This is a genomic window from Lysobacter sp. Soil_C_15, assembly GCF_057657315.1.
Window position 1 is genome coordinate 109986 of sequence record NZ_JBDGIR010000004.1, and the last position, 56276, is coordinate 166261.

The window sequence follows — 56276 nt, forward strand, 5'->3', positions numbered from 1 at the left end:
TAAGCAATCGACATCCACTGCACACTAGTCGGCGCGTGGCGCACACGAAGGACGCGCGCCCGCGAATGAAGGCCAAAGCAATCGAGTTCAACACTTTCATTGGGTCGGATTTCCAAGCCCACTGCATCGAGAAAATCCTAGCCGCGGCAATCCGGGATTCGCCGCGGCGTGCCGATCTTTCGGTGTTGGCCCGGCGCCGGCGCCGGAACCCGGAGCCGCCCCTACTCGACCGACCGAAACTCCGCGACCACCTCGATCGCTCCGACGATATGGTCGTTGAGCTGCTCCAGTTCCTCCGCCGGCACCCACCACTCGGTATGGTGCGCACCGCCGACCTTCTGCAGCAGGTAACGGGCCATGAAGGCGGCGTCGACCTCGAACCGGGTGACCGCGCCGTAGCCGCTGTCCTTGACGTTCCAGCGTTCGGCGATCTCGGCCGCGTAGCGCTCGTTGGTGACGGGATAGAAGACCGGCTGTTCCGGCAGGCGCGGCGGCCAGCGTTTGAAGCCGCTGTCGCGCAACAGGGCCAGTTCTTCCGGGCCGACCGGGCGATACAGGGTGACGGTGGGGGCGGTACTCATCCTGAGACCTCGTCGGCGCCGGACAGCTGCGCTTCCTTGGCGCAACACCGGTCGCGCCCGGATACAGCGTAGCGGCTGGGCACAAGCCGCCGCCATCGCGACGTCAGCCGGCGAAGGCCGCACGCGAAACCCGCACGACGGCCCAGCTCGCTCAACCCTCGGGTTCTTCCTGCCCGGCCGCGCTCGGAGTCGCTGGCGCATCCGGCGTCGCCGGCACGGCAGCGGCGCCGCCCGATGGCGGCGCGCCGGCTTGCGCCGCGCCCGGCGCCGTCGGCGCGGCCCCGCGCAAGCGCGAGCCGAAACCGAACGAGCCCTCGCCGTGCGCGGACACGATCATCCGCACCATGCTGCCGGGCACCATCAGCTCCAGCGACACCACGCGGCCGTCGGGGTCGCGGCCTTCCAGGGTCATTTCGGTGAACGCACCGCCGGTGTCGATCTCGCGGCACAGCAGGTGCGGCCCGACCGGCCCCTCGAGCAGATACGGCCGGATCGCATCGCCCAGCACTTCCAGCGCCTGCGGGAAGAAGAACACCACATAGCCTCGAGTCTCGTTCATTGTCGCTCCGGTGAGGGTGGAAAGGGAGGCGGCCGCGCGCTCAGCGCAGCTCGACCCGCAGCTGCGCCGCGGCTTCGCGCGCCTTGGCCCGCGCCGTGTCGATGTCCTCGCCCAGGGCCAGGGTCACCGCGACCCGGCGTTGGCCTTCCACCCTCGGCTTGCCGAACAGGCGCAACTGGGTGTCGACCTGGCCCAGCGCGGCGTCGACGCCGGAGAACACCGGCACGCCGTGGCCCTGCGCCAGCACCGCGCACGACGCCGACGGGCCGTGCTCGCGGATGGTCGGGATCGGCAGGCCGAGGATCGCCCGCGCGTGCAGGGCGAACTCGCTGAGGTCCTGCGAGATCAGGGTCACCAGGCCGGTGTCGTGCGGGCGCGGCGAGACCTCGCTGAACCAGACCTCGTCGCCCTTGACGAACAGTTCGACGCCGAACACGCCGCAACCGCCGAGATCGTCGGTGATGGCGCGGGCGATTTCCTGCGCGCGCGCCAGCGCGACCGGATTCATCGGCTGCGGCTGCCAGCTTTCGCGATAGTCGCCGTCGCGCTGCAGGTGGCCGATCGGCGCGCAGAAAGTGACGCCGCCGGCGTGGCGCACGGTCAGCAGGGTGATTTCGTAATCGAAGTCGATGAAGCCCTCGACGATGACCCGGCCGGCGCCGGCGCGGCCGCCGGTCTGGGCGTAATCCCAGGCCGCGTCGATGTCGGCCTCGCTGCGCACCAGGCTCTGGCCCTTGCCGGAGGACGACATCACCGGCTTGACCACGCACGGCAGGCCGAGCGCGGCGACCGCGGCGCGGTAGTCCTCGGCGGTGTCGACGAAACGGTAGGGCGAGGTCGCCAGGCCCAGGGTCTCGGCGGCCAGGCGGCGGATGCCTTCGCGGTCCATGGTCAGGCGCGCGGCGCGGGCGGTCGGGATCACCCGGGTGTCGCTGCCGCGCTCGGCGAACTCGCGCTCCAGCTCGACCAGGGTCTGGGTGTGGATGGCCTCGATCTCGGGCACGATCAGGTTCGGCCGTTCGGCCGCGATCAGGGCGCGGATGGCCTGGCCGTCGAGCATGTCGAGCACGTGGCTGCGGTGCGCGACCTGCATCGCCGGGGCGTCGGCGTAGCGGTCGGCGGCGATCACTTCGACCCCGAAGCGCTGCAGTTCGATCGCCACTTCCTTGCCCAGTTCGCCCGAACCGAGCAGGAGCACGCGGAAAGCGTACGGGGACAGCGGCGTGCCGAGCGTGGTCATGCGGATTCCTTCGTGTAGCGGGCGGGACGATGGGACGGCTAGTCTAGCGCCCGTGCCCTAATCGCGGGCCGCAGGCCGCGGACTTCGGCCCGACGGGCTATGGCGCCGCGCGCCGCGCATGCGATCCTGTGGCCATGCGATTCCCCCGCCCTCGGCCCGCCGCGCGCGCCGTCGCCTCCGCTCCGCCGGCCGCCCGCGCCCGCCGCGCGCTGTCGCTGTGCGCGGCGCTGCTGCTGGCCGCGTGCGCGGCCGAATCGCCGCCGCCGGCGCACGGCAGCAGCCAATTGGCCGGGATGATGCTGGACCCGCAACTGTCCGAAATCAGCGGCCTGGCCGCCTCGCGCCGCCATCCCGACGTGCTGTGGATGCACGACGACGGCGGCAATCCCGAGCGCCTGTTCGCGGTCTCGGCCAACGGCGACCGGCTGGCGACGCTGCGCATCGACGGCGTCACCAAGACCGACTGGGAAGACATCGCCGGGTTCGAACTCGACGGCCGCGCCTACCTGCTGATCGCCGACACCGGCGACAACGGCGGCCTGCGCCGCAGCCTGCAGCTGCACGTGATCGAGGAGCCGGCCAAGCTCGAAAACGCCCGTCTCAAGCCGGCCTGGTCGATCGCCTTCCGCTGGCCCGACGGGGCGCGCGACTGCGAGGCGGTCGCGGTCGACATCCAGCGCAAGCAGGTGCTGCTGATTTCGAAGAAGCGCCGGCCGCCGGAGCTGTTCGCGGTGCCGCTGATGCCGGCCGGCAACGCGCTGCAGACCGCGACCCGGCTCGGCGCCCTGGCCGGCATCCCCGAACCGGACGAGCAGACCCGGCGCAACAGCCCGGCGCGGGCCAAGCTGCAGGGCCAGGTCACCGCCGCCGACGTCTCGCCCGACGGCCGCACCCTGGCGGTCATGACCTACCGCTACCTGCTGCAGTACCCGCGCGCGCCGCGCCAGACCTGGGCCGAGGCGGTCGCGGCCAAGCCGCGGGTCAGCGACCTGCCCTGGCTGCCGCAGGCCGAGGCCCTGGGCTGGTCGGCCGACGGCCGCAGCCTGTACGCCACCGGCGAGTTCATTCCGGCGCCGCTGTACCGGATCGTGCCCTGAGCGCTCCGCGCCGCGTTGCGGCCGGACGGCGCGGCATTGCCCGCTTCCAGGCCGAACCGGCTGCGGGCGTCCGCGTGCCGGGGCGGGGCCGCGCTTTCCGATGAGCGGCCCTGGGCAACCTGATATCAATTTGATATCAATAATCCAGACCAACGGACGAGACGCCGCCATGAAGGAAAACCCCACCCAATCCCTGCCCGGCATCCCGACCCTGCTGGGCCTGCTCGTCGTACTGCTGGTGGCCGCCTACGGCTTCCTGGCCGGCGCCCACAACGGCCAGCCCGTGCTGCTGGTCGTCGCGGCCCTGATCGGCCTGGCGGCGGTGTTCGGCCTGACCGGCCTGTACATGGTCGAACCCAACCAGGCCGCGGTGCTGAGCCTGTTCGGCAAGTACGTCGGCACGGTCAAGGACAACGGCCTGCGCTGGAACAACCCGCTGTACTCCAAGCGCAAGGTCAGCCAGCGCGTGCGCAACTTCGAGAGCGGCAAACTCAAGGTCAACGAACTCGACGGCAGCCCGATCGAGATCGCCTCGGTGATCGTCTGGCAAGTGGTCGATTCGGCCGAAGCGGTCTACAACGTCGACGACTACGAAACCTTCGTCCACATCCAGTCCGAGTCGGCGCTGCGGGCGATGGCCACCAGCTATCCCTACGACCAGCACGAGGACGGCCAGTTGTCGCTGCGCAGCCACGCCGCCGAGATTTCCCAGCACCTCAAGCAGGAACTGCAGGAACGCCTGGCCGACGCCGGCGTCAACGTGATCGACGCGCGCATCAGCCACCTCGCCTACGCGCCGGAAATCGCCCACGCCATGCTGCAGCGCCAGCAGGCCAACGCGGTGATCGCGGCGCGCACCCGAATCGTCGCCGGCGCGGTCGGCATGGTCGAGATGGCCCTGGCCGAACTGCAGAAGAACGGCGTGGTGCACCTGGACGAAGAGCGCAAGGCGCAGATGGTCAGCAACCTGCTGGTGGTGCTGTGCGGCGACCGCAGCACCCAGCCGATCGTCAACGCAGGCACCTTGTACTGAGGGCCCGGCGATGGATCTGGACGACTTCATCCTGCCCGCGGCGATGGTGATCACCTCGATGCCGATCCTGGTCTGCGCCGTGCTGGTCGCGCGCGGCAATCTGCATCTGGTCAACGGCCTGGATGCGCAGCGGCTGCGCGACCCCGACGCGGTCGCGGCGCGGATCGCGCGCCTGCTGGCGCTGACCGCGATGGCGATGCTGTTCGCGGCGCTGGGCTACTACTGGGCGAACGGCGACCAAGGCCGCGTCACCGGCGTCACCCTCGCCCTGCTGGTCGCGGTCAACGGCCTGGCCGTGCTGCTGATCCGCGCGGTCGCGGCGGCGCGGCGCAGCTACCGCGCCCCCGACGACGGCCAACGGAAGCGGCCGCGGTGAGCGACAAGAAGGCCTATCCGCTGCGGATCAGCGCCGACGTGCTCGCCGCGGCGCAGCGCTGGGCCGACGACGAGTTGCGTTCGCTCAACGCTCAGATCGAATATGTCCTGCGCGACGCCCTGCGTCGCAACGGACGGCTGCCGCGGCAGCCGGAGCCCCCGCCCGCCGAGAACGAGCCATGACCGCCCCGAAGTGGACCCACCACGTCACCGAGATCACCTACCAGTTGTTCGAAGCGCCGACCCGCCAACGCATCCAGGACGAGCTCGACGCTCGCGGCGCGCAAGGCTGGGAACTGGTCGCGGTCGAGCACGACCCCGCCATTCTCGGCACCCGCCTGTACTTCAAGCGTCCGGCCTGAGCGATGCGCCGCGTCGCGCATCTCCGCCGCATCTACCGCGATGGCGCCGCCGCGGCGCGCGGGCTAACCTGAGCCGATGCGCGGCCACGCCCACCTGCTGATCAATACGCCGGAGATCGAACTCTGGCCGGGCGGTCTGCTGCGCGCGCGCAGCAACCACGACGCCCGCGCCCTGGCGCGCGCGCGGCACCTGCTGCGGCGCAAGCGCGACGGCCGCTTCCTCGCCGCCGACCTCGCCGAAGGCCTGCTGCCGCTGGTACCGCGGCTGAACCGCGAGCCCGGCCTGGACGCCGCCCTGGATGCGCTGGAACGCGCCACCGAATACCGCCGCGAAGGCCTGCTGCGGGTCCGCGACCTGCCGCTGGACCGGATCGAACACCGGCTCGAGGCGCTGGGCCTGGACTGCGACGGCTACCAGGCCCGCACCGGCCTGGACCTGGTCGCCGAGCCCGACCGCCTCGGTTACGCCGGCCGCGACCGCTTCGGCCGCCCGCTGTGGCTGCACCCGGCCGCCGCGCGCGCCTGGACCCACCTGCGCGCCGCCGCCCTGGGCGACGGCATCGTGCTCGACGCGATCTCCGGCTACCGCAGCCACGACTACCAACTCGGCATCTTCGAACGCAAACTCGCCCGCGGCCAGAGCGTCGAGCAGATCCTCAGCGTCAACGCCGCCCCCGGCTACAGCGAGCACCACAGCGGCCTGGCCCTGGACATCGGCACCCCCGGCGAAGCGCCGGCCGAAGAATCCTTCGAAACCACCCCTGCCTTCGCCTGGCTGCGCGAACACGCCGGCGGCTACGGCTACCTCATGAGCTACCCGCGCGACAACCCGCACGGGATCGTGTACGAGCCTTGGCATTGGCGCTGCGCGCCGGGTTGAGGATACGCGTCCGAGCCACCGCTACGCGCCGTCGAGCCAGTATTAGCGGGCGGGCTTTGTAATGTTTTTCGCCGGTTTAGCTGCATGGACGTATTGTCGCGATCGACGACCAATGATCGCCTCCGTATCTGTTAAAGGACGAGCATGGACGCAAGCAGCCCTTCGCCTTCCCGGCGCCACGACACCTGCGCCGACCCTGGACGCCGCCGCATGCTTCGGACGGCAGCGGCGATTGCGGCCGCCAGCATCGCAGGCTGCCGGCGCGACGGCGGAATCGACGCCGACCCGCGCTGGCTGCGCGACATCTCCGGAATCGACCACGTCCGCGCCGGACAAGTATCGCGCCCCGTCAGCGTCGCCCAGGTCGCGGCCGCCCTGAGGTCGAGTCGCGGTGCAGTCTCCGTCGGCGGCGCGCGTTGCAGCATGGGCGGACAAATCGCCTGCGACGGTTCGCTGCATTTGGACATGCGCGGCATGAATCGGCCGGTCGCTATCGACGTCGAACGCCGCACCGCACGCGTGCAGGCCGGCATGCTCTGGCGCGACCTGCAAGACTTGATCGACCCGCTCGGCCTATCGGTATCGATCATGCAAAGCTACGCCAGCTTCAGCATCGGCGGCTCGCTTTCGGTCAATTGCCATGGCCGCTACGTCGGCAAGGGTGCGCTGATCCATAGCCTGAGGGCGTTACAACTGGTCGACGCCGAAGGCCGCGTGCGCGAACTCGACCGTCATCGCGAGCCGGAACTGCTGCGCGCGGCGATTGGCGGTTATGGCGGGCTGGGAGTGATAACAGAAGCGGAGTTCGACCTGACCGACAACGTACGCCTGGAACGTCGGGTCGAACGGGTACCGCTGGAAGAGTATCCCCAATGGTTCGCACAGCGAGTGCTGGCCGATCCGGCAAGCGTGCTGCACAACGCGGACTTGCTGCCGCCGCGCTTCGATGCGCCGGTGGCGGTAACCTGGAATCGCACCGACGAGGCACCGACGCTCGCCGAACGACTCACGCCTCGCGCCGCGGACTACCGCCGCGAACGCAAGTTGATCTGGAGCGTGTCCGAAATGCCGTTCGGGCCGTGGTTGCGCGATCGCTACTCGGTCGAAGCCATGCTGCACCAGCGCGAGGTGCTATGGCGCAATCGCGAGGCAAGCCTGGACATCGCCGAGCTCGAGCCGGCCACTCGACGACTTTCGACCTACCTGCTGCAAGAGTACTTCGTGCCGGCGCCGGCTTTCGTCGATTTCTCCCGGGCCATGGCCAAGATTCTGCGCGACAACGAAGTGCATGCGCTCAACGTTTCTATCCGGCATGCTCCAGCCGATCGCGAATCGCTTCTGAGCTGGTCGCCGCAACCGGTGTTCTCTTTCGTTCTGTATCACAAGCAACGCAGCGGCGGACGCGCCGACGCGGTCGCCGGGCAATGGACTCGACGCCTTATCGACCTGGCTCTCGATCACGGCGGCCGCCACTACCTTCCCTATCGGCTGCACGCCACTCGACAGCAGTTCAGGCGCGGATATCCCGGCGCGGAGCGATTCGCCGAGCTGAAGCAAGGAATCGATCCGCAACGGCGATTCCGCAACCGGCTGTGGGACAAGTATCTGCCCGAGTAGTTCCGGACTGGCCGCACAGACAGCCTCTCGACGAACCGCAGGGCCTGCGCAGGATGGATACCTCAGGGGATGCGGCTGCTCCAAGAACGGGCGATGGCGCTTCGTCTTCGATCAATGTCGGCGACCTTTCCTTCTGTGCGCGTTCGCTTGCGGATTTTGGCCGGAACGCACATGCCCCAGCCACTCCACAACGATCGAGCCGTGACCCCATTGCCGATGTAGGAGCGACGTCCCACAGGGATTTCCTACGGTCACAAGTCGCGACATCGAGCCTGCCCGCAGCCGCGCAACGACCTGCAGTCCCGCGGTCGCGGGTTTATGACCTGAAGAAATCCCCGTCGGACGCCGCTCCTACAGGGAAACGGCGGGCTGGAACGGACCGCTCAATCCTGCGAACGGTTGGTCGCCGGCCGGGCCGCGCCGTCGGCGAAGTCGGCGATGCGCCACAGGTACAGGCTGGCGTAGCTGCGGTACGGGCCCCAGCGTTCGCCGAGTTCGGCCAGGGCCTTGGGCGCCGGCATGGCGTCCAGGCCGTGCACGCGCTGGGCGCCCTTGCGCACGCCCAGGTCGTCGACCGGCAGCACGTCGGCGCGGCCCAGGCGGAAGATCAGCATCATCTCCACGGTCCAGCGGCCGATGCCGCGGATCGGCACCAAGGCCTCGACCAGGGCGTCGTCGCTCATCGCCGCCATGCGCCGCAAATCGGGAATCTCGCCGCGCGCCTCGCGTGCGGCCAGGTCGCGCAGCGCCAGCAGTTTGTTCGCCGACACGCCGCAGGCGCGCAGCGCCGCGTCGTCGCAGCGGCCGAGGGTGTCGTAGTGCAGGCGGTCGCTGCCGATCGCGGTTTCGACCCGGCCGACGATCGTCGAGGCGGCCTTGCCGCTGAGCTGCTGGAACAAGATCGCGCGCGCCAGCGCGTCGACCGGGTCGAAACGCTGGCGCCAGCGCGGGTCGGCCGGCATCGGCCCTGGACGCTGGCGGTCGAGCTTACGCATCCAGGCGCCGAGCTTGCGGTCGCGCTTGCTCAGCCAGGCGTGCGCCGCTTCGGTGTCGTAACCGCGGGTCTGGCGCGGCATCAGCGCCGCACCGCTTCGGCGGCGTAGGCCAGCCACGCCAGGATCATCAGGCTGCCGCCGTAAGGCAGCAGGCGGGTCGAGGTGCCGGCGAAGTACGCCATCGCCAGGCCGCCGGCGAACATCAGCACGCCGAGCAGCAGGCCGGCCAGCGCGCATTGTCCGAGCCGGCGTCGCGCGCGCGGCGCCAGCGCGGCCAGGGCGACGCCGTGGCCGAAGGCGAACACCGCCGCCATCTGCAGGCGCGACTGCGCGGCCGGATCGGCGACATGCGCGGCATAGGCGGACAAGGCCACCGCCAGCGCGGCGAGCACGGCGCCGGCGGCGGCCAGCGTACGCGCGCGCAGCGGCAGGGCGAGCGATTCGGGCGGAACGGCGGAAGCGTTCATGCGTTCGGGCTGCGCGGGTCGTCGGACGGTCACGATAACAGCCGCTGCTGTGCGCATGTTGTGGTTCGTGTAGCGACGTCCATCGCTCGTGCGGGAGCGGCGTCCTGCAAACTCCAGCCATAAGCCGCGACAGCCGAAGCGGCTCGCATGCGGCACCCGAAGCACTCGGGCTCCCTGGCGTCGATGCGTCTGGTTGGCCGGTTGAACCGGCTTCGGTGGCTGCGCTTGCGTCCACCGCCTCGGTGGTCGCGGCTCATGACCGACGGAAATCCCTGTGGGACGCCGCTCCTGCAGGCGGGCATCGGGCGCGCTCAGGCAAAAGAAAACGCGCCGCTCGCGCGGCGCGTTCTCGGGTGTCGCGCGCGGCCCGCGCGCCAGGCGCGGGCCGGGTCGGCTTACTTCACCGGCCAGTAAACGTCGAACTGGCCCAGGGCCGGGTCGAAGCTGGCGTCGATGCCGGCCTTCCAGGCTTCGTACGGACGCTCGGTGGTGGTGTAGCCGCGGGTCAGCGCCCAGGCGCGGACGGCGTCGCGCACCGGCGGCAGGCCGGCGATGTTGTGGCCGCCGCTGGTGGCGACGACGACCTTGGTCGCCGGCCAGTACTCGGCCTTCACCGGGTTGCCGGCGCCGTCGACCTTGACGTCGAGCTTGGCCGCTTCCGGGCTGGTGTCGCCGATCTTGCGCACGACCTGGGCCACGTCGAAGGAGTAGGTCTCGGTGCCGAACTCGTTGGTCACGATGCGGACCGGGCCGACCGCTTCCAGGCCGTTGGCGGCGATGACCTTCTTGATCCACTCCATGTTGCCCTGGATCTGGGCCTTGATCTTGTCGTTGTTGCGCTCGACCGCAGCGGTCACGGTCAGCACGTTCTCGGCCGGGCGGTCGACGACCTTCGGCGCGTTGTTCGGGTCGGTTTCCGACAGCTTGGCGTAGTCGTAGTTGGGCACGGTCGCGAGCAGGTTGCTCAGGCGGGCCAGGCCCATCTTCATGTCTTCGCCGACGTTGCTGCTGACGTACAGGCCGGAGTAGCGGCCGAGCAGGTTCCAGCCGTAGTCGACGTCGTAGGTCTGGGTGATCTCGACGTTGCGGTTGTTCTTGCCGGTCGGACGCAGGCTGAACTGCGTGCGCTTGTTCTCGCCCGGTTCCGGATTGCTGATCTTGAACCCGACCAGCTTGCCTGCCTCGCTCTTGACGATTTCCCAGCTGCCCTTGCCCAGGCCGCGCTCCTTGGACGAGTACTCCAGGCGGGCGCCCACGCCCTCATCCTTGCCGACCAGCTTCACTTCCATGTTGGGATCGCGCAGCACCAGCGGGTTCCAATCCTTGAAACGGCGCATGCTGTTCAAGGTGTCGAAGACGATGGTGAGCTTGCGGTTGGTCTCAACCGAGTGCGACAGGTGACGGCTCGACGGCAGAACCACGCCGACTACCAGGAACAGCACGGCGACGATCGCCAGCGAAATCAGAATCTCGATAAGACGGGTCATTCAGGTTCTCCAGGGCCGGGCCCGGGTCGGGCCGGGGCGCAGACCCACAATCGTAGCAAGATAAATCCCGGCAGGGGCAGCCGTCACAAGCAAGAATCTCCGCCCCTGCCCGAGCGAGCGCCCCGCATACCGCGGCGACGAAGAAAAACCCTTGAAAACCCGAGGTTTTTGCGGCTACTGAGGCACATTCGCCGAGGTATGCCGCAAGGCCGGCGGCACCGATGCACAAATCCGGACAAGTCCGCAAGGCGGCGATGGTCGGTACCCGATCCGGGCGCCGCAGTCGCAGCGGCCGGCGAAACGCGCCGATGTCCGGCGCGGGGCCTGCAGCCGCCCGTTCCGGCCCCGCCGGCGCCGAGGCCGCCGGCCCCGCCGGCGCGCCACGGGCGCGGAACCCGGCGACAGACGCCGCCCACCGCGCGGCGGCGCGAGTCCGGCGCGCTGCGCCGGATCGCGCCGGGCCGGGCCGGGTTCAGACCAACTGCAGCTCGAAGGCCTTGAGCACCGCCCGGGTGCGGTCGCGCACGCCGAGCTTGGACAGGATGTTGGACACGTGGTTCTTGATCGTGCCCTCGGCCACACCCAGCGAATTGGCGATTTCCTTGTTGGAAAAGCCGCCGGCCATCAGGCGCAGGATCTCGGTCTCGCGCTCGGTCAGCGGGTCCGGCCGGTCCAGGCTGACGAAATCGTTGCGCATGTGCTCCAGGCCCGACAGCAGGCGCTGGGTCACCGCCGGCTGGACCAGCGAACCGCCCTCGGCCACGGTCTGGATCGCCCCGACCAGTTGCTCCAGCGAGACGTCCTTGAGCAGATAGCCCTTGGCCCCGGCCTTGAGCCCGGCCAGCACCAGCTGGTCGTCGTCGAAGGTGGTCAGGATGATGGTCGGCGGCAGGTAGCCCGAGCGCGCCAGCGCCTGCAGCGCCTCCAGGCCGGACATCACCGGCATGCGCATGTCCATCAGGACCACGTCCGGACGCAGCGTGGGGATCATCTCGACCGCCTGGCGGCCGTCGCCGGCCTCGGCCACGACCTCGATGCCGTCGGCCAGGGCGAGCAGCGAGCGCACGCCCTGCCGGACCAGGGTCTGGTCGTCGACGAGCAACACGCGGATGGGGTTGGGGATCATGTCAAAGCTCCTTCGCGGGCCATGGCGGCCGCGGTGGCGGGCAGCGTCAGTTGCAGGCAGAAGCCGGCTTCGGCGCGGGTTTCGATGCTGAGCCGGCCGCCGTATTGCTGCAGACGCTCGCGCATCCCGCGCAAGCCGTTGCCGGCGACCAGATGATCGGCGCCGCGACCGTCGTCGCGCGCGCTCATGACGATATGGCCGTCGTTGCGGCGCACGTCGATCCACAGATGCTCGGCGCCGGCGTGGCGCACGGCGTTGGTGATGATCTCCTGGGTGCAGCGCAGCAGCACGTGGGCGCGCTCGGGGTCGTCCAGGGTCAGCGGCTCGTCGATGTCCATGCGGATGTCGAGCGCGGGCACGTTCTCGGCCAGCGGCCGCAGCGCCAGGGCCAGGTCGATGGCGCCGTTCTCGCGCAACTGGCTGACCGCCTCGCGCACGTCGGTCAGCAGCAACCGGGCCAGGGTGTGGGCCTGCTGCACATGCTCCTTGGCCCGGCCTTCGGACAAGTGTCCGGCGACTTCCAGGTTCAGGCTCAGTGCGGTCAGGTGGTGGCCGAGCAGATCGTGCAGCTCGCGCGAGATCCGGGTGCGCTCGTTGATGCGCGCGCTTTCGGCCAGCAGGGCCCGGGTCGCGCGCAGTTCGGCGTTGAGCCGGCGCTGGTCCTCGCGCGCCTGGGTCTGCTGCTTGGCGACCAGCGCGGTCAGGAACACGAAACCGGAAAAGCCGGTATACAGCAGCGATTGCAGCACCGCGACCAAGGGCGGCATCTGCAGCGCCTCGATGAACACCGGGATGATCACCAGGTTGAGCACCATCAGCCCGGCCACGCCGATCCGCAGCGGCACCATCCACGGCAGCAGCCCGGCCAGGACCATCAGCAGGACGCTGCCCAGGCCGCTGTTGGAGTAATAGCTGATCCCGATCGCGCAGCCGCCCAGCACCAGCAACTGCAGGTAGTCCAGCAGGCCGATGCGGCGCTCGCCCAAGGAGCGGGTGATCCACCAGTAGACCGCGCCGAAGGTCATGTAAACCGCGACCCAGCGCAGGATCCGCAAATACAGCCCGGACGCCGGCTCGCCGTGGCTGGGCTGGAAGAAATCCGGGTCCAGCCAGATCGACAGCAGCCAGGAGCCGACCAGGCCCCAGGTAAACAGGCCGGCGTAGCGCAGCAATCGGGTATGGGTCAGGCGAGCCAGCATGAACGCATGCTAACGGTACGCGGGGCCTAACACAGCCATCCGAAAGTCATGCATTTGGCGTTCGCCGCGGGGCCGGGGCCATGCGATAATCGGGCGCGCCGGCACGGAACGCGTTGCCGGTTTTCGAATACCTGGAGCCTGGAATGTCGATCGTCGTCCGCGACGTGCGCGAGCACGAGCTGGATTCCGTCCTTGCCCTCAACAATGCCGCCGGACCCGCGATCCTGCCGCTGGATGCGGCCCGTCTGCGTCACTTTTTCGATACCGCCGAATATTTCCGCGTCGCCGAGCGCGACGGCAGCCTGGCCGGCTTCCTGATCGGCATGGGCGCCGACAGCGCCCACGACAGCAGCAATTTCCGCTGGTTCCACCAGCGCTACCCGGATTTCTTCTATATCGACCGCATCGTGGTCGCCAGCCGCCGCCGCGGCGGCGGCGTCGGCCGCGCGTTCTACGCCGATGCGCAGAGCTATGCCGAAATGCGTTATCCGCAATTGGCCTGCGAAGTGTTCCTGGAGGGCGGCAACGACCCGGCCCTGCTGTTCCACGGCAGCTTCGGCTTCCGCGAGGTCGGCCAGCACGTGATGGAGGAGGCCGGCGTGCGCGCGGCGATGCTGATGAAGCCGCTGTGCAGCTATCCCTGGGTGCGCGAAACCTACGGCGACGCCCTGCCCCAGGTCGACTGGCTGACCCGGCCGCGGGTGCCGGCGGCGCGCGCCGTCCAGGCCGAGGCGGCCCTCGCCCCGCGCCCCACCGGTACCTGCCCGTGAGCGTGGCCGTGGATTACGAACAGGCCGGCGAACTCAAAATCGGCCAGGTCGGCATCGCCAACCTGCGCATCCGCACCCTCGACGTCGACCGCCTGGTCGCGGAAATGCGTTCCCGGGTCCAGCGCGCGCCGAACATGTTCGGCCGCGCCGCGGTGGTGATCGACTTCGGCGGCCTCAGCCAGACCCCGGATGCGGCCACCGCCCAGGCCCTGATCGACGGCCTGCGCGAGGCCGGCGTGCTGCCGGTCGCCCTGGCCTACGGCACCAGCGAGACCGATCGCCTGTCGCAGGCCCTGGGCCTGCCCCTGCTGGCCAAGTTCCGCGCTTCGTACGAACGGGCGGACGGCGCGGCCGAGGCGGCGCCGGCGCGGGCGGCGGAACCCGCGCGGCCAGCCGAGCCGGAGCGGGCTCGGCCGGTGGCCGCGGAACCGGTGCGGGGCGGCGCTGGCGGGCCGGACGGCGCGTCGCGCAACCACAACGCAGGGCCGGACAGCGCGTCGCGCTCGGGTAGCGGAGCGGCGGTTGGGGTTCAGTCCTCTTCGGTTGGCCTGATCCAGTCCGCCCCGGTACGCTCGGGGCAACAGATTTACGCCGACGGCCGCGACCTGACCGTGCTGACCACGGTCGGCGCCGGCGCCGAGGTCATCGCCGACGGCTCGGTCCACATCTACGGCCCCCTGCGCGGACGCGCGCTGGCGGGCGCCCAGGGCAACAACAAGGCGCGCATCTTCTGCCGCGAGTTCTACGCCGAACTCGTCGCGATCGCGGGCCATTACAAGGTGCTTGAAGACATCCCGAAGGAGTTGCGCGGCAAGGCCGTGCAGGTCTGGCTGGAAGACGAGCAAATCAGAATTGCGGCGCTCGATTGACGCCGCACCATTGGAGGAACGTGTTTTGACCGAGATCATCGTAGTCACTTCGGGCAAGGGCGGCGTCGGCAAGACCACGACCAGCGCCAGCCTTTCCTGCGGGCTCGCCCGTCGCGGCCACAAGGTCGCCGTGATCGACTTCGACGTCGGTTTGCGCAACCTCGACCTGATCATGGGCTGCGAACGCCGGGTCGTGTACGACTTCGTCAACGTCGTCAACGGCGAAGCCAGCCTCAAGCAGGCCCTGATCAAGGACAAGCGCTTCGAGAACCTGTTCATCCTGGCCGCCTCGCAGACCCGCGACAAAGACGCGCTGACCAAGGAAGGCGTGCAGAAAGTGCTCGACGACCTGGTCGCCGACGGCTTCGACTACATCGTCTGCGATTCGCCCGCCGGCATCGAAAAGGGCGCGTTCCTGGCCATGTACTTCGCCGACCAGGCGGTGGTGGTGGTCAATCCGGAAGTCTCCTCGGTGCGCGACTCCGACCGCATCCTCGGCCTGCTCTCGTCCAAGACCCGCCGCGCCGAGAACGGCGAACGGGTCAAGGAGCACCTGCTGCTGACCCGCTACAGCCCGAAACGGGTGGAAACCGGCGAGATGCTCAGCATCGGCGACGTCGAGGAAATCCTCGGCCTGAAGACGGTCGGCGTGATCCCCGAGTCCGGCGACGTGCTCAACGCCTCCAACAAGGGCGAGCCGGTGATCCTGGAAACCGAATCCGACGCCGCCCAGGCCTACGACGACGCGGTCGCCCGCCTGCTCGGCGACACCCGCCCGATGCGCTTCACCCAGGTGGAAAAGAAGGGCTTCTTCAGCAAGATCTTCGGAGGTTGAGCTCATGGGTCTGTTCGACTTCCTGCTGGCCAAGAAGCAGACCGCCGCGGTCGCCAAGGACCGCCTGCGGATCATCGTCGCCCACGAACGCGCCGGCCGCGGCGACCCGGGCGGCCCCGACTATCTGCCGATGCTGCAGCGCGAACTGCTCGAAGTGATCCGCAAGTACGTCAACGTCGATACCGAGTCGGTCAAGGTCGACCTGATCGGCGAAGGCGACAACAAGGTCCTCGACATCTCGGTGGCCCTTCCGGAAAACCCGGGCACGCCGGCTCAGGCCTGAGCCCGCGCCGCCAAGGGACGCAGGGGGTTAAGCGCGCTTAGCCCCCTCCTCCCTGTCCGTCCCTACTCCGCTATCGCGGCGCCGTCGCGCCGCCGCTCGCCGCTCATGCTCACTCTCGCTGATATCGCCTTCGACGACGTCGCCGCCTTGCTGGCGCGCTACGACCTGCGCCTGGAGCGCGTCGCCGACGGCGAGGCCATCCCCGGCAGCTTCTGGGGCGACAGCGAGGCCGGCCTGATCGGCAGCACCGTTTACGCGCGCGACGACACCCCGGTGCACTCTCTGCTGCACGAGGCCGGCCATCTGATCGTGTTGCCGCCGGAGCGGCGCGCCGCGGTGCATACCGACGCCACCGACTCGATCGCCGAAGAAGACGCGGTATGCGTGCTGCAGACCCTGCTCGGCGACGCCATTCCCGGCGCCGGACGCGAGCGCATCCTCGCCGACATGGACGCCTGGGGTTACAGCTTCCGGCTCGGTTCGGCGCGCGCTTATGTGGAACAGGACGCGGAAAGCGCCTGGCAATGGCTGGCCGAGCACGGCCTGGTGCGGATGCCGGAGCGCACCCTGGTCTTGTGAGCGGTGCCGGCGCGGCCGGCCGCTTTCATCCGGGGGCTGTGCGCGACAGCGCGCGATCGCGTCCGCCGTGCGGGTCGGGGGCGAAGGCAGGCGCCGCCGCGCGATCCGCGCCAGCGGTCACCGACGCCCTCCGTGGCGTCGACGCCATTCGAACTTTGCGTGCCCGGCTATCCCCATAACCGGCGTCGCTTCTTGCCGCTTCCCTTCCCCTGACGGCGCCCCTCCGGGCGCTACCCCCACCGAGTTCCATATCGCGTCCGCGCCGCCGCGGCGGCGCTCAGCGCGCGCCGCGAACCGCAGCGGCCGCCGGTTCGGCATCGACCACCGGCGCCGGCAGCGCGGACGAGCTGCGCCGCACCGGGCCGGCATCGGCCGGGCCGTTCATCATCACGATGCCCACCACCGCCAGGGCCAGCAGCGCAGTGAACAGCGCCCGCCCCAGATCGGCGGTGCGGCGCGAGGACACGGCCACCGGTTCGTCGCCGTGCCATTGCAGGTCCTGACGGAACAGGCTCTCGCCGCCATCGCGATCGCGCCCCCATGCGGTCGGGCCTCGCTCGTGCGTTGCCCCGGTCGTTTGATTCATATCGTTCCCACTTGAGCCTGGATCGGCCGCCGGCCTTTCCCCGCCGACGGCACAGCTGCCTCGCAGCTGTCGCTGGACGTCACTTTTTCCAATTTCGCGTCACGGGTCAAATGGATTTGTGTGACAGCGTTCGATTCGGGAGCGCGACCGGCGTTTCGAAAGCTGAACAACACTGCGACTTCGGGCACATCGTTGCGCCCACGGTGGGCATATTTCCAAAAAATTAACGAATAGAAGCGCCCAAATAACAAAAAAATAACCATTCCGCCGTCGCAGCACTTTCGACGACTCGCCCGACTCGGCCAACAGCCGCCGTCCGCAGCGACGCCGGTAACCGTTTCCAGGCGCCGCTGCTTGCCGACTTTGCGCGAAACCGCCCCCCGCGATCGCCACCCCAGCCGCGGACCCGAAGCGTCTCGCACATCTGCGCGACACGGCTTGCGTCCGGCCGACCCGGCCTCTAGCCTTCTGCCCACGCGCGAACAGCGCGGCACATCCCTGGAGAGAGCACCCATGAAACATGTTCGCGCCTTGCTGGCGCTCGGCATCGCTGCGGCCGTGATCGGCCTGAGCGCCTGCAAGAAGGAACCCGTCCCCTCCTCCAGCGACGCCAAGCCGGCCGCCCCCGAAGGCGAGACCGCGGACCAGTTCATCGCCCGGGTCAACGACGAGTACAAGAAGATGTACCCGGAGATGACCGCGGCGCAGTGGTTGTCCTCGACCTACATCAACGACGACAGCCAGTTGCTCTCGGCCAAGGCCAACGAGCGCTACCTGAGCCAGCTCAACAGCTGGATCGAGCAATCCAAGAAGTTCGAAGGCCAGCCGATGTCGCCGGCCACCGCGCGCGCGATCCAGTTGCTGAAGATCGGCACCGCGATGCCGGCGCCGAAGGATCCGGCCCGGCTCGCCGAACTGACCCAGATCGCGACCCGAATGGAAGGCATGTACGGCTCGGGCACTTATTGCACCGGCCCGAACGACAGCGAATGCCGCCAGCTCGGCGAACTCGAGGACGTGCTGCGCAGCACCACCCGCGACTACGACGCCCAGCTCGACGCCTGGAAGGGCTGGCACAGCATCTCCAAGCCGATGCGCAAGGACTACACCCGCTTCGTCGAACTGGTCAACGAAGGCGCGCAGAACCTGGGCTACGCCGACACCGGCGAGCTGTGGCGCTCGGGCTACGACATGAGCCCGGCCGAGCTGGCCGCCGAAACCGACCGTTTGTGGGGCCAGGTCAAGCCGCTGTACGAGCAGTTGCACTGCTATACCCGCACGCGCCTGGAAACCAAGTACGGCGCCGACAAGGGCCAGGTCTCCGGCGGCATGCTGCCGGCGCATCTGCTCGGCAACATGTGGCAGCAGGACTGGGGCAATCTGTGGGACATCCTCGCCCCTTACAGCGAACAGCAGGCCGGCAGCCTCGACATCAACGGCGCCCTGGCGGCCCAGTATCAAAAGCACCTCGACGCCCAGCGCGCCAAAGCCGGCGATGAACTGAGCCCGGGCGCCGAGGCGCAGGTCGACGTCGACGCCGCGCAGGCCAACGCCAAGCAGATGACCGAGCGCGCGCAGGACTTCTACGTCTCGCTCGGCATGCCCAAGCTGCCCGACAGCTATTGGAACAAGACCCAGTTCATCAAGCCGCGCGATCGCGACGTGGTCTGCCACGCCAGCGCCTGGGACATGAACATGTCCGGCGACGTGCGCACCAAGATGTGCATCAAGCCGAACGAGGAAGACTTCACCACCATCTACCACGAACTCGGCCACGTCTATTACTACCTGGCCTACAACAACCAGCCGCCGCTGTTCCAGACCGGCGCCCACGACGGCTTCCACGAAGCCATCGGCGACACCATCGTGCTGGCGATGACGCCGAAGTACCTGCAGTCGATCGGCCTGGTCGGCGCTCAGCAGCAGAGCAACGAATCCCTGATCAACGCGCAGATGCGCATGGCCCTGGCCAAGGTCTCGTTCCTGCCGTTCGGCCTGATGATCGACCGCTGGCGCTGGGGCGTGTTCGACGGTTCGATCAAGCCGGGCGAGTACAACAAGGCCTGGTGGGAGCTGAAGGCCAAGTACCAGGGCGTGGCCCCGGTCGAGGCGCGCGGCGAGGAGTTCTTCGACGCCGGCGCCAAGTACCACGTGCCGGGCAATACGCCGTACACGCGCTACTTCCTCTCGCACGTGCTGCAGTTCCAGTTCTACAAGTCGCTGTGCGACGCGGCCGGCTACAAGGGTCCGCTGTACGAATGCAGCTTCTACGGCAACAAGGCCGCCGGCGCGAAGTTCCAGGCGATGTTGAGCAAGGGCGCCAGCCAGCCTTGGCAGCAGACCATGAAGGAACTGACCGGCGGCGAGAAGATGGACGCCTCGGCGGTGCTGGAGTACTTCGCCCCGCTGCAGACCTGGCTGAAGCAGCAGAACGAAGGCAAGAGCTGCGGCTGGCAGGCCTCGGCGGCCGGCGCCGCCGCGCCGGCCAAGCCAGCGGCGGCAGCCAAGCCGGCCAAGGGCTGAAGCAAGGCGGCTGCGGCCGCGCGAGGCAAACGGAAAAACCGGCTTCGGCCGGTTTTTCTTTTGGGGCGGGGATTAGGGATTAGAAGGCCATCGCCCCCACACCGGTAGGAGCGACGCAAGTCGCGACATCGAACCCGTCCATGGCCGCGACGACCTGCAACCCACGGTCGCGGCTTGCGCCGCCCCTACCCGCAAGCCAGCGCCGGCTTCTGTAGCAGCGGCGTCAGCCGCGACCGGAACGGGCAGAAACCACAACCGCCGCGCCGACGATCGAAACCGACTTCCCGATCATCGCGGCGGACGTCAGGCGTCGACCGCGTCCTCGGCCAGCTCCTGTTCGCCCGCAGGCGCTTCGCTCGCGCTCGCTCGCCGCTGCGCGCGCAAGGCCCGGTATTGCGCGAGCAGGTCTTGCAGCCGCTGGTTCAGGTGCGCATCGAGCATCGCCGAATACGGCTGATCCGGCGCGCACATGGCTTTGAGCGACGCCAGGTTTTCGTCGAACCGCAGCAGGCTCTGCTGCAGGCCGGCGCCGGACAGCACGCTGGCTGCGGTCAGCGCGAACTCGGCATTGGCCAGCAAGACCCGCGCAATGCCCAGATAGCGGCCGCGTTCCTCGACCAGGTCCTGGCGGTTCAAGCCTAGGATATCGATCGTGGCGCGGCCGTAGGGGTCGGGCTCGCGGCCGTCGAAACGCGGCGCCACCAACGACAGCTTGTCCTGCGGCCACTCCAGATGGCGGGCGGGGTCGCACCGGGTCGGATCGATCAGCAGCGGATCCTCGGCCTCGCAGTCGCCGCGCGGCCCGCTCGCGCGCCGGCCGCGGATCGGAAACAGATTGCCCTTGCCGACCGTCACCGGCGCCAACGCCGATATCTCCGCGCGTCCCATCCCCGGCTGGGCGATGCGCAGGCCGTTGCGGCGATTGCACAACACGCAACTCGGCAGCAGGTTCGACCAGTCGGCCGCCAGCCACCAGTAGCCCCGATGCGCGGCGTCGCCCTCGACGCCCGCCTTGGGCCGGTAGTGCTCGACGTCGGTCGGCGAACTGGCGCTGTGGAAGGACTCGCAATAGGCGCACTTGCCGGCGAACAGGCTGCGCATGGCCTCGGCCACGTCGGCGCCCTTGTACGCGGCGAAGGCGAAGCTGCCGGCGCTCTTGTCGCGATAGTGGCCGCGGGCGCGCTTGAGCTCCCTGGCGCCGGCGCCGTCGCTGCGGGTCAGCGACGCCGGCGGCGCGACGCCGCGGCGGTCGACGTACCTCATCCGTCCGCCTCCACGCCCAGATGCCGCTCCAGCCGGCGCACGATCTCGTCCAGCGCGTCCTCGCGCATCGCCCCGCGCTCGATCACCGAGCCGCGCCGGCGGCCTTCGATGTAGCGTTCGGTGGCTTCGCCGATCAGCTGTTCGGCCGGGGTGTCGCCGCGCGGCAGCGCCTGCAGCGCGGCGCCCAGGCGCCGGCGCTCCAGCGCTTCCTCCGCGCGCGGCTCGGGCAGGCCGAGCAGATAGGCGTAGCGGTTCAGCGCCGCCTCGGTTTCCGGCCGCGCGGTGCTGGCCAGGCCGAAGATGTCCGAGGTCAGCAACTGGTCGGTGCGCAGCAGTTCGATATTGGGCAGGTCCTCGCGCGCCCGGATGCGGTCGTCCTCGTCGCGGTACAGCACGTGCACCTCGCCGTCGCGCATGCCGCGCAGGCACAGGGCGTCGTGCGCGCTGACCACGAACTGCACCCGCGGCATGGCCCGGCGCAGCGCCGACATGACTTCGATCTTCCAGCGCGGGTGCAGATGCACGTCGATTTCGTCGATCAGCACCGTGCCCTGCGCGTACTCGAGGTTGCCCCAGGCCTCGACCATCCGCCGCATGATGTCGACCGCCATCGCGAACAGGGCGCGGTAGCCGTCGCTCATGCGCTCGATCGGAGTGACCCGGCCGTGGGCCCGCACCAGCACGTGGCCGCTGTGGTTGCGGAAGATGTCGTCGTCGCCGTGCAGGGCGAAGATCTCGCGCATCGCCCGGGCGACCGCGTCGAAGGCCGCGCGCGGCGCCTCGGTCAGCCAGGTCGAGGGGTCCTCCAGGACCGCGAAGGGATCGAACAGGCTGCGGTGGATGCCGTGCGCCGGGACCCGGCCGTGAGCGCGGAAAAACCGCCGCGCGCCGTAGGCCAGCACCATCGACGGCGGACCGCCGGCGTGGGTCTGGAAGCGCCCCAGCGAATCGATCTCGACCCGCCGGCTCTCGCCCGAGGACAGCAAGACCTCGACATAAGGCCGTTGGATCGACACGTCCCAGGAGTCGCGCTGGCGCGGCAGGAACTCCAGCCCCTGGGCGCGGCTGCCGTTGCGCTGGCGCTCGTCCATCAGGGCCAGGGCCAGCGCCTGCAGCACGGTACTCTTGCCGGCGGCGTTCTCGCCCAGCAGCATCGCCCCCGGCGCGCCGGGCTCGCCGCCCGTGCCGGCGCCGAGGTTCAACTCGACCTGTTCGATGCCCTTGAAATGGAAGATCCGCACTCGCTCGACATGGGACGGGTCCCAGCGCGGTTCCGGCGCGCGGGCCGCGCGCGGCGGCGGATCGAAGTCGAACTCCTCCGGCGCCTCGTCCGGACGATCCTCCAGGTAAGCGTGGGCGGCCGATTCCCACTCCTGCTCATGGCCGAGCAGACGCGGCAGATCGCGGGCGAAGCGGAAGTCGCGCTCCGCCCGCAGCCCCAGCCGGCGCGCGAACGCCCCATAGACCGTGAGCAGCGCATGGTCGACCGCCGCGGTGTGGGCGAAGCGGCGCAGCGTGTCCAGCTCGGACACGGCGAAACCCTCGTCCAGGCGATACGGCTGGGCGACGATCGCCGCCAGCATGCGCTCCATCGCCGCGCGCCGCGCCGCGATCAGCCCCGGCCGGTTCAAGCTCAGCGTCTGGATGGTCGCGGCGCCGCGCTCGCTCGCCGCGACCAGCTCGCCGTGCGGGCTGAACCCCAGGTGCCGCTTCGGGTCGTCGCGACAGGGGTCGAGCAGCAACGCGCCTTCGCTGGCCACCGCCGAGCGCCACGGCGTCATCGGCAGGGCGCGCGGCGTGTCGACCGGAAAGCGGTTGCGCTTGGCGGCCGCGCATTCGCGGCAGGCCAGCATCTGGTTGCGCCACTCGAACGCAAGCCAGCCGTAATGATCCGGGCTCTCCGCGCCGCCGTCGGCATCGGCGGCGGCGAACACCGGCCGGAATTGCTCGATCGCGCCGTCGCTCAGCAGGCGCGCTTCGCAATAGGCGCATTTGTGCTCGAACTGGGCCTCAAGCGCGCTGCGCACGTCGCCGGCCAGGAACAGCCGCGCGTACTGCTCGAACGGCACGCGCTGGCGCTGGCGTTCGTCGGCCGGACGGCTGTAGAACTCGGTCAGCGCCTGCGCCCAGTCCAGCAGTTCGGGCCGGCGCAGCGACGGCGGCGTGGCGATCCGTTTGACTTTCCTCATCCCGCCCCTCCGCTGGGCGTTGGCGACCGTTGGCCGCGGCGTGAACGGCATTATGAAGTGGCCGGGTCTGGCGGAATAAGACAGGGTTGGCGTTCGCGGCGACTCGCGGCCGCGGGGCTGGGGCAGAATGGATCCGCCCGCCGCGCGCATCGCATCCGCTTTCGGCCGTCGCGGCGGCGGCCGCCGTTCCGGAGTTCCCGCATGTTCCGACCGACCCGCCTTTCCGCCGCCGTCCTGCTGGCCTGCGCCTTCGCCGCCGATGCGGCCGCGGCCGAACCCGTCGACCTGCTGATCCGCCACGCCGCGGTGGTCGACGTGATCGCCGGCAAGCTGCGCCGCGACCAGGCCATCGCCGTGCGCGGCGACCGCATCGCCGCCATCGTCGACGACGCCCGCGCCGGCGACTACGCCGCCGAGCGCAGCCTGGACGCCACGGGCCGCTACGCGATCCCGGCGCTGTGGGACATGCACGTGCATTTCGGCGGCGGCGAGGCGCTGATCGAAGAAAACAAGAACCTGCTGCCGCTGTACCTGGCCCACGGCATCGCCGCGGTGCGCGACGCCGCCGGCGACCTCAGCCCCAGCGTGTTCGAATGGCGCGACGCGGTCGCCGCGGGCCGGCTGGAAGGCCCGACCATCTTCACCTCCGGGCCCAAGCTGGAAGGCTACAAGTCGATCTGGCCCGGCGACATCGAAGTCGGCAGCCACCAGGAGATCGCCGCCGCGCTCGACCGCCTGCAGGATTGGAAGGTCGACTTCGTCAAGATCACCGACAACACGCTCAGCCCGGAACTGTTCGTGGATGCGCTGAAACAGGCCCATGCGCGCGGCCTGAAAGTGTCGGCGCACCTGCCGTTCGTACTGACCGTCGACGAGGTCAGCGCCGCCGGCCTGAGCTCGATCGAGCACATCGAGTACGCCTACAAGGCCGGCTCGTCGAAGGAAGCCGAGATCAGCGCGATGGTCCGCCGCGGCGAAATCGACAGCAAGGAAGGCTGGAACCGGATCCAGGCCAGCTTCGACCGCCGCACCGCCCTGGCCGCCTACCGGCGCCTGGCCCAGCGCGGCACCGCGATCACCCCGACCCTCAACGGCAGCTACGTCACCACCTACCTCGACCGCGACGATCACCGCGGCGACGCCTACCTGCAGTACATCGGCCCGGGGCTGGAAGCGACCTACGCCTGGCGGGTGGAGCGCGCCGCCAAGGACGACGCCGCCGCGGTGGAACGCCGCCATCAGCGCTACCAGCGCAACGCGGCGATCCTGCCGCTGCTGCAGCGCTCCGGAGTGCGGATCCTGGCCGGCACCGACGCGGGCTTCCTCAACTCCTACAACTATCCCGGCGTCGGCCTGCACGACGAGATGCAGCGCTTCGTCGAAAGCGGCCTGAGCCCTTGGCAGACCCTGCAGGCGGCGACCATCAACGGCGCGCGCTTCCTCGGCCGCGACGACCGCTACGGCTCGCTGGAGGCCGGCAAGGCCGCCGACATCGTCCTGCTCAAGGCCGATCCGCTGCGCGACATCGCCGCGACCCGGCGCATCGACGTCTTCGTCCTGCGCGGCAAGGTCTACGATCGCGCGGCGCTGGACGGCCTGCTCGACGGGGTCAGGCGCAAGGTCGCCGAGCAACGCGCGGCGGAGAAGGCGGCCCAGGACGCGGCGAAGACCGACGAACGCTGAAGCCGGCCTCCTACCGCCCCGCCCCCTGGCGGAACTTCTGCGGCGTGGCGCCGCTGAGCTCGGCGAACATGGCGATGAACGCCGACGCGCTGGCATAGCCCATGTCGGCGGCGACCTGCTGCACGCTGCGGCCCTGCTCCAGCAGCGGAATCGACTGCTGGAAACGCAGCCGCTGACGCCACTGGCTGAACGACATGCCCAACTCGTCGCGGCAGCGCCGGCTCAGGGTGCGCTCGGTGGTGTGCACGCGCTGCGCCCATTGCGCCAGGGTGGTGTTGTCGCCGGGGCGGTGCTGCAGCGCGTCCAGGATCGGCGCCAGCAGGCGGTCCTCGCTCTGCGGCACGAAGCGCGACAGCATCGGCGTGGCCAGCAGCTTGTCGATCAGCACCCGCGCCAGGCGCCGGTCGGCCGGCGTGTCGGGAATTTCCACCCCGCGCGCGAACAGGTCCTCGACCCCGGCGACGAACAAGGGATGCAGGCGGACGATGCCCGGCGCCACCGGCAGCAGCGTCGTGTAGCGCTCGGCGATGTTGATCAGCCGGCAATGCACTTCGCGCCGGTTGTGCGAGCTGTGGTCCATGCGCGGCGGAATCCACACCGCATAGCCCGGCGGAGCGAAGAACGGCTGGCCCTCGACCAGGAAGGCCATGCTGCCGGATTCGACGAACGCCAGTTGCCCCCAGGGGTGCCGGTGCAGGGCGCTTTCGGTGTCCACCGCCAACGCTTCGTAGCGCAGCAGCAACGGGCCCGGCAGGCTCCGGTAGGGGTAATGGAAACGGTGTTTGCGCGGCATTGTCGGAAGCTCGCTATGCGCTGTCTGGTTATCGATATCTGCCGGTTACCCGACATTCTAGAATGAGCGGCCCCACGTTGTCGTACGGATGTTCCCGATGCATGTGTTACTGCCGATCCTGGCCACGCTGATCTGGGCCGGAAACACGATCGTCAGCAAGCTGTCCGCCGGCGCGATCGAGCCGGCGGCGATTTCCTTCTACCGCTGGCTGGTCGCGCTGTTGGCGCTGACCCCGTTCATGCTGCCGAAAGTCTGGAAGCTGCGCGCGCAGGTGCGCCCCTACTGGCGCAAGCTGGTGGTGCTGGCGGCGCTGGGCATGGTCATGTACCAGTCGCTGGCCTACTTCGCCGCGCACAGCGTCAGCGCCATGTCGATGGGCCTGATCATCGCCGCGATTCCGCCGATGACGATGCTGATCGGCATGGTCGTGCTGCGCACCCGCCCCTCGCCCGGCATGCTGATCGGCGCGCTGATCTCCTTCGTCGGCCTGAGCTGGCTGCTCAGCGCCGGCCATCCCGTGCGCCTGCTGCAGCAGGGCCTGGGCCGCGGCGAGCTGATGATGCTGCTGGCCTCGACCTCATACGCCGCCTACGGCGTGCTGGTGAAGCGTTGGGCGCTGCCGATCGGCAACGGCGAATCGCTGTACCTGCAGGTCCTGTGCGGTACCGTGCTGCTGTTGCCCGGTTTCCTGTTGTCGCCGTCGGTAGCGCTGACCGCGCACAACCTGCCGCTGGTGCTGTACGCCGGCCTGCTCGCCTCGACCCTGGCGCCGTGGTTCTGGATGCGCGGCCTGCTGCGCCTGGGCCCGGACAAGACCGCAGTGCTGATGAACCTGACTCCGGTGTTCACCGCCGCCTTCGCGGTGCTGCTCCTCGGCGAGCCGCTGCAGGTCCATCACTGGGTCGGCGGCGTGCTGACCCTGCTCGGGGTCGCGGTCGCGCAACTGCTGAAACAGCGTCCGGCGCCGGCCTTGCAGGCCCAGGAGTGCGCCGGCTGAGCCGCGGCCGCGGCGACCGCGCGCACTCCTCGCCATTGTGAGGCGCGTCAAGTTCGCCGCCGGAACGCGCTGCTAGGGTCGGCGGCATGTCGTCGCCACCCGACATTCCCAAACCGGTTTCGCCGACCGGCCAGCGCTGGCTGTGGGCCGCGCTGGTCCTGGCCAGCGTCCTCGTCGTCGCCCTCGGCTGGCAGGTCGGGCGCATGCGCGAGGACCAGCGCTGGCTCGCCGACCGCGTCACCGCGCCCTATGTCGGCATGTACGTGCCGCGGGTGGCGCTGAGCGGCCTCGACGGCGAGGCGATCGAACTCGGCCAGCCGCGCGGCGACAGCCAGGTGCTGTTCTTCTTCACCACCACCTGCCCCTACTGCCGCGCCTCGCTGCCGCAACTCAAGCGGATCGCGCAGCAGTTGCCGCAGGCCTCCGCCGGCGGCGCCGAGCTGATCGGCGTCGCCCTGGCCCCGCCCGAGCGGGCGCGCGCCTATGCGCGCGAACACGGGCTCGACTTCCCGCTGGTCGCCCACGACGATCGCCGCACCGCGGCGCTGTTCCGCGCGCGCAAGGTGCCGGCGCTGCTGGTGGTCGGCCGCGACGGCCGGGTGCGCTACAGCCACATCGGCGCCTTGAACGACAAGCGCACCCTGCGCGAACTGCTGCGCGCGCTGCGGCCCACGCCGCCGCGCGCCGCAGCGGCCCCGGCCATCGCCGCCGCGGCGGCGCGGCCGTGATCTGCGCCGTCGGCGGTTGCGACGGCTGCGCGGACGCATCGGCGTCCGCGGACGGTGCGGCCGCGGCCGCACCGGTTCGGCCGGACCGGCATCGTGCCGGGCTCCGGCGTCCCTTGCCGCCGGCCCGACCGGGACCGCGGCGTACATCGACAGGAGCTCAGCAATGAAGAAGCGTAACCGTGGCGTCCGCATCGTCTTGGCGGCCCTGCTGTTCTCGGCCGCGATGGGATTCGGCGCCTTCCAGGTCGTCGCCGGCAACGGCGCCGAGCCGGCGCAGTCCGAATCCTGCAGCTCGTTCGCCTGCCGCAGCGAGTGTCCGGAATTCGGCGGCGAGCTCGGCCCCGGCGGCCCCGGCCGCCCCCTGGTCTGCTATTGCTGCGGCTGATCCCCCTCGGCCGATAGCCTGTGCCGGCCTCGGGGCGCCGCCCCGGGCCGGCTTTTTTATCGGCGCAGCCGCCCCTCGCAGGCGCGAGCGCCGCGCACCGCACCGCACCGCACCGCACCGCAGCCGCGCAGCCAACGCAAACCGGCGCGCACAGCGGCCATCGCCCCGCGATGCCGGCACGCCCGGCAAAGTTCGCCTGCGAACACACACGAGCAGCGAGGGTTTTGCTAGTTTTAGCGCGCAATCGATCCGCCGGCGTCGCGATGGGGCGCAACGCCGCGGCCTCCCGCCTGCCGCACCGAGGTCCGGTGGCGCAGACGACGGGGCGGGCATGCACCGGCATGCGCCCTCCCCGCGTCGACGACCAACCACGAGCGTGCGCTGCGATGCCACAACGCATCGACCGGATCAAGAACCTGGCTTCGGTGTCGCAGTTCCGCGTCGGCGCGCTGCTGGTCCAACCCGATCGCCTGGCGATCGTGCGCGACGGCGTGGTCACCGCGCTGGAGCCGCGCATGATGGAGGTGCTGGTCGCGCTGGCCGAGCGCGCCGGCGAGGTGGTCAGCGCCGAACAACTGCTGATCGAGATCTGGCGCGGCACCTTCTACGGCGACAACCCGGTCCACAAGACCATCGCCCAACTGCGCCGCCGGCTCGGCGACAACAGCCGCGAACCGGAGTACATCGAGACCATCCGCAAGCGCGGCTACCGGCTGGTGGCAACGGTCGCCTTTCCCGACGACTACCGCAGCGGCCTGCCGCGCGCCGCCGCCTGGACCGAAGGCAGCCCCTACGTCGGCCTGCGTTCGTTCGACGAAGCCCACGCCGGCGTGTTCTTCGGCCGCGCCCGAGCCACCGCCGAGCTGCTGTCGACCCTGCGCGAACAGGTGCAGAGCCAACGCCGCTTCGTCCTGGTCTCCGGCGCCAGCGGCTGCGGCAAGACCTCGCTGCTGCGCGCCGGGGTGATGCCGCTGCTGCAGCAGGCCGGCGGTTTCGACGGCCTGCACGCACTGTCGACGGTGTACTTCGACCTGGGCATCTGCCGCGGCGGCGACGTGCTCGCGCGCCTGGCCCAGGCCCTGTGCGGCTGGAGCCTGGCCGGCCGGCCGGTGTTCCTGGCCCTGGAAGCCGACGCGCTGGCGCTGCAATTGCGCGACGCGCCGGAGGCGCTGCAGGCGCGCATCGCCGACGCCTTCGTCCGCCTCGGCGGCCAACGCGCCGCCGAGGCGCACCTGTTGCTGGCGATCGACCACGCCGAAGCGGCGGTGGCCGAACCGGCGATGCTGGAGCGCGACCGCGAAGAGCTCGGCGCCGCCCTGCGCAGCCTGTGCGCTTGCGCCGGCGTCGCCGCGATCGCGATCACCCGCAGCGACTTCTACCCGCGCCTGATCGAAGAGGTGCCGGGCATCGCCGAACTCAAGGCCGGCGACGGCCATATCGACCTGTTGACCCCGCGGGTGGGCGAGATCGGCCAGATCATCCGCGCTCCGGCCGCGCTGGCCGGGCTGAGTTTCCAGGAGGACCCCGACAGTTCGGTGCGCCTGGACGACCTGCTGCGCGACGCCGCCGCGCAGCATCCCGATTCGCTGCCGCTGCTGCAGCACACCCTGCAGGCCCTGTACGAACGCCAGGCCCCGGGCGGCGTGCTGAGCCTCGCCGCGTACCGCGCGATCGGCGGCCTGGAAGGCGCCCTCGCCCACCGCGCCGAGCAGGTCTACAGCGAACTGCCCAGCGATGCGCAGGCCAGCCTGGAGCAGGTGCTGGCGGCCTTGATCGTGATCCGCCCCGACAGCGACGCGGTCACCGCGCGCCGGGTGTCGTGGTCGTCGCTGCCGGCGCCGGCGGCGCGCGAGCTGGCCGAGGCCTTCATCCGCGCGCGCTTGTTCGTCGGCGAACTCAGCGGCGGCGAGCCGGGTTTCGGCGTCGCCCACGAAGCGCTGCTGCGGCAATGGCCGCGCGCGAGAGAGTGGGCGCACGACAACCGCCAACTGCTGCAGGCGCGCGAGCGCCTGCAGCGCGCGACCCGGCGCTGGATCGACGGCGGCCGCCGCGCCGACCACCTGCTCAATCCGGGACGGCCGCTGGCCGAGGCGCAGGAAGCCGCGCGCCGCCTGCCGGCCGAACTCGGCCCGGGCGAGCGCGAATTCCTGCACGCCTGCGAGCGCCAGCAGCTACGCAAGCGCTGGCTGCGCACTGCCGCCCTGGGTTCGCTCGGCGTCCTGGCCCTGACCGCGACCGGCCTGGGCCTGCAAGCCTGGCAGGCGCGGCGCGAGGCCGAACGGCACCGCGACCAGGCGCAGCAACTGGTCGGCTTCATGCTCGGCGATCTGGCCGAACAGTTGCGGCCGCTCGGCAACCTCAAGCTGCTCGACAGCGTCGGCAGCCAGGCTCTGCGCTATCTGGAGCGCATGCCGGACGCGCGGATGCAGCCAGGCGAATTGCTCAGCCACGTGCGCGCCTTGCGCACGGTCGGCGAAGTGCTGATGAACCAGGGCCGTTTCGACGAAGCCCACCAGGCGTTCGAGCGCGCCGCCGCGGCCTTGCGCCTGGCCCGCCAGGCCGCGCCCGATTCGCTGGACGCGCTGGCCGAGTCGGGCACGGTCGCCTATTGGCAGGGCTACTACGACTACCAGCAAAAGCGCTTCGACCCGGCGCATGCGCATTGGCGCGAATATCTGCGCGCCAGCGAAACCCTGGTCGCGCGCGCGCCGGCCGACCCGCGCTGGCAGTTGGAGCTGTCCTACGCCTTGAGCAACCTCGGCACGCTCGCCCACAGCCGCCAGCGCAGCGCCGAGGCCGCCGATCTGTTCGCGCGCTCGGTGGCGATCAAACAGCGGCTGCTGGCGGACAAGCCCGACGACAAGCCGCTGCGCTTCGACCTGGTCGATAGCCTGTCATGGCTTAGCAGCTCGCAGGAAGCGCGCGGCCAGCTCGACGCCGCCGCGCAAGGCTACGTATTGCAGAACCGGATGCTGCGCGAGCTGGTGGCCAGCGAGCCCGACGCCGACGCCTGGCGGCGCAAACTGGCGACCTCGCTGTTGCGCAGCTCGATCCTGGCCATCGATCGCGGCCGTACCGAACAGGCCGCGACCGAAGTCGACGAAACCCTGACCCTGCTGCGCGCGCTGGTGCGTCAGCAACCCGACAACAGCACCTGGCGCCGCGACCTCGCCCACGCCTATGCGCATGCGGGTCGGATCGAGACCCTGCGCGGCGCGCGCGAGCGCGCGGCCGCGCTGCTGCGCGAGGGCCGCGACAGCCTGGCGCCGCTGCTGACCGGACAGGAGCCGCTGCCGGAATGGCGCCGGGTCGGCGCGCTGTTGGACCTGCGCCTGGCCGAGGTCGATCCGCAAACCGCGAGCCAGCCGCAGTTGATCGATCGCGCCGTGGCCGAGCTGGCCGCGCTGCAGGCGCAAGCGCCGGGCGACGCCAAAAGCCTGGCCGCGCTGGCCTGGGCCCTGGCCTGGCGCGGCGAGCGATCGGCCGCGCGCGGACAGACCGAACTCGCCCGCGCCGACTGGACGCGCGTGCGCGATCTGGTCGCCGCCCGCGCCACCGATTCCAGCGACCGAGCCCTGCTCGACGCCTGGAGCCGCGCCCAGGTCCACCTGGGCGCGCGCGATGCCGCGGCGCGCCAGCTCGACTGGTTGCGCAGCAGCGGCTATCGCCACCCCGACTTCATCGCCTTCTACGATCCATCCACCCGCTAGGAAGCTCCACCATGCCCAAAGCCAAGGCCCCCAAGCCCATCGTCATCGAATTCACCGTCGCCTACGTCGTATTCGGCGGCAACGCCGGCGGCGGCCAGTACTTCTACAGCTTCTCGCCCGACGTGGTCATGGCCTACAAGGACCAGAAGCCGGTGCAGATGATCTACAAGCTCGACGAAGGCGTGTCCAAGCACTTCGTCATCGAGAGCCTGCTCAGCTCCGACGCCAAGGACCAGATCTACGACATCAAGATCGCCGCCGACGGCCGCAGCGTCAGCCTGATGAACCGCAACGACCAGCCGACCCTGATCTTCTTCTCGGTCCTGGTCCGCGACATGAAGCGCAAGGCCCTGGTTCCCTGCGATCCGCAGGTCGGCAACGATCCTGAGATCACCCCGCAGGCGGACAAGACCAGGAAGACCAGCAAGAAGGCCAAGTAACCGCCGAGCGCGGCGCTCCGGGCGCGGCCGGCGCCCGGAACGTCTCGCCGAACGGTCAGCCTCCGTCCTTGCGGATCAGGCTTTGGCAGTAGACGACCATCGAATCGGCCGCGTTGCGTTCCTTCGCGCCCGTCCGCAGCGCGATCTCGATCTTGCCGGTCAAGACCTCCAGCGCAGCGCGTTCGTCCGCTGTCCAGTCCTTGTATTTCGCCGACGCCTCGTAGCGGCCGATCGCGGTCAGGCTCTTGCCGTAGTCGTCGACGATCGCGCCGCGCCGGCTCGCGCAGTGCTTCCACGCTTGCAGCAATATCGGATTCAGCTTCGGCGTGTCGCCCGAGCAGGATCTGGCGCCGCAAGCCTGAGTCCCGTTCAGGCCCTCGCTTGCCGTGACGCAGTTGTCGCGCCGCATCGCGTAAGGAAGCAGCTGGCAGCCTTGCAGCTTGGATCGCCGCTCCACGTCTTTCTTGTCCAGATCGTCGCTATCGTCCGGCTGCGACGTGGTCTCGCCCGCCTCGATGCGCGGCGACGTCGCGACGAGCGTCGTCGCCAACGCCATCAGACACGACAGCGTCAGAAATCGCAGTGTTTTCATGGTCGGCTCTCTCATCTGGAAGAAGTTCGCGGCGGCCGATGCCGTCGCGTCGTCCCGCAGCGCGGCAACGCGGCGCCACTGTGGCGGCGCAACGCGCGCGGCACCTTACCGGCGGCTTACGATCGCGCCCGCAACGCACGCTGCGCGCACTCACCTTCGATCACTGCTGTTCGCCCGCGCTTCCGGACACCGCCGTAAACGCCTGAAACCACGGGCCGATGCGAACAGTAAGGTTGCCGTAAGGCGCGCCGTTGGCGACGCGCCCACAGTCGGTGGCCTCGGACGGCGCCGTGCCGCATCCGGGATCGCGGCGCCGTCCGGCGCGCGGTATCCGCACGGACCCGCCACGCGGCGGGCTCAGGGAGTCAGGGCCATGCTCAAGAATCAACCGCAGGATGCCAACAACGCCCAACCGGGCGACAACGACAACGACGACGTCGTCTCCGTGTTCCGCGACCAGGCTTACGAGCGTCGTGCGCAGCAGCACGCTCTTGTCGCCGACGATGCGGCCGCCGCGGGCGACTACGACCAGAAGCCATGGGGCTTGCTGTACAGCGCGCTGATCAACTCGCTGGGCGTGACGCCGGACACGTTCCAGCTGGTGTATCCGTACACCAAGTGGAACTGGGCGACCGCGCAGGCCGGCTACATCGGCTCGGCGCAGTACGACTTCTGCTCGACCGTGCCGCAGTGGAGCGCGGTCGGCAGCTACGTCTCCAGCGGCGACCGTTTCAACGACGCCTACCAGCAGTTCCTCAACGTGATCCTCGCCGCTACCGACGATCCCAAGCTGCGCCAGCAGATCCGCGATGCCGACCAGCAGGTCACCAAGGCGAGCAACGACTACGACACCATCTATCGCCAAGCCGAAACCAGCTACGGCGACAAGGTCAAGGACAACGACCCCTCGTTCAGCGACTGGCTCGGCTCGGCGGCCGGCAAGGGCTGGGCGACCAAGCTCGCCACCGCCGAAACCAAGTTGTTGCAGACCCAGAAGACTTACAACGCGCTGGTCGCGAAAGCCAATACGCCGGGCCTGGCGGACGCGCAGAAGCAGTTCGCCAACGAAGACTTCTACGCCCGGCTGGAATCGGCCGCGCTGCAGAACTTCCCCAAGGTGCCGTACTGGGCGGTGGCGCAGGACTCGGCCGAATGGGTCGACGCGGTGCTCGCCGGCGAGGGGCCGGCCGGCGCGACCATGGGCTTCACCGCGCGCGACTCGTCCTACGACTACAAGAAGACTTGGGCCGGCGGTTCGGCGTCGGTGCGGCAGTGGTTCTGGGAGGTGCAGGTCGCCGGCAAGTGGGAGCGCGTGACCCAGTTCGAGAGCGACAGCCAGCTCGAAGTCTCGCTGGAGTTCGAAGCGATCGACCAGATCCAGATCCAGCCTTCGGGCTGGTACAACGGCCCGGTGGTGCGCAGCCTGTCCAAGGGCCCGTACACCACCGGCTACAGCGAGTTCGGCGGGGGCGGCACCAAGGCCGTGTTCGGCGAGAAGGGCTTCTTCACCCTGCTCAAGACCGGCATGATCGTCGGCTTCAAGCCGAGCTTCTCGATCCGCACCAGCAAGTCGACCTTCGACTCGTTCAAGCAGAAGTTCAGCGCCGCGACCGGGCTGCGGATCGGGCCGTTCGTGTTCGAAGCCGCCGGCGGCAGCGAGCAGGCCGGCTGGAACGCCAGCGCCTCCGGCAACAGCTTCACCGGCACCACCACCTCGAACCAGGCGCTGATCATCGGCGTGAGCATCTCCAAGCTGCCCTGAGCGCGAGCCGGGGGCGACCGCGCGATGGCCGCCTCGGGCCGGTAGAAAGACCCAGGCGACGCCGGCCGGGGCCTCCCGGCCGGCGTCGCCGTTTTCGGGGCGCTCCGAGTCGCAAACGAGCCCGAAGGTCCGGACTTCGGCGACGGCGCTGACGTACCTCGCTTCGGATGTCGCGGCTCACGCCGCTCCTACAGGCGGATGCGCGGCGTCGATCCCTCCTCCCTGCCGCAAATGCCGAAGCCCGGCCGCCCGGGCTTCGGTGGTGGCGCTGAGGTAGGCCGCTTCGAGAGGTAGCGGCCAGCGCCGCTGCCCCGGACCTTCGGCCGCAGCGATCACTGGATCTGGCAGAAGGTCTGGTAATGGTCGGGCGTGTAGTAGCGCATCTCGACCACGTTCTTGCGCTCGCCCATGGTCACCAGATAGACCAGGCGCCGCTGCCCGGCGGCGCCGTCGTCCTTGCGGATCTTGCCTTCCCAGTACTGCTGGCCGCGCCCCGCGCGCGGCAGCTTGGCCGGGTCGTTGTTGTAGACCCGCACGTCCATGCCGGCGCGCTCGCAATCCGGGATCGGATTGGGGTTGGTGATGCAGTACGACATGGTGCGCATGGCTTCCTTGATGTCCGGCGGCAAGCTGCGGCAGACCGGCGGCTTGGCCGCGTCGGCCTGGGCCAGCGTGGGCGCGGCGGCCAGCAGGGCGAGCAGCACGGAGGTGGCGATCTTGGCGTTCATGGTCGTTCTCCTGGAGGTCGCCGAGGCCGTCGAGGGCCGGCGACGAAGCGCGGCAAGGAAGACGGCGCTGTCCTTGCGGAATGCGAGCGGACCGGCCGCGCGGTCCGCGACGCCGGGGATCGGCGTCCGCACAGCGACCATGACGCCGCCTCGAAGGCTTCGCCTTACCGCGAACTTACGATCGCGCGCGGTCTGCGTCGCAGTCGCGCGCGATTCGCTAAACCATTGATCCATCTCAAAATCGGCAACCGTAAGGTTGCCGTAAGGTGGCGTGTGGCCGGTTCAAGCAACGCTGAGACACCGGGTCGCCGCGTGCCGCTGCCCGGGATCGCCCCGCCGTCCGGCGGACGAGACCGGGCACGGCCGCCGACCGCGCGGCAGCAGCAAGGAGCCGCTCATGTCCCAGTCCGATTACCTGGCCCCCGACGCCGAAGAGACCCTCGACGTGCAGGACGACCTTGGTCCGCTTTCGCAATTCCGCCACGGCGCCCAGGACCGGCGCCTGCTCGAACTCGCCCGCCTGGATGCCGGCCTGGCCGCCAATCTCGACTTCGACGACAAACCCTGGGGCCTGCTCTATCGCGCCCTGATCGACTCGCTGTACGCCTCGCCGGACGATTTCCAGATGATCTATCCGGCCCAGCCCTGGGACTGGCCGCGCACCCAGGCCGGTTTCATCCCCGGCGCCCAGTTCGACTTCTGCGCCACCGCGCCGCAATGGAGCGCGATCGCCGCCTTCGTCTCCAGCGGCGACACGGTGCACCAGGCCTATCAGCAATGCCTCAACGTCGCCCAGGCCGAGACCGAGTACCCGAGCCTGCGCCGGCACCTGATCGACGCCGAGGACGAACTGGTCGCGGCGACCAACCAATACACCCTGGCCGCGACCTCGGCCGCCTCGGTGCACGCCAACCGCGGCGGCGAGGACGCCCCCAGCTTCAGCCAATGGCTGGGCAGCCGCGACGGCCGCCCCTACCAGAACCGCATGATCGCCGCCGAAGTGCCGATGAACCAGGCCCAGGCGCACTACGCCGCGCTGGTCGCGCAATGCGACAACGCCGAGCTCGGCGCCGCCCAGCGCCGTTGCGGCGACGAAGCCCATCGCGTGCGCCTGGCCGACCTGGACCTGCTGCGCATGCCGAAAGTGCCCGACTGGCGCATCGCCGAGCACGCCGAGGCCTGGACCGAACGCGCGCGCCGCGACGACGGCCCCGCCGGCGTGACCCTGGGTTTCAGCAATCGCGAAGCGCCCTACGATTTCGGCCAGACCTGGGCCGGCCGGCAAAGCAAGGTGCGCCGGCTGTTCTGGCAGCTGCGCATCGACGACCGCTGGGAACGCATCGACGAGTTCGAATACGACCACCAGCTCGAGCTGTCGCTGGACTTCCGCGCCGTCGACCGCATCGCCATCGCTCCCGGCGACTGGTACGACGGCGACTTCGCCCGCAGCCTGATCGACGGCCCGTTCGCGCACGGCTACAGCGCCTTCGGCGACGAACGCAGCCAGGCGGTGTTCGGCGAAAAGGGCTTCTTCGGCCTGGTCAAGCGCTCGATGTACGTCGGCTACAAGCCCAGCTTCGCGATCCGCACCACCACCTCGACCTTCCGCCGCTTCGGCTATCCGTTCCAGGCCGCGACCGGCTTGCGCATCGGCCCCTTCACCTTCGAGGCGCAAGGCGGCAGCCGCGCCGCCGGCTGGCGCGCCGACGCGGCTACCCGCACCTTCACCGGCACGACGACTTCGGACGTGCCGATGATCATCGGGGTGGGGATCGGGGAACTGCCGAACGCTTGAGCCGGGAACGCAGCGGCCGGCGACGAGCAGCCGGAACAGCGAAGGCCAGCGCTCGTTCCCCGCCGTCTGCGAGGCGGCGCAGCCGCCGCCTCGTCGCTCGCCGTCAGCCGCGACCGAACACCCGCGGGCAATTGCTGCCCTCGCACTCGCCGGTGGCCTCGTGCAGCAGCACCGACTGGCCGAGGTCGCCGCGCGGCGGGTCGACGCCGACCGGCACGAACAGGATCGCCGCGGTGCTGCGGCCGAGTCCGGCCGGCAGTTCGAAGCTGCGCACCACGCGGAACCGCGGCACGCCGGCGAAACGGCGGTCGAAACGCTTGGCGGCCTCGCCGGAGCCGCGCCAGCCGCGCAAGTCCGGGTCGCTGGCCACGATCAAGGCGCCGCGCTGCCAGGGCTCGGCGAAACGCTCGACCGCGTTCGCCCCGCCCTCGTCCGCCGCGCGCAGGAATTCGCCGAGCGCGCGGCCGAAGGCGTTGCTGTTCGTGCCCTCGGCGGGGTCTTCGGCGGCGATCGCTCGGGCCAGTTCCGGCACGGCCGGCAGCGGCCGCCGCGACCGCTCCAGCAGCGCCGGCGGCAGCGACGAGCGACGTTGCTTCAACCCAGCGATCTCCGCCTGCGCGCGCACGATCTCGAAAAACGGCTGCGCCGCCGCGCCGCCGGCCGCATCGATGCGCGCGCGCACCTGGCGCGAGCCGCCGGCGTCGTCGCGCAGCTCGGCCTCGATCAACAAGGCGCCTCGCGCCAGTTCCGGCTGGCGATACAGCCAGGTCCAGGCCCAGCCGCGCCAGGCGCCGTCGTAGCGCGGGTCGGCGCGCAAGGCGCGCTCGAACATCGCCTGCGCGGCGTCGCGCTGGCGTCGCAAGCGCTCGCGCTTCAGCGAGCCGATTTCGCCCTCCGGCATCGGCGTCGACAACTCGCTCATGAAGGCGCGCAGGCGGCGGATGCCGAGTTCGCGCGCGGCCAGGCTGCTGTGCGGATCGGCATCGAGCGCGATGGTCAGTTCTCGCTCGATCGCGGCATCGGACTGCGGGCCTTCGCGCGGCCGTCCTTCGTCCTCGCCGATCAGACGCTGATACGCCGCCATCGCCGCTGCGTACTCGACCGCGTCCGTCGGCTGCGGCCGCTCGCGCGCCAACTGCGCCAGCATGGCCAATTGCTGGCGATAGAACGCGTCGCCGCGCGAGGCGTTGCGCGCCGCCGCTCGGATCAGGCGCGCGCTCTCGGCTTCGTAATCGGCCTGGCTCAGCCCGGGCGGCGGGTCGATCTCGATCGCCGGCGTCACTCCCGCCAGTTGCATCCGCGCCGTAGCCTCGCGCGATTGCGCCGCCTCCTGGCCGGCCTTGCGCTCGCGCTGCACGACCATGTAGCCGTGTCCGAGCAACAGTACGCCCAACACAGCGGTCGCGATCGCGGCGCGCGTGGCCAGTTCGCGGTCGCGGTCCTCGTAGGCGCGCCAGGCCACCGCCAACAGGCTCGGCACGCCCGCCAGCACCAGGCCGGCGCGGAACCAGCGGTCGCCGGCATTCGCCTGCGGCGGCGACAGCCACTGCCCGAACACCGTCATCGCCCACATCGGCAGCGACATCAGCCAGCCGGTGTAAGGGGCCAGCACCAGCACCACGAAAAACACCAGCACGCCGATCTTCAGCCAGGACAGCCACGAGGGACGCCAGCGCATGGGCAGGACGATGCGCATCATCGGGTCTTCAACAGCCGCGGCAGGGTCACCGCGAACACCCAGCACAGGACCAGGAACGCCGCGCCCAGCCCGGTCATCAGCATCGCATCGAGCCAGGCCTCCAAGGGCCTGTTGGCCGGATCGGGCTGCAAGGCCGCATATGCCCGGTGCAGGCCCTGAGCGATGAAGGCGAACAGGACCGGAAAAGCGACCGCGAGCATGCCGCGCGATTTCGTCGCCAGGCGCAGATTCGACCACCACGCCGGACGCGGCAACCGCGCCGGCGCCGCCGCAGGAGTCAACCGCGGCGGCGGCCGGCCCAGACGCGGCGCGCGCAGCCGCGCCGCGGCCGGTTGCGCCGCCGGCATGCGCGGCGGTTCCACCACCGGCCGCGGCTTGGCCTTGCGCGCGGTCTTGGCCAGCAGGTCCTGGCGCGCGCACGAGGCGCAGGCCTGGCCGGCGTAGTGTTGGTGTTCGCGCTCGCGCTTGCACACCACCAGCCGGCCGCTGGACGGACGCGCGTAATCGCGCAGCGCCGCGCTCCAGTCCGCCGCGCTGGGCCGCTCGCCGCCGTCGCCGAAGGCGCGATCGAACAGTTCGCGCAACTCGCGCGGCACGCTGGCGTGGGCGCTGACCGGGCTCGGCGCCATCAGCCGGTGCGCGCGCAGGCCGTAGGCGTAGTAGCGCTCGCGAATGCGGCTGGGAATATCGGTCGGCACTCGGTCCGCGCCGGGCTTGCCGGTGTAGGGATGCAGGCCGAAGTTGAGCAGTTGGAAGATCACCACCGCCAGGGCGAAACGGTCCTGCGCTTCCTCGCCGAGCGGATCCGGCCCGCGTTGCTGGAACTCGGGCGCCAGGTAATCGGGAGTGAATTGCGGCGCGGAGTAGCGCCGGCCGCGGCCCTGGATGCTGAAGCCGTCGCAATCGAGCAAGGCGATGTACAACGAGGCGCGATAGAAGCGCAGATTGACCGGCTTGAGGTCGACCACGTAATGGTGCTGCGCGTGCAGGGCCGCGAGCACCGCGGCGAGGTTGGCGGCCAGGGTGATCTTCGGCCCCAGGCCGACCGGCAACCCGGCCGCGCGCGCCTGGCGCTCCTGCAGCACCTGCTCCAGTTCGGAGGTCGATTGCACGTCCAGTGCCGGCATGGAAAAGCCGACGAAACCGCCGCGCTCGTCGCGCACCGCCGCGTCCGGCCAGGCGATCTGCACGTAGCGCTTGCCGCCTTCGAACTGGTCCGGCAACTGCGGGCGCAGCTCGAGCATGGCCTCGACCCGGTCGGTATAGCTCGGCGGATCGACCCGCTCGTGGTAGATCTTGGCCACGCGTTCGGGAAACTCGGGCAGCAGGTAGACGCTGCCCGCGCCGCCGCTCTTGATCAGCGCGCCCAGGCGGGTACGCCGGTCGCCGATGCGGACGCTGCTGCCGCTGGCCGGACTCTTGCTCACCGGCTCAAGCCCGCAGCGCGATCAACAGGGTCTTGTCGTCGGAGGTGATGCCGTGCGTCCGCGGATCGTCGAGCGTGCCGTGCAGGGCGCGGCTGCCGGCGGCTTCGTCGACCGTGCGCAGATAACGCTCGACCGGCTCCATGAACGGACGATACAGACCGGCATTGCCCTTCTGCATCGCGAACGGCATCGCCCCGTCGGACATCAGCGCCACCCGTTGCACCGGCTCGTCGACCGCGAGCACGCGCAGGCAGGCGCGCCAGGCTTCGCCGGTGACGAAGTAGGTTTCGTTGGCGTATTCGCCGTTGTGCGGCAGCGAGATCCGCGCCGGCGCGTCGGCCTGCGCCGGTTCGGCCACGCCGAGGCCGTCGCCGATGTGCACGAACCAACCGCGCTGCGCATCGCCGACGAAGGCGACCAGGGTCGCGGCGTAGCTCGACAAGGCCGCGCCGTCGCGCCCGGCGCGCGCGACCAGCGCCTCGCGCGCCAACCCGACCGCTTCGCCGGCGAAACCGGCGAAGGCCGCCTCGTCGGCCTGCAGCCAGTGCGGCTGCGCCGCCAGGCGTTCGCCCAGCGTCGCCACCACCGCATCGGCGATCAGCCGCGATCCGATGTCGCTGCGAGCGGCCGAACCGGCGCCGTCGCATACCGCCGCGACCAGACGTTCGCCGTCGACCCGGTACGCGAACGCGTCCTGGCACGGGATGTCCTTGTCGAGGTGGGATTTGCCGGTCGCCGACGCCGCATGTACCTGCCAGCCCATGACCCGGCGCCGCTCAGGTCGGCACCGCGGACCAGGTGTCGGTCGAAGGCAACTGGGCCTGTCCGCCCGGCCGCGACTGCGACACCACCTGCATGCTCGCGCTGAGCCACAGGAACAGTTCGCGGAACTGCAGCCCGTGCAGGCGCTTGACCCCGGCCAGGCCCTTGCTGCTGAACTGGCCCATGGCCTGTTCCTGCGAACCCTCGCCGACCGCGATCGGGAAGATCGCGACCTTGTTGGCCTGTTCGGCTTCGCGCGCGCGCTTGGCCGCCGCTTCCCAGGCGTCGGTCGGCGAACCGTCCGACATCAGGAACAGCCACGGCCGGGTGTAGGCGACGCCGGCCTGCTTGAAGCGCTGCTTCTCGTTCTCGATTTCGCTCAGCGCCAGTTCGACCGCGCGGCCGGTCGGCGTGGTGCCGTCGGCTTCCAGGGTCGGCGCGCTGAAATCCATCGCGTCGCACCAGTCGCCGACGACTTCGGCATGGTCGAAGCCGCCGTAGCGGATCACCAGCACGCGCACGCGCTTGGCCGCGATCACGTCGTCCTTGAGTTCGCGCTCGAGCAGCTTGAGTCCTTCGTTCAACTGCCCCACCGGCGCGCCGTTCATGCTGCCGGAACAGTCGAGCACCAGCACCAGCGGCGTGCGCTGTTCGGTGTTGTCGACCAGGGATACGTCGGGGATCGCCGTCTGCGTCATGGCATTCCTTTGCGATGGAGGAAAGCCCGAGTATAGCCGCGCCGCGCCCGGCCCGGTCCAGCGCCCGGCCTTGGCGCCCGCCGCGGCAAGGGCGGCGCAGCGAACGGCCGCCCCGGCCGGCCCCGGCCTAGAGCGAATCCTGCGGCTCGATCACCGGCGCGTCCTCCGGCACCCGCGCACAGCGGCCGCTGCGCGAGACCCAGGCTTCCCAGCACCAAAAGCCCCAGGCCGCGACGGTCAGCACCGAGGACACGATCGCCAGGACCACGGCGCTGCCGCTGACCAGCGGCGAAACCACCCCCGCCAACAGCGCGTTCACCACCAGGCCGCCGAAGGCCTGCAGCGACGAAGCCGAGCCGCGCTGATGCGGGTACATGTCGAGGATCGACAAGGTCACGATCGGGAACACCAGGGCGATGCCGAACGCCAGGATGCACATCGGCAGCACCGCCCACGGCACCTGCGGCGCCGGCGCCAGCAGGTTGTAGCCCAGGTTCACGGCGATGGCGAGCGCGCAGAAGCCGAAGCCGATGCCGACCAGGCGATCGCCGCTGATCTTGCCGGCGGCGCGGCCGGAGGCGAACGAGCCCAGCACCATGCCGCCGATGGTCGGCACGAAGAACCAGGCGAACTCGCGTTCGCTGAGCTTGAGGATGTCGAGCACGAACGCCGGCGCCGAGCCGATGTACAGGAACAGCGCGCCGAAATTGAACGCGCCGACCGCGGTCAGGCGCTGGAAACGCGGGTTGAGCCAGATCGCCACGTAGTCGCGCAGCAGCCGCTTGGGCTTGAGCGACAGCCGCGCCTGCGGCGGATGGGTCTCGGGCAGGCCGAGGGCGACCGCGATCCACAGCAGCACCGAGAACCCGACCAGGAACCAGAAGATCGCCGGCCAGTGCGCCCAGCCGAGGATCCAGCCGCCGATCACCGGCGCGATCGCCGGGGCGATGCCGAAGATCATCATCACCTGGCTCATCAGCCGCTGGGCGTCGTCGCCGTGCAGCAGGTCGCGGATCACCGCGCGGCCGACGATCAGCCCCACCCCCGCCGAAAGGCCTTGGATCGCGCGGAAGAACAACAACGTCGACAGTTGCTCCGACAAAGCGCACGCCACCGACGCCAGGGTGAACACCCCCAGCCCGCCGAGGATCACCTTGCGCCGGCCGATCGCGTCCGACAGCGGCCCATGCACCACGCTCATCAGCGCGTAGGCGATCAGGTACACGCTGATGGTCTGCTGCATCGCCAGCTTGTCGGCGCCCAGCTCGGCGCCCATCACCGGGAACGCGGGGAAGATGGTGTCGATCGAGAACGGGCCGAACATCGCCAGCCCGCCCAGCAACAGAGCCAGGCGGCGGATCGACAACGGCAGCGCCCGTGCGGGCGCCGAAGACTGGGAAGGTGCGCTCATCAGCTCGCGGCGTTGGATGCGTCGGTGTCGATCGGGACCTCGTCGGGCGGGCCCTTGAGCTCGACCAGATTGCCTTCGGGGTCGTACAGGTACTGCGAGGGGCCCTCGCCTTCGGCGCCGTAACGCGAACCGAAATCGCCGATGCGCGCGCCGTGGGCTTGCAGATGGGCGACGATGGCGGCGCGGTCGAACGGCTCGGCGCGCAGGCACAGGTGGTCCATGTTGCGGCCCTCGGCGCCGGCCGGCGCCCCGCCCATGCGGCCGAGCTTGCCGTTCACGTCGACCAGATCGATCAGCGACAGGCCGGCGCGCAGCTGGACCAGGCCGATCTCGTCCTGGCGCCGCTCCAGGCGGCAGCCGAGCACGTCGCAGTAGAAAGCCGCCATCGCCGCGGTGTCGCGCACCCGCAGGACCACGTGATCGAGGTGCAACAGACTGAACGGTCGCTCGGACATCGTCGGGCCTTATCGCATGAACGGGGCGTCAGCATACTCCCGCCCGGCCGGCGGCACGGGCGGCGGAGTTGTTTCGATTTGTCCGTAAGGCCGGCGCGGGCCGCCGCGGCGCAGCCCCGGCCCGCACGCCACTGACCGAGGCCGCTGACCGAGGCCGCGGCCGGCGCCACCCGGGGCTGCGGCCGCCGCCCCGGCCCCGTCCCCGCCGCGCTCGCCAGCGGCTATAATCGGCGGCTTGACACCCGCGGTGGGAGAAGCGGCCGGCCCCTGGCCCGTCGCTGCCGAAGGCGCAACGCCCGTAATCGCTCAGGCCCCATACCGCCGTCGGGTACAAAACTCTGGAGAGACCGACCGGCCCGCAGCGACACGCGGGACGGAACCGGCGCCGAAGGTGCACGAAGCGAGCGCGGACAGGAGCGGCCTTAGCGCCCCCCTCCCCCAAGCGGCCTGAGCCGCAGCGCGCTTCCAAACTCTCAGGCAAAAGGACAGAGGGGCGCCTCGCGTGCGGCACCGCACGCTGCCAACGGACGCCCCTGCCCATGAGCCACAACGCCACTTCCCTGCGCGATCTCGAGCACCACGACGCCTTCATCGAGCGCCATATCGGCCCCAACGACGCCGAGATCGGCCACATGCTCAAGCAGGTCGGCTACGACTCGCTCGAAGCGCTGACCGACGCCATCGTTCCCGGCTCGATCAAGTCGACCCAGCCGCTGGCCCTGCCGGCCGCGATCAGCGAAGTGGAGGCGCTGGCCAAGGTCCGCGCCATCGCCACCCGCAACCAGGTGTTCCGCAGCTTCATCGGCCAGGGCTATTACGGCACCCTGACCCCGAACGTGATCCTGCGCAACATCCTCGAGAACCCGGCCTGGTACACCGCCTACACGCCCTACCAGGCGGAAATCTCGCAGGGCCGGATGGAGGCGCTGATCAACTTCCAGACCATGGTCGCCGACCTGACCGGGATGGAGATCGCCAACGCCTCGCTGCTCGACGAAGGCACCGCCGCGGCCGAGGCCATGACCCTGGCCAAGCGTTCGGCCAAGTCCAAGTCGAACCTGTTCTTCGTCTCCAAGGACGTGCACCCGCAAACGCTGGAAGTGCTGAACACCCGCGCCGAAGCGATGGGCATCGAGCTGCAGGTCGGCGACGACAACGAAGCGCTCAACAGCGACAGCTTCGGCGTGCTGCTGCAATACCCCAACACCTACGGCCAGATCGGCGATCACAAGGCGCTGGCCGACGCCGTGCACGCGCGCGGCGGCCTGGTCGCGGTCGCGACCGACCTGCTCGCCCTGACCCTGATCGCCGCGCCCGGCGAATGGGGCGCCGACATCGTGGTCGGCAACAGCCAGCGCTTCGGCGTGCCGTTCGGCTTCGGCGGCCCGCACGCCGCCTTCATGGCCTGCCGCGACGCCTACAAGCGCTCGATGCCGGGCCGCCTGATCGGCGTCTCGGTCGACACCGAGGGCAAGCCGGCCTACCGCCTGACCCTGCAGACCCGCGAGCAGCACATCCGCCGCGAGAAGGCCACCTCCAACATCTGCACCGCGCAGGTGCTGCTGGCGGTGATGGCCTCGATGTACGCGGTCTACCACGGCCCCGAGGGCCTGACCCGGATCGCCCGCTGCGTCCACCGCCTGGCCGCGATCCTGGCCGCCGCGCTGCGCCAGGCCGGCCTGACCGTCGGCCCGGATTTCTTCGACACCCTGGACGTGGTCGGGGTCGACGCCGACGCCCTGCGCGCCAAGGCCACCGCGGCGCGGATCAACCTCAACTACTCCGGCGACCCGAACCGGGTCGGCATCAGCCTGGACGAGACCACCACCCGTGCCGAGGTCGTCCAACTGGCCGCGCTGTTCGGCGCCCGCATCGACGACATCGACGCGCTCGACGCCGCCACCGCCGACGCCCTGCCGGCCGGCCTGCGCCGCCGCAGCGCGTTCCTGCAGCACCCGGTGTTCAACACCCACCACAGCGAACACGAACTGCTGCGCTACATGCGCTCGCTGGCCGACAAGGACCTGGCGATGGATCGCACCATGATCCCGCTGGGCAGCTGCACGATGAAGCTCAACGCCACCGCCGAGATGATCCCGGTGACCTGGCCGGAGTTCGGCAACCTGCATCCGCTGGCGCCGGCCGACCAGGCGGTGGGCTACAAGCAGCTGATCGACGAGCTCGAGGCGATGCTGGTCGAATGCACCGGCTACGACGCGGTCAGCCTGCAGCCGAACTCCGGCGCGCAGGGCGAGTACGCCGGCCTGCTGGCGATCCGCGCCTACCACCGCTCGCGCGGCGAAGGCCATCGCGACATCTGCCTGATCCCGGATTCGGCCCACGGCACCAATCCGGCCTCGGCGCAGATGTGCGGCATGACCGTGGTGGTCACCAAGACCGACGCCAACGGCAACGTCGATGTCGACGACATCCGCCGCAACGCCGAGAAGTACAGCGACCGCCTGGCCGCGATCATGATGACCTACCCGTCCACGCACGGCGTGTTCGAGGAGGAAGTGGTCGAGATCTGCGAGATCATCCACAAGCACGGCGGCCAGGTGTACACCGACGGCGCCAACATGAACGCCCTGGTCGGCGTGGCCAAGCCGGGCAAGTGGGGTTCGGACGTCTCGCACCTGAACCTGCACAAGACCTTCTGCATCCCGCACGGCGGCGGCGGCCCGGGCGTCGGCCCCTGCGCGGTCAAGTCGCACCTGGCCCCGTTCCTGCCGCGCACCCTCGGCGGCGACGGCGCGGTCGGCATGGTCAGCGCGGCCAGCTACGGCTCGGCCTCGATCCTGCCGATCTCGTGGATGTACATCACCATGATGGGCGCTGCCGGCCTGCGCAAGGCGACCCAGGTCGCCCTGCTCAACGCCAACTACATCGCCAAGCGCCTGGCCCCGCACTACGAGACCCTGTACACCGGCCGCAACGACCTGGTCGCGCACGAGTGCATCCTCGACCTGCGCCCGATCAAGGACGCCACCGGCATCGGCGCCGAGGACGTGGCCAAGCGCCTGATCGACTTCGGCTTCCACGCCCCGACCCTGAGCTTCCCGGTCGCCGGCACGCTGATGGTCGAGCCGACCGAGAGCGAATCGCTGCACGAGCTGGACCGCTTCATCGACGCGATGATCCAGATCCGCGACGAAATCCGCGCGGTCGAGGAAGGCCGCCTGGACCGCGAGGACAACCCGCTCAAGCACGCCCCGCACACCGCCACCCAGGTCACCGCCAGCGAGTGGACCCGCGCCTACCCGCGCGAGCTGGCCGCGTTCCCGCTGCCCTCGCTGAAGCTGCAGAAGTACTGGCCGCCGGTGTCGCGCGTGGACAACGTCTACGGCGACAAGAACGTGATGTGCGCCTGCATCCCGGTGGATGCGTACAAGGAAGAGGAAACCGAGGCGTAAGCATCGGCAGCCATCTCGCTCGAACCGAAGGCCCCGCTCGCGCGGGGCCTCTTCGTACATGCGCCGCGCACGAACGGCTTCAGCGGCTCGTCAACGCGCCGGATCGACCCGCCGAACGCTTTCGATGACCGACCTCACATACTTCGCGCGGATGGCGGGATCGGACTGGATGCGCCAGGAAAGCGCCGCGGCCTCGTCGCCGAACCGCCGCCCCGCGCTGGCCGAAAAAACGAAGAAGGCCGGCTCGGAGTAACCGGGGAACTTTTTCAACCAGTCGATGCATTCCTCGACTTCGAACGGCTCGCCGAAGTCGGCCCAACGGATGTAACGCGACCAGAACCGGTAAGGCGCCGTTTCCGACACCCAGCCGGGCGGCTGTCGCAACATCGCCGACCGGCGTTCGCCGGCCCCGGCGACAAGCCGCCGATCCAGCCCGTTGGCCGCCGAGAATCCGTATTCGGACATCTGCCAGTAGAGCACCAGCAAGTTGATGTAGCCGTCGATATCGCGACCGCCGGCCGCGAGCGTTTCCTCGTAAGCCGAACATGCCGCCGCGAAATCGCCGCCCGCCTCCAATCGCAAAGCTCTGGCAAAACTCATCGCTGCGCTCCGTTCGGCCGCAAATCCCGCCCCGGTCGGGCGCATGCTTGCGCGCCCGACGGCATCTATCGATCCGTCCCCGGCCCCGCCTCGGCCCGGGAGCCGATCACCACGGAAAAATGACCTGCCCGGGCGCCGACCTCGCGCAGCACATCCTCGGCGACCGCATCCGAGGATCGGTACAGCACCTGCCCGCCCTCCACCACCGCATAGAAGGGCGCGAACGCCGTCAACAGCACTTCGCCGCGGAACGAGTTCGCAATGCCGTCCAGGCCGACCAGACGGTCGAACACGTACGCGGGCGCGTCCTCGTGGCGGCACAGCCACGACGACGACGCGCCTATCGCCCGCAGATCGCCGTGTTTGTGCACCGTCAACGACTCCACGCCCTGATGCATCGCGGTCGTAAGCAACTCGAGCGCGATCGCGATATCCAACTTCAGCGCGGTATCGAGAAACATCTCAGGGCGCTTGCGGATGGAATCCAGCGCCGATAGAACCTGAATCATCTAGTCTGGCTCCTGCCATCTGGCGGCGCGACAGCGCCGGTTTCGTGCGATGGGCCGAACGATGGAAGCATCGTCGGCAAGCCTGGCGCTCCTTGGCCTGGCTTACGCGATCGTCCGTCCGGGACTCGGCCGTTCCGCCTCGACCAGGCCCGCCGCCGCAGATCGCGTCTGCCGGCCCAAGCCTTGCCTGCGTTCCAGCATCGCTGGTCGCGGGGTGCCATTTGAAGGCGTACGAGACGTATGCCGGGCTATCGCCCGATTAGGCAAGACCCATTCGACAAGACCCGTTCGACTCGGCGCTGTCCATGCCGATCGCAGCGGATGCCCGGCGCCGGCAGAGGCCGGGTCCGGCGACGGCTGCGCTGAGCATTCGCAAGCCCGGCTCGGCAATCTCATCGTCATTGCCGCTCGCTCGCCCCTTCCATTCGGCGCCAGGGGACCGCCGTCCGTCGCCCCGGATAATGTGCTTTCTTCGCGCTGGCGCAGCTTGAGCCTGCCACGGCGGCCGCAAACCCCGGCCTGGAAGGCTGCGCGTCGGATGCGGTTCAGCGTCCGCGCCTTCGCGGTCAAGCCCGCGGTCTATACTGGGCCGTCGTCCGGGCAGCGTAACGAACATGCAGGACCCGATCGTGCAAGCCCCTATCGCGCAAGATCCCTCCGAGCGCCTGCTCAAGGTCATCCAAACCCAAACCGACATCGCCCGGCTCGGCCTGGACCTCGGCGGCGTGATGCAATTGGTGACCGTGCGCGCCCAGGCCCTGACCGGAGCGATCGGCGCGGTGGTCGAACTGGCCGAGGGCGAAGACATGGTCTACCGCGCCGCCGCGGGCATCGCCGAAGCCAGCCTGGGCATGCGCCTGCGCCGCAACGCCAGCCTGTCCGGCCATTGCGTCGCCGAGGGCCGGCCGCTGCGCTGCGACGATTCGGAAACCGATCCGCGGGTGGACCGCGAGGCCTGCCGCGCGGTCGGCCTGCGCTCGATGATCGTGGTGCCGTTGAAGCACCACGAATCCACGGTCGGCGTGCTCAAAGTGATGTCGGCGCGCACCGCCGGCTTCGACGACGCCGACCTGCAGGTGCTCGACCTGATGTCCGGCCTGATCGCCGCGGCGATGTACCACGCCGCCAAGTACGAGACCAACGAGCTGTTCCACCAGGCCACCCACGACGCCCTGACCGGCCTGCCCAACCGCGCCCTGTTCTACGACCGCCTGCGCCACAGCCTGGCCCTGGCCCAGCGCGACGCCTGCCGCATCGCCGTGCTCAACCTGGACATGGACGGGCTCAAGCCGGTCAACGACCGCCACGGCCACCGCGCCGGCGACGCCGCGATCCGCGAGTTCGCCCAACGCATGAAAAGCAGCTCGCGCGCCGGCGACACCGTGGCCCGGGTCGGCGGCGACGAATTCGCGGTGATCCTGCCGCGACTGGAACGCGGCGACAGCGCCGAAACCCGCGCCCGCCGCTTCGCCGAATCGCTGCAGCCGCCGTTCGAGTTCGAACAGCGCCCGATCCCGCTTGACGCCAGCATCGGCTACGCGGTCTACCCGGACGACGGCCTGGAACTGGGCGAGCTGCTGGAGAAAGCCGACCAGGCGATGTACCAGGTCAAGCGCAGCAAGAAGGGCGTGCGCGAATCGGCTTGAGCGCGGCGCCCCGCATGCTTCGCCGAGAAACCGAAACGCCCCGCGATTGCGGGGCGTTTGCGTTCGGACTGGCCGGTGCGCGGCTTACTGGGCCAGCTTGAGTTTGTCGGCGATGGCCTCGAAGGCTTCCTGAGTGGACGGCGACAGGTTCGGCCGGCCGGCCAGGATGCCCATGGTGATGGTGCCCTGCACGTAGTAGGTCTCGCCCGCCTCGACTTCCAGGTTGAGAATGTCCTTGGCTTCGGAATGCACGGTGTACTCGTGCGCACCCGGCTCGACCGCCACCACGAAATACTTGCCGCTGCGCAGCTTGCCCAGTTCGGTGGCACCTTCGCGGACCTTGTAACCGACCGCGCCGCCCACGAACTTCGACGGACGGAAAAACACGATCTGTCCCTTGCCTGCCGGCGGCGGCGCGATGCGCCCGGTCGCTGCGGCCGTGACCGCGGCGGGCTTGGCGTCCTGCGGAGCAGCTTGATCGGCCTTAGCGGCGGGCTCGACCGCCGCCTCGGCCTGGGCCGCCGGCTTGACCGAGTCTTGCGCGCCGGCGCCGCCGGTGGCGGCCGAGGCGACCTGCACCTGCTTGGCAGGGTCCGCAGACTTGTACTTCCAGGCCGACTCCGCCAGAGCCGCGGACGACGGCAACAGCAGCGCGATCAATGCAACAGACGACAACGACTTCATCGGACTTCCTCATTACTGGCGGATGGTGCGGAAATGGAGTTATCGGCCGCGGTAGCGGATGCCGTTTCGGGCCGGGAAGAGTGCATCGCCGGATCTGCGATATCGACGGCCTGCGCCGTCTTCGCTGCGGCTTGAGTGAAAGCCGGGATTTCGATTTCGCCGCCGCGGACGAACATGGCGAACCCGCCGATGAGCACCGCCAAGCCGGCCACTTTGCCCGACTTATCCACGCCGGCAGCGCCGATCCGGAACCCGCGCAGCGGCAGGCGCAGGCCTGCGTGTTCGATATATCGAGCGGCTAGCAACAGCTCGCCCGGCTTGCCGCCGCTGCGCGAACGCTCGGCGTGCACGACCTCGCCCACGGCAACCGCTCCAGCCGGCACCATCGTGGCGCCGTCGACGGTCAGCGCCTGCGCCAAGCGCAAGCCGAACTTGTCGCCCCGCTTCAAGGTCGCCGAGGTCAATGGCTCGGTCGTCTCCAAGGTCACGACGGTATCGGCCGGAATACGGACGACAGGCGCGGTCTGGGCGGCAATCGCGTCCGCCGCCGGCACGGCCGAACCGATGCTGGGCGCCGCGGCCGCCGGTACGGCAACCGTCGCAGTGGACGACCGGGATACCGGCGTCGCCGCCTCGTTGGCGGGCATCGCCGCGCCCGCCTCGGCCAAGGCCAGGACGGCGATCAATACGCTGGATAGTTCAGACACTGCAGGCGCCCCCCCCGATCGCCTTGGCGGCGCCACGCTATCCGAACGCGGCGGTTTTGCCAATATGGTCACAGTGGCGCGTTGCCCAGGGCGCGCCGTCGGCCGAACGTGCCAGGTCAGGGCTCAGCGCGGAGGACGAGCGCTTCCAGCACGGAGTATGGCTCGATCGAGCGCCCACCTTCGTCGTAGCGGATGAATTCGCCGCGCGCCGGTAGCGCCGTGCGAACCAGGCCAGCGCGCAGTCGACATCCTCCGGCCGGCAATGCGATCCGGCCAAACCAGCCAGCCGCTCCCGCACCTCGACACCCAGGCCGTCGCGCCGCCGCCAGTCCTTCAGATGGAGATAAGTGCCTGCGCGCCGGAGATAGCCGGCGAAAAGCGTTCGAGATCGGCCCGGCTCGCCTTCGCATCGACCTCGATCCGTTCGCAGGTATTGTCCGGACAGTACTCGGCCAACGCCAATCGCCGCTGCGGCCGAAACGGATCGAATCGCCGGGCGGCACCGACCGCAACAGCGTCGCCACATCGGCCGCGAAGGCCGGACGCGGCGAAACCCATAGCCACCCTGCCAGCATCGTAAGCAGCAGTAGATTCCGACTCATCGCCGCTCCGTCTTACCGCTGCCCCGGGAAGCGCAGGTCGAACACGAACGCAGTGCCGTCCTGGTCGGGATCCTGGTTGGGCGTGTCGTTGCCGAAGGCTTCGCCCTTGGCGTTCCAACTCCAGATGGCGACGTTGCGGGTGGCGTCGATCACCGTGCGCGGGGTGCCCAGGGCGTCGGGTTGGACGTAGTGCAGTTTCTGCGCGGTGCCGGCGCCGGCGAGGACGCCGACCGGGGACTCGCCTAGCCACACGGCTTGCTGCTGGGTCGCGCCGTTGGCGTCGTAGTCGCCGAGCCAGTGGCCGGCTTCGTCGTACAGGGTGTAGATCGCGACCGGGCCGCTGGCGCCGTTGCTTGCGGCGACGCGTTCGCCCTTGGCGTTGTAGCGGTAGCTGCGGTTGACCACCCCGGCCAGCTTGACCTGGCTCATGCGGTCGTTGCCGTTGTAGACGAACTCCTTGGCGGTGCCGCCGATGCTGGTGGTGTTGCCGACCGCGTTGTAGCCGCGGGCGACGCCGCCGACTTGGGTCAGGCGGTGGCTGGCGGTCGGGTACGTGTACGTCGTGGTGGTGCCGGCGTGCAGCAGGCTGGTGCGGTTGCCGGTCTTGTCGTAGCCGCAGGTTTCGAGCGGCGTGTTGCTGGGGCCGTCGCGGGTGATCCGGACGAACCGAGTCAGAGCGGCTTTCCAACAGATCTGGATGGAAAGGTGCTCTGACCCGATTTTTCGACCGCCTCTATCGAGGCCCGGGTGTCGGGCAATTACTCAACATGTACAGACCGACCACCGACAAGATCCATGAGAACCAGCATTCCGTTTGAGACAACCTCAGCGGCATTTGCCAAATCAGCCTCGGTCAGCTCGTGAAATCCAATTCCAACCATATCCCCAACAGATGTCATCGAAAGAAAATGATCGTAACTATTCAACAGGGCGCTTTCGTTCAGATCGAACGAAACACAAACATTGTTTTTTAGAGCCCCTCGTATATCGATCAACATATTCCAGCAATTGATAACCTCGTTGCCGTCAACAGCTTTCCCAGCCAACAACTTGGCAAGCAAAGCATCAAGATCAAATACGGTTTCATCTTCAACGCGCAGCTGACCCGCAGCGCTACACCTGTCAATAAGAACTTCCTTTGTATTCGCCCACAGTACCTCGCCGTCATATCTAAACAGGGCGTTCCCAGGCTCGTCGGTAGATCTCCAGCCGACCCATATATTTTCCCCCTTCACGATGAGGTGCACCGGGAACATTGCTGCATCCTCAGTGTCGGCATCACGATCTTCAGCATTCACTAGGCATGCTTCTCTTCATAGTAGTAAACCTCGTCCCACCCAAACAGCCTCGAAAAAAACCCAGGAGCCTCGCCATCTGGCTTGAAATGAGTTTCAGCGTATTTCTTCAGCATATTAAATGGATTTCCAGGCCCTTCCTTTGTACTTTGGCCAAATTCTTCACAAACCCGCCTGGCGAACTGAATAGGTTTTTCTCCATTCCGGGGAACGCTTCCCCGAGCCCACGAAGGAATATCTGTTTTTGGCTTCCCGGCCCTCGGCTGGATACGGATTTGCGGTCGAAGATGCCAAGGTACACGACTACCCATAGTCGCAGGACCGATCGGCAGGGTTCTGGGCGAGAGAAGTGGCCGCGGCACAAGGCCGTTCAACCCTTCAGGATCTACGGCAGAGAGTGGCTTAGCCTCCACATAACCATAGAGATTCGATCCTCCTTCCAACCCAATCGGATCACTCTGCACATACCTGCCAATCCCGGAATCGTAATCCCGGAAGTAGTTGTAATTCAGCCCCGTCGCCGCGTCATACCGCTGCCCCGGGAACCGCAGGTCGAACACGAACGCAGTGCCGTCCTGGTCCGGGTCCTGGTTGGGGGTGTCGCTGCCGAAGGCTTCGCCCTTGGCGTTCCAGCTCCAGATAGCGACGTTGCGGGTGGCATCGATCACCGTGCGCGGGGTGCCCAGGTGATCGGGTTGGACGTAGTGCAGTTTCTGCGCGGTACCGGCGCCGGCGAGGACGCCGACCGGGGACTCGCCCAGCCAGACGGCTTGCTGCTTGGTCGCGCCGTTGGCGTCGTAGTCGCCGAGCCAGTGGCCGGCTTCGTCATAGAGCGTGTAGATCGCGACCGGTCCGCTGGCGCCATTGGTTGCCGCGACGCGTTCGCCCTTGGCGTTGTAGCGGTAGCTGCGGTTGACCACCCCGGCCAGCTTGACCTGGCTCATGCGGTCGTTGCCGTTGTAGACGAACTCCTTGGCCGTGCCGCCGATGCTGGTGGTGTTGCCGACCGCGTTGTAGCCGCGGGCGACGCCGCCGACGTTGGCCAGGCGGTGGCTGGTGGTCGGATAGGTGTAGGTCGTGGTGGTGCCGGCGTGCAGCACGCTGGTGCGGTTGCCGGTGGCGTCGTAGCCGTAGGTTTCGATCGGGGTGTTGCTGGGGCCGTCGCGAGTGATCTTGAGCCGGCCGAGATTGTCGTAGTCGTACTTGGCCAGCACGGCGCTTTGCAGGCCGTCCTTGAGCTCGGTCAGCTCGCCGACTTCGTTGTAGCCGTAGCCCAGCGACAGGCCGCCGACGGCGTTGTCATGGATCGTCTTGGCGCGGTAGTCCAGGTCGTAGCTGCGGGCCAGGCTGCGGCCGTTGCCGTAGGTCCAGCCGGTGGCCGGGCCGAAGGGTTCGTAGGCGACGCCGTTGAGCAGCACCGTGCGCACGCCGCCGGCCGGCTTGACCCCGACTTCGGTGACCTGGTCCAGGGTGTTGCGGACGTAGTCGACGACGGCGTTGTCCGGGTAGGTGATCGTGCGCACCTGGCCCGAGGTCGTGTAGGCATAGCGCAGCGTGAACGACTTGCTGTCCACCACCTGGACCTTGCGCACCAGCTGGCCGTAGCGGTCGTAGCAGTACTTCAGCTCGGTGCCTTCGGTGCGCATCGCGGTGAGGCGGCCCAGGGCAAAGGTTTCGCCGGCAGCGCAGACCGAATTGACCGTGTCGTAGTCGTATTCGACGTCGTTCGTGCCGCTGCCGTAAGAGATGGTCTTCGGCCGGCCCAGGGCGTCGTAGGTGTAGCTGTGGGCGACGGCGTCGTTGGCGTCCTTCTTGGTCGCCAGCAGGCCGGCGGGGTTGTAGGTGTAGTCGGTGACGCCGGTGTCTGGGCTGGTCAGCCGGGTGCGGTCGCCGAAGCCGTTGTAGGCGTAGACGGTGTTCAGGCCCTTGGGGTCGGTGACCTGGGTGACCTGGTCGAAGGCGTTGTAGGCCAGCTTCGTCTCGACCGCTAAGCCGTTGACGTCCTGCAGCAGGCGGTTGAGCCGGTTGAGCGGGTCGTGGTCCTGGTCGCTGATCCGGCCCAGCGCGTCGGTGGTCAGGTCGGGGTTGCCGTCGGCGTCGTAGCTGAAGGTGGTGGCGTGGGCGGCGGCGTCCTTGGCCTGGTGCAGCTGGCCCAGGCTGTCGAACACCCGCGACAGGGTCTGGCGGACGGTGCCGGCCGGGGTCTGGGTGTCCTCCTGCTTGCGATTGCCGGCCTTGTCCAGGGTGTACTGCAGCTTGTTGCCGGCCTTGTCGGTCACCGAGGTCAGGCGTTGGGCGGCGTCGTAGTTGTAGGTGACGTAGGCGCCGCCCGGCGGGGTGACCCGGCGCAGCAGGCCGGTCGGCCAGTACTCCAGGCGGGTGATGCGGTCGTCGGTCTCGACGCTGTTGTCGGCGCCGCGCAGCTTGGTCGCGGCCAGCCAACCGCGCGGGTGGTACTCGTAGTCGGTCACCACGTTGTTGGCATCGAGGATCGACAGCGGCCGGCCCTGCGGGTCGTAGCCGAGGATCTCGGTGGCGCGGCCGAGCGCATCGATAGTCTTGCGCAGGTCGCCCTTGCGGTAGGTGCACAGCGCCGGCTGGGTGGCGCAGGTGCTGTCGTCGCTGCCGTAGTACTGGTAGGTCACCACGTCGTTGACGTCGCTGCGCGGGCCGTCGACCGACTTCAGCAGGCCCAGGGTCGGGCAGCTGCTGTTGGCGGCGGCGACGTCGGCGGCTTCGCAGTAGGCGTAGGCGGTGGTGCGGGCCTGGTTGGTGGTGGTGTCGCGCACCGTCACCGTGACCGGCTGCAGGCGCGCGTTGCGGACGATCCGGGTCTCGCGGTTGCCGAGCTGGGTCAGCACGGTGCGGTTGCCGGCGATGTCGCGGCGTTCGACGCTGGTGCGCTCCTGGGGCAAGCCGACGGCTTCCTTGACCGTGTGCGTGCGCGCCGGCTGGCCGGTGACCGGGTCGTTGGCCTCGGCGTAGCTGTGCTTGGTCTGGGTGCCGTTGCGGTCGGTGACGGTGTCCAGGCGGCGGCGGAAGTCGACGGTTTCGGTATAGAACGTGCGCGTAGCGGTGCCGCGCGGGTCGGTGATGCTGCCGATCTTGCGCGGCTGGTTGCTCGGGCTGGCCGGGCCGAGCGCGTAGGTGGTCTGCTTGCCGAGTGCGTCGGTGATCACCGCGCCGCCGCTGGCCGGATAGCTGAGGGTGCGGCCGTCGGCGCCGCCGGCGTTCTGGCTGGAACCGACCCGGGCCTTGGCGTCGTAGCCGAAGGTGCTCTGGCGCTGGTTGTCCTCGCCGGTGACGCCGGTCAGGCCGTTTTTGAACTGCGGATGTTCGTAGTGATAGGTGCGGGTGCCGCCGCCGGCGTAGGTCGCGCTGGTCACCACGCCATCGGTATAGCCGTAGCTGGCCAGCAGCGCGCCCGCGGAGCGGATCGCGGCGATCGGCGCGTTGCGGCCGGCGCCGAGGTATTCGAACACCAGGCTGCGGCCGCTGTGGTGGGTGACGGTGGCCAGCCGGCCGAGGTCGTCGTAGGCGTAGGCCAGGACGTTGCCGTCCTCGAAGCGGCGTTCGAGCAAACGGCCGCGCGCGTCGAAGCGCGCCACTTCCTCGATCCGGTACAGCAACCACTGCGCGCCGTCGGCGACCAGGCGGTCGCCGCTGCCGTCGCGCGCCTCGTACACGCCGGCGCCGAGCGGCTTGAACGAGACCTGGCTGCCGTCGGCCTGGATCAGGCCGAAATGCGGGGTCGGATCGGCCGGCGTGGCCGGGTCGGCGCCGAGGCTCAGGCGCAGGTTGTGCGAGTGGGTCCAGCCCAGGCCGAAGCCGCCCTGTTGG

General features: G+C 69.3%; 51 protein-coding genes and 1 riboswitch (1 of these 52 only partly in view). Of the genes, 23 read left to right on the forward strand and 28 right to left on the reverse strand.

Features of this window, described 5'->3' with window-relative positions; all coding sequences use genetic code 11:
• Positions 1 to 221 precede the first annotated feature (221 nt).
• From AC3A57_RS10885 to purT, 3 genes are all read right to left on the reverse strand, one after another.
• Positions 222 to 581, reverse strand: a complete 360-nt coding sequence (locus AC3A57_RS10885; protein WP_487578939.1) for a hypothetical protein — start codon at positions 579 to 581, stop codon at positions 222 to 224.
• 151 nt (positions 582 to 732) lie between these two features.
• On the reverse strand, positions 733 to 1140 hold the full coding sequence (locus tag AC3A57_RS10890; protein ID WP_487578940.1) for a hypothetical protein: 408 nt from the start codon (positions 1138 to 1140) through the stop codon (positions 733 to 735).
• A gap of 40 nt (positions 1141 to 1180) precedes the next feature.
• The gene (purT, locus tag AC3A57_RS10895) at positions 1181 to 2380 is read right to left on the reverse strand and encodes a formate-dependent phosphoribosylglycinamide formyltransferase (protein WP_487578941.1); all 1200 of its coding nucleotides are present in this window, start codon (positions 2378 to 2380) and stop codon (positions 1181 to 1183) included.
• A 134-nt stretch (positions 2381 to 2514) separates the two neighbouring features.
• On the opposite strand from purT, the gene AC3A57_RS10900 reads away from it, so the two are divergent.
• The 7 genes from AC3A57_RS10900 (at position 2515) to AC3A57_RS10930 (ending at position 7744) form a co-directional block, all read left to right on the forward strand.
• Positions 2515 to 3477 carry a hypothetical protein gene (locus AC3A57_RS10900; protein ID WP_487578942.1) on the forward strand — a complete coding sequence of 321 codons (963 nt, stop codon included), beginning with the start codon at positions 2515 to 2517 and terminating at the stop codon, positions 3475 to 3477.
• Between the two features lie 169 nt (positions 3478 to 3646).
• Positions 3647 to 4510 carry an SPFH domain-containing protein gene (locus tag AC3A57_RS10905; protein ID WP_487578943.1) on the forward strand — a complete coding sequence of 288 codons (864 nt, stop codon included), beginning with the start codon at positions 3647 to 3649 and terminating at the stop codon, positions 4508 to 4510.
• Positions 4511 to 4520: 10 nt separating this feature from the next.
• Complete coding sequence (locus AC3A57_RS10910) at positions 4521 to 4886, forward strand: hypothetical protein (protein ID WP_487578944.1); 366 nt, start codon at positions 4521 to 4523, stop codon at positions 4884 to 4886.
• Entirely contained in the window at positions 4883 to 5068 is a 186-nt protein-coding gene (locus AC3A57_RS10915) for a type II toxin-antitoxin system antitoxin (RefSeq protein WP_221671883.1), read from the forward strand. Before AC3A57_RS10910 ends, AC3A57_RS10915 begins: the two co-directional genes overlap by 4 nt.
• A complete protein-coding gene (locus tag AC3A57_RS10920) occupies positions 5065 to 5247 on the forward strand; it encodes a DUF4177 domain-containing protein (protein ID WP_064746286.1) in 183 nt (60 codons plus the stop codon). Before AC3A57_RS10915 ends, AC3A57_RS10920 begins: the two co-directional genes overlap by 4 nt.
• Positions 5248 to 5323: 76 nt before the next feature.
• Complete coding sequence (locus AC3A57_RS10925; protein ID WP_487578945.1) at positions 5324 to 6127, forward strand: M15 family metallopeptidase; 804 nt, start codon at positions 5324 to 5326, stop codon at positions 6125 to 6127.
• A gap of 144 nt (positions 6128 to 6271) precedes the next feature.
• On the forward strand, positions 6272 to 7744 hold the full coding sequence (locus tag AC3A57_RS10930; RefSeq protein ID WP_487578946.1) for an FAD-binding oxidoreductase: 1473 nt from the start codon (positions 6272 to 6274) through the stop codon (positions 7742 to 7744).
• 383 nt (positions 7745 to 8127) lie between these two features.
• Here the strand turns inward: AC3A57_RS10930 and AC3A57_RS10935 are convergent, their stop codons facing one another.
• The 5 genes from AC3A57_RS10935 to AC3A57_RS10955 form a co-directional block, all read right to left on the reverse strand.
• Positions 8128 to 8820, reverse strand: coding sequence for a DNA-3-methyladenine glycosylase family protein (locus AC3A57_RS10935; RefSeq protein ID WP_487578947.1), 693 nt, complete (start codon positions 8818 to 8820; stop codon positions 8128 to 8130).
• Positions 8820 to 9206 (reverse strand): DUF423 domain-containing protein, encoded by a 387-nt coding sequence (locus tag AC3A57_RS10940; protein WP_487578948.1) that lies wholly within the window; start codon positions 9204 to 9206, stop codon positions 8820 to 8822. Before AC3A57_RS10940 ends, AC3A57_RS10935 begins: the two co-directional genes overlap by 1 nt.
• Before the next feature lie 395 nt (positions 9207 to 9601).
• On the reverse strand, positions 9602 to 10693 hold the full coding sequence (locus AC3A57_RS10945) for a polyketide cyclase (protein ID WP_487578949.1): 1092 nt from the start codon (positions 10691 to 10693) through the stop codon (positions 9602 to 9604).
• 472 nt (positions 10694 to 11165) lie between these two features.
• Positions 11166 to 11819 carry a response regulator gene (locus AC3A57_RS10950; RefSeq protein ID WP_064746291.1) on the reverse strand — a complete coding sequence of 218 codons (654 nt, stop codon included), beginning with the start codon at positions 11817 to 11819 and terminating at the stop codon, positions 11166 to 11168.
• The gene (locus AC3A57_RS10955; RefSeq protein WP_487578950.1) at positions 11816 to 13018 is read right to left on the reverse strand and encodes a sensor histidine kinase; all 1203 of its coding nucleotides are present in this window, start codon (positions 13016 to 13018) and stop codon (positions 11816 to 11818) included. Before AC3A57_RS10955 ends, AC3A57_RS10950 begins: the two co-directional genes overlap by 4 nt.
• Before the next feature lie 143 nt (positions 13019 to 13161).
• On the opposite strand from AC3A57_RS10955, the gene AC3A57_RS10960 reads away from it, so the two are divergent.
• The 5 genes from AC3A57_RS10960 to AC3A57_RS10980 all read left to right on the forward strand — a co-directional run bounded on the left by AC3A57_RS10960 (position 13162) and on the right by AC3A57_RS10980 (position 16354).
• Positions 13162 to 13788, forward strand: coding sequence for a GNAT family N-acetyltransferase (locus tag AC3A57_RS10960; RefSeq protein WP_487578951.1), 627 nt, complete (start codon positions 13162 to 13164; stop codon positions 13786 to 13788).
• Positions 13785 to 14657 carry a septum site-determining protein MinC gene (minC, locus tag AC3A57_RS10965; protein ID WP_487578952.1) on the forward strand — a complete coding sequence of 291 codons (873 nt, stop codon included), beginning with the start codon at positions 13785 to 13787 and terminating at the stop codon, positions 14655 to 14657. The genes AC3A57_RS10960 and minC overlap by 4 nt, the downstream gene beginning before the upstream one ends.
• Before the next feature lie 25 nt (positions 14658 to 14682).
• Positions 14683 to 15492, forward strand: coding sequence for a septum site-determining protein MinD (gene minD, locus AC3A57_RS10970; RefSeq protein WP_221671874.1), 810 nt, complete (start codon positions 14683 to 14685; stop codon positions 15490 to 15492).
• A gap of 4 nt (positions 15493 to 15496) precedes the next feature.
• The gene (minE, locus tag AC3A57_RS10975; RefSeq protein ID WP_487578953.1) at positions 15497 to 15775 is read left to right on the forward strand and encodes a cell division topological specificity factor MinE; all 279 of its coding nucleotides are present in this window, start codon (positions 15497 to 15499) and stop codon (positions 15773 to 15775) included.
• Between the two features lie 105 nt (positions 15776 to 15880).
• Positions 15881 to 16354 (forward strand): hypothetical protein, encoded by a 474-nt coding sequence (locus AC3A57_RS10980; protein WP_487578954.1) that lies wholly within the window; start codon positions 15881 to 15883, stop codon positions 16352 to 16354.
• A 277-nt stretch (positions 16355 to 16631) separates the two neighbouring features.
• Here AC3A57_RS10980 and AC3A57_RS10985 read toward each other — a convergent pair whose 3' ends face one another.
• Positions 16632 to 16940 (reverse strand): hypothetical protein, encoded by a 309-nt coding sequence (locus tag AC3A57_RS10985; protein ID WP_487578955.1) that lies wholly within the window; start codon positions 16938 to 16940, stop codon positions 16632 to 16634.
• Between the two features lie 513 nt (positions 16941 to 17453).
• Between AC3A57_RS10985 and AC3A57_RS10990 the strand changes: the two genes are divergently transcribed.
• Complete coding sequence (locus AC3A57_RS10990; RefSeq protein WP_487578956.1) at positions 17454 to 19463, forward strand: M2 family metallopeptidase; 2010 nt, start codon at positions 17454 to 17456, stop codon at positions 19461 to 19463.
• Positions 19464 to 19766: 303 nt separating this feature from the next.
• Here the strand turns inward: AC3A57_RS10990 and AC3A57_RS10995 are convergent, their stop codons facing one another.
• Both AC3A57_RS10995 and AC3A57_RS11000 read right to left on the reverse strand, forming a co-directional pair.
• A complete protein-coding gene (locus AC3A57_RS10995) occupies positions 19767 to 20726 on the reverse strand; it encodes an HNH endonuclease family protein (protein ID WP_487578957.1) in 960 nt (319 codons plus the stop codon).
• Complete coding sequence (locus tag AC3A57_RS11000) at positions 20723 to 22915, reverse strand: AAA family ATPase (protein ID WP_487578958.1); 2193 nt, start codon at positions 22913 to 22915, stop codon at positions 20723 to 20725. Before AC3A57_RS11000 ends, AC3A57_RS10995 begins: the two co-directional genes overlap by 4 nt.
• A gap of 201 nt (positions 22916 to 23116) precedes the next feature.
• Here AC3A57_RS11000 and AC3A57_RS11005 point away from each other — a divergent pair, with 201 nt between their 5' ends.
• Positions 23117 to 24598, forward strand: a complete 1482-nt coding sequence (locus AC3A57_RS11005; RefSeq protein WP_487578959.1) for an amidohydrolase family protein — start codon at positions 23117 to 23119, stop codon at positions 24596 to 24598.
• A 10-nt stretch (positions 24599 to 24608) separates the two neighbouring features.
• Here AC3A57_RS11005 and AC3A57_RS11010 read toward each other — a convergent pair whose 3' ends face one another.
• On the reverse strand, positions 24609 to 25391 hold the full coding sequence (locus AC3A57_RS11010; protein WP_487578960.1) for a helix-turn-helix domain-containing protein: 783 nt from the start codon (positions 25389 to 25391) through the stop codon (positions 24609 to 24611).
• 97 nt (positions 25392 to 25488) lie between these two features.
• Between AC3A57_RS11010 and AC3A57_RS11015 the strand changes: the two genes are divergently transcribed.
• From AC3A57_RS11015 to AC3A57_RS11035, 5 genes are all read left to right on the forward strand, one after another.
• Positions 25489 to 26388 (forward strand): DMT family transporter, encoded by a 900-nt coding sequence (locus tag AC3A57_RS11015; RefSeq protein ID WP_487578961.1) that lies wholly within the window; start codon positions 25489 to 25491, stop codon positions 26386 to 26388.
• A gap of 86 nt (positions 26389 to 26474) precedes the next feature.
• Positions 26475 to 27116 (forward strand): peroxiredoxin family protein, encoded by a 642-nt coding sequence (locus AC3A57_RS11020; RefSeq protein ID WP_487578962.1) that lies wholly within the window; start codon positions 26475 to 26477, stop codon positions 27114 to 27116.
• A 163-nt stretch (positions 27117 to 27279) separates the two neighbouring features.
• Positions 27280 to 27501: a hypothetical protein gene (locus AC3A57_RS11025; protein WP_487578963.1), complete on the forward strand. Its 222-nt coding sequence runs from the start codon at positions 27280 to 27282 to the stop codon at positions 27499 to 27501.
• Between the two features lie 386 nt (positions 27502 to 27887).
• Positions 27888 to 31211, forward strand: coding sequence for an nSTAND1 domain-containing NTPase (locus AC3A57_RS11030; protein WP_487578964.1), 3324 nt, complete (start codon positions 27888 to 27890; stop codon positions 31209 to 31211).
• A gap of 11 nt (positions 31212 to 31222) precedes the next feature.
• A complete protein-coding gene (locus AC3A57_RS11035; protein ID WP_487578965.1) occupies positions 31223 to 31651 on the forward strand; it encodes a hypothetical protein in 429 nt (142 codons plus the stop codon).
• Positions 31652 to 31706: 55 nt separating this feature from the next.
• Here the strand turns inward: AC3A57_RS11035 and AC3A57_RS11040 are convergent, their stop codons facing one another.
• The gene (locus tag AC3A57_RS11040) at positions 31707 to 32258 is read right to left on the reverse strand and encodes a hypothetical protein (RefSeq protein ID WP_487578966.1); all 552 of its coding nucleotides are present in this window, start codon (positions 32256 to 32258) and stop codon (positions 31707 to 31709) included.
• 358 nt (positions 32259 to 32616) lie between these two features.
• On the opposite strand from AC3A57_RS11040, the gene AC3A57_RS11045 reads away from it, so the two are divergent.
• The gene (locus tag AC3A57_RS11045; protein WP_487578967.1) at positions 32617 to 34005 is read left to right on the forward strand and encodes a hypothetical protein; all 1389 of its coding nucleotides are present in this window, start codon (positions 32617 to 32619) and stop codon (positions 34003 to 34005) included.
• Between the two features lie 332 nt (positions 34006 to 34337).
• Here AC3A57_RS11045 and AC3A57_RS11050 read toward each other — a convergent pair whose 3' ends face one another.
• Positions 34338 to 34733 (reverse strand): ribonuclease domain-containing protein, encoded by a 396-nt coding sequence (locus AC3A57_RS11050; protein ID WP_487578968.1) that lies wholly within the window; start codon positions 34731 to 34733, stop codon positions 34338 to 34340.
• Between the two features lie 397 nt (positions 34734 to 35130).
• Here AC3A57_RS11050 and AC3A57_RS11055 point away from each other — a divergent pair, with 397 nt between their 5' ends.
• Positions 35131 to 36528, forward strand: coding sequence for a hypothetical protein (locus AC3A57_RS11055; RefSeq protein ID WP_487578969.1), 1398 nt, complete (start codon positions 35131 to 35133; stop codon positions 36526 to 36528).
• Between the two features lie 103 nt (positions 36529 to 36631).
• Here the strand turns inward: AC3A57_RS11055 and AC3A57_RS11060 are convergent, their stop codons facing one another.
• The 6 genes from AC3A57_RS11060 to AC3A57_RS11085 form a co-directional block, all read right to left on the reverse strand.
• Complete coding sequence (locus AC3A57_RS11060; RefSeq protein WP_487578970.1) at positions 36632 to 38227, reverse strand: hypothetical protein; 1596 nt, start codon at positions 38225 to 38227, stop codon at positions 36632 to 36634.
• On the reverse strand, positions 38224 to 39654 hold the full coding sequence (locus tag AC3A57_RS11065) for a hypothetical protein (protein WP_487578971.1): 1431 nt from the start codon (positions 39652 to 39654) through the stop codon (positions 38224 to 38226). Before AC3A57_RS11065 ends, AC3A57_RS11060 begins: the two co-directional genes overlap by 4 nt.
• A gap of 4 nt (positions 39655 to 39658) precedes the next feature.
• Entirely contained in the window at positions 39659 to 40417 is a 759-nt protein-coding gene (locus AC3A57_RS11070; RefSeq protein WP_487578972.1) for a PP2C family serine/threonine-protein phosphatase, read from the reverse strand.
• Between the two features lie 13 nt (positions 40418 to 40430).
• On the reverse strand, positions 40431 to 41114 hold the full coding sequence (locus tag AC3A57_RS11075) for a vWA domain-containing protein (RefSeq protein ID WP_487578973.1): 684 nt from the start codon (positions 41112 to 41114) through the stop codon (positions 40431 to 40433).
• Between the two features lie 127 nt (positions 41115 to 41241).
• On the reverse strand, positions 41242 to 42525 hold the full coding sequence (locus tag AC3A57_RS11080) for a multidrug effflux MFS transporter (RefSeq protein WP_487578974.1): 1284 nt from the start codon (positions 42523 to 42525) through the stop codon (positions 41242 to 41244).
• Entirely contained in the window at positions 42525 to 42980 is a 456-nt protein-coding gene (locus AC3A57_RS11085; RefSeq protein ID WP_487578975.1) for a VOC family protein, read from the reverse strand. The genes AC3A57_RS11080 and AC3A57_RS11085 overlap by 1 nt, the downstream gene beginning before the upstream one ends.
• A 238-nt stretch (positions 42981 to 43218) precedes the next feature.
• Positions 43219 to 43311: riboswitch (glycine riboswitch) on the forward strand.
• Positions 43312 to 43519: 208 nt separating this feature from the next.
• Between AC3A57_RS11085 and gcvP the strand changes: the two genes are divergently transcribed.
• Positions 43520 to 46393, forward strand: a complete 2874-nt coding sequence (gene gcvP / locus AC3A57_RS11090) for an aminomethyl-transferring glycine dehydrogenase (protein WP_487578976.1) — start codon at positions 43520 to 43522, stop codon at positions 46391 to 46393.
• Positions 46394 to 46483: 90 nt separating this feature from the next.
• On the opposite strand, the gene AC3A57_RS11095 is transcribed toward gcvP, so the two are convergent.
• A complete protein-coding gene (locus tag AC3A57_RS11095) occupies positions 46484 to 46993 on the reverse strand; it encodes a hypothetical protein (RefSeq protein ID WP_487578977.1) in 510 nt (169 codons plus the stop codon).
• A gap of 65 nt (positions 46994 to 47058) precedes the next feature.
• The gene (locus AC3A57_RS11100; protein ID WP_487578978.1) at positions 47059 to 47502 is read right to left on the reverse strand and encodes a hypothetical protein; all 444 of its coding nucleotides are present in this window, start codon (positions 47500 to 47502) and stop codon (positions 47059 to 47061) included.
• A 629-nt stretch (positions 47503 to 48131) separates the two neighbouring features.
• Between AC3A57_RS11100 and AC3A57_RS11105 the strand changes: the two genes are divergently transcribed.
• Complete coding sequence (locus AC3A57_RS11105; protein WP_487578979.1) at positions 48132 to 49148, forward strand: diguanylate cyclase domain-containing protein; 1017 nt, start codon at positions 48132 to 48134, stop codon at positions 49146 to 49148.
• Positions 49149 to 49232: 84 nt separating this feature from the next.
• On the opposite strand, the gene AC3A57_RS11110 is transcribed toward AC3A57_RS11105, so the two are convergent.
• The 6 genes from AC3A57_RS11110 to AC3A57_RS11135 all read right to left on the reverse strand — a co-directional run.
• On the reverse strand, positions 49233 to 49832 hold the full coding sequence (locus tag AC3A57_RS11110; protein ID WP_487578980.1) for a DUF2846 domain-containing protein: 600 nt from the start codon (positions 49830 to 49832) through the stop codon (positions 49233 to 49235).
• On the reverse strand, positions 49829 to 50518 hold the full coding sequence (locus tag AC3A57_RS11115; protein WP_487578981.1) for a hypothetical protein: 690 nt from the start codon (positions 50516 to 50518) through the stop codon (positions 49829 to 49831). The genes AC3A57_RS11110 and AC3A57_RS11115 overlap by 4 nt, the downstream gene beginning before the upstream one ends.
• Positions 50519 to 50872: 354 nt before the next feature.
• On the reverse strand, positions 50873 to 51097 hold the full coding sequence (locus tag AC3A57_RS11120) for a hypothetical protein (RefSeq protein ID WP_487578982.1): 225 nt from the start codon (positions 51095 to 51097) through the stop codon (positions 50873 to 50875).
• Between the two features lie 56 nt (positions 51098 to 51153).
• Complete coding sequence (locus AC3A57_RS11125) at positions 51154 to 51570, reverse strand: hypothetical protein (protein ID WP_487578983.1); 417 nt, start codon at positions 51568 to 51570, stop codon at positions 51154 to 51156.
• Between the two features lie 329 nt (positions 51571 to 51899).
• The gene (locus tag AC3A57_RS11130) at positions 51900 to 52439 is read right to left on the reverse strand and encodes a hypothetical protein (RefSeq protein ID WP_487578984.1); all 540 of its coding nucleotides are present in this window, start codon (positions 52437 to 52439) and stop codon (positions 51900 to 51902) included.
• Positions 52439 to 56276, reverse strand: partial view of an RHS repeat-associated core domain-containing protein gene (locus tag AC3A57_RS11135; protein WP_487578985.1) — the 3' portion only. The gene runs 827 nt beyond the window's last position; only the last 3838 of its 4665 coding nucleotides appear in the window; its start codon lies off the right edge, out of view — the gene reads right to left on this strand; the stop codon is at positions 52439 to 52441. The genes AC3A57_RS11130 and AC3A57_RS11135 overlap by 1 nt, the downstream gene beginning before the upstream one ends.

Coding starts and splice junctions, on each gene's coding strand:
- AC3A57_RS11100 (WP_487578978.1), bottom strand. CDS start 47,502: ATGATTCAGGTTCTATCGGCGCTGGATTCCATCCGCAAGCGCCCTGAG.
- AC3A57_RS10920 (WP_064746286.1), top strand. CDS start 5,065: ATGACCGCCCCGAAGTGGACCCACCACGTCACCGAGATCACCTACCAG.
- AC3A57_RS11095 (WP_487578977.1), bottom strand. CDS start 46,993: ATGAGTTTTGCCAGAGCTTTGCGATTGGAGGCGGGCGGCGATTTCGCG.
- AC3A57_RS10935 (WP_487578947.1), bottom strand. CDS start 8,820: ATGCCGCGCCAGACCCGCGGTTACGACACCGAAGCGGCGCACGCCTGG.
- AC3A57_RS10900 (WP_487578942.1), top strand. CDS start 2,515: ATGCGATTCCCCCGCCCTCGGCCCGCCGCGCGCGCCGTCGCCTCCGCT.
- AC3A57_RS11000 (WP_487578958.1), bottom strand. CDS start 22,915: ATGAGGAAAGTCAAACGGATCGCCACGCCGCCGTCGCTGCGCCGGCCC.
- AC3A57_RS11020 (WP_487578962.1), top strand. CDS start 26,475: ATGTCGTCGCCACCCGACATTCCCAAACCGGTTTCGCCGACCGGCCAG.
- AC3A57_RS11125 (WP_487578983.1), bottom strand. CDS start 51,570: ATGAGCCAGGTCAAGCTGGCCGGGGTGGTCAACCGCAGCTACCGCTAC.
- AC3A57_RS10945 (WP_487578949.1), bottom strand. CDS start 10,693: ATGACCCGTCTTATCGAGATTCTGATTTCGCTGGCGATCGTCGCCGTG.
- AC3A57_RS11120 (WP_487578982.1), bottom strand. CDS start 51,097: ATGGGTTTCGCCGCGTCCGGCCTTCGCGGCCGATGTGGCGACGCTGTT.
- AC3A57_RS10995 (WP_487578957.1), bottom strand. CDS start 20,726: ATGAGGTACGTCGACCGCCGCGGCGTCGCGCCGCCGGCGTCGCTGACC.
- minE (WP_487578953.1), top strand. CDS start 15,497: ATGGGTCTGTTCGACTTCCTGCTGGCCAAGAAGCAGACCGCCGCGGTC.
- AC3A57_RS10925 (WP_487578945.1), top strand. CDS start 5,324: ATGCGCGGCCACGCCCACCTGCTGATCAATACGCCGGAGATCGAACTC.
- AC3A57_RS11045 (WP_487578967.1), top strand. CDS start 32,617: ATGCTCAAGAATCAACCGCAGGATGCCAACAACGCCCAACCGGGCGAC.
- AC3A57_RS11055 (WP_487578969.1), top strand. CDS start 35,131: ATGTCCCAGTCCGATTACCTGGCCCCCGACGCCGAAGAGACCCTCGAC.
- AC3A57_RS11085 (WP_487578975.1), bottom strand. CDS start 42,980: ATGTCCGAGCGACCGTTCAGTCTGTTGCACCTCGATCACGTGGTCCTG.
- AC3A57_RS11075 (WP_487578973.1), bottom strand. CDS start 41,114: ATGACGCAGACGGCGATCCCCGACGTATCCCTGGTCGACAACACCGAA.
- AC3A57_RS10940 (WP_487578948.1), bottom strand. CDS start 9,206: ATGAACGCTTCCGCCGTTCCGCCCGAATCGCTCGCCCTGCCGCTGCGC.
- AC3A57_RS11015 (WP_487578961.1), top strand. CDS start 25,489: ATGCATGTGTTACTGCCGATCCTGGCCACGCTGATCTGGGCCGGAAAC.
- AC3A57_RS10910 (WP_487578944.1), top strand. CDS start 4,521: ATGGATCTGGACGACTTCATCCTGCCCGCGGCGATGGTGATCACCTCG.
- AC3A57_RS10885 (WP_487578939.1), bottom strand. CDS start 581: ATGAGTACCGCCCCCACCGTCACCCTGTATCGCCCGGTCGGCCCGGAA.
- AC3A57_RS10980 (WP_487578954.1), top strand. CDS start 15,881: ATGCTCACTCTCGCTGATATCGCCTTCGACGACGTCGCCGCCTTGCTG.
- purT (WP_487578941.1), bottom strand. CDS start 2,380: ATGACCACGCTCGGCACGCCGCTGTCCCCGTACGCTTTCCGCGTGCTC.
- AC3A57_RS11025 (WP_487578963.1), top strand. CDS start 27,280: ATGAAGAAGCGTAACCGTGGCGTCCGCATCGTCTTGGCGGCCCTGCTG.
- AC3A57_RS11050 (WP_487578968.1), bottom strand. CDS start 34,733: ATGAACGCCAAGATCGCCACCTCCGTGCTGCTCGCCCTGCTGGCCGCC.
- AC3A57_RS11010 (WP_487578960.1), bottom strand. CDS start 25,391: ATGCCGCGCAAACACCGTTTCCATTACCCCTACCGGAGCCTGCCGGGC.
- AC3A57_RS10955 (WP_487578950.1), bottom strand. CDS start 13,018: ATGCTGGCTCGCCTGACCCATACCCGATTGCTGCGCTACGCCGGCCTG.
- AC3A57_RS10960 (WP_487578951.1), top strand. CDS start 13,162: ATGTCGATCGTCGTCCGCGACGTGCGCGAGCACGAGCTGGATTCCGTC.
- AC3A57_RS11005 (WP_487578959.1), top strand. CDS start 23,117: ATGTTCCGACCGACCCGCCTTTCCGCCGCCGTCCTGCTGGCCTGCGCC.
- AC3A57_RS11060 (WP_487578970.1), bottom strand. CDS start 38,227: ATGATGCGCATCGTCCTGCCCATGCGCTGGCGTCCCTCGTGGCTGTCC.
- AC3A57_RS10905 (WP_487578943.1), top strand. CDS start 3,647: ATGAAGGAAAACCCCACCCAATCCCTGCCCGGCATCCCGACCCTGCTG.
- AC3A57_RS10985 (WP_487578955.1), bottom strand. CDS start 16,940: ATGAATCAAACGACCGGGGCAACGCACGAGCGAGGCCCGACCGCATGG.
- AC3A57_RS11080 (WP_487578974.1), bottom strand. CDS start 42,525: ATGAGCGCACCTTCCCAGTCTTCGGCGCCCGCACGGGCGCTGCCGTTG.
- AC3A57_RS10930 (WP_487578946.1), top strand. CDS start 6,272: ATGGACGCAAGCAGCCCTTCGCCTTCCCGGCGCCACGACACCTGCGCC.
- AC3A57_RS11035 (WP_487578965.1), top strand. CDS start 31,223: ATGCCCAAAGCCAAGGCCCCCAAGCCCATCGTCATCGAATTCACCGTC.
- AC3A57_RS11110 (WP_487578980.1), bottom strand. CDS start 49,832: ATGAAGTCGTTGTCGTCTGTTGCATTGATCGCGCTGCTGTTGCCGTCG.
- AC3A57_RS10890 (WP_487578940.1), bottom strand. CDS start 1,140: ATGAACGAGACTCGAGGCTATGTGGTGTTCTTCTTCCCGCAGGCGCTG.
- AC3A57_RS11040 (WP_487578966.1), bottom strand. CDS start 32,258: ATGAGAGAGCCGACCATGAAAACACTGCGATTTCTGACGCTGTCGTGT.
- AC3A57_RS10990 (WP_487578956.1), top strand. CDS start 17,454: ATGAAACATGTTCGCGCCTTGCTGGCGCTCGGCATCGCTGCGGCCGTG.
- AC3A57_RS10950 (WP_064746291.1), bottom strand. CDS start 11,819: ATGATCCCCAACCCCATCCGCGTGTTGCTCGTCGACGACCAGACCCTG.
- gcvP (WP_487578976.1), top strand. CDS start 43,520: ATGAGCCACAACGCCACTTCCCTGCGCGATCTCGAGCACCACGACGCC.
- AC3A57_RS11070 (WP_487578972.1), bottom strand. CDS start 40,417: ATGGGCTGGCAGGTACATGCGGCGTCGGCGACCGGCAAATCCCACCTC.
- AC3A57_RS11030 (WP_487578964.1), top strand. CDS start 27,888: ATGCCACAACGCATCGACCGGATCAAGAACCTGGCTTCGGTGTCGCAG.